This is a genomic window from Segatella copri (assembly GCF_949820605.1).
Taxonomy (GTDB): Bacteria; Bacteroidota; Bacteroidia; order Bacteroidales; family Bacteroidaceae; genus Prevotella.
The window spans coordinates 403,700-461,370 of sequence record NZ_CATKVU010000007.1; the positions used below are offsets into that span (position 1 = coordinate 403,700).

Below are 57,671 nucleotides of genomic sequence, written 5' to 3' on the forward strand. Positions count from 1 at the left end.
AGAGAAGGGTATGTCGCCAAAAGAGGCACGCGAGGTGAGTATGTATCGTGTCTTTGGTGGCGTAAACGGCAACTATGGTACTGGTATCCAGGAGATGGTAACCGCAGGCGACCGCTGGGATAAGGAGAGTCAGATTGCCGAGGTCTATATGAACAATATGGGTGCCTTCTATGGTGATGAGAAAAACTGGGAGACTTTTCGCAAGGCTGCTTTCGAGGCAGCGCTGACCCGTACTGATGTGGTGGTTCAGCCACGACAGAGCAACACTTGGGGTGCTTTGAGTCTCGACCACGTATATGAATTCATGGGAGGTATGAACCTCGCTGTGCGCAACGTAACCGGAAAGGATCCGGATGCTTATCTCGCCGACTATCGCAACCATAGCAATATGAGAATGCAGGAGGTGAAGGAGGCTATCGGCATCGAGAGCAGAACCACCATCTTCAACCCAGCCTATATCAAGGAGAAAATGAAGGGTGGAGCCAGCAGTGCCAGCACATTCGCCGAAATCGTAACCAATACCTACGGCTGGAATGTGATGAAGCCAAAGGCAATCGACAAGGAAATGTGGGACGAGATATATAATGTATATGTCAAGGACAAGTACAATCTCGGAACCAAGGAGTTCTTCGATAAGCAGAATCCGGCAGCGCTGATGGAGATGACCGCCGTGATGATGGAGAGTGCCCGAAAGGGAATGTGGAAGGCTACTCCTCAGCAGCTCAAGGACATCGCCAAGCTTCATACCGAGACTGTGAACAAGTATAAGCCTTCATGCTCCGGTTTCGTTTGCGACAATGCCAAGCTGCGCAACTATATCGCCAGCAAGACCGATGCTGCTTCTGCCAAGGAATATCAGCAGAATGTAGAGCAGATCCGCGATGCTGAGGCTGCGAAGAACAGCAGCGACAAGGGTATGGTGATGAAGAAGGAGACGCTGAATGAGGATGCTCAGAAGACCACCACTGTGGTGAGCGGCATCGTAGTAGGTGTCATCGTCATCGTAGCATTCGTGATGTTGGCGATTCTGATTCGCAGAAGAAGAAAGAATATGGTTGAATAGAAATGGAGACATTAGTTTTAGTAATGATGATATTGGTTTGCTTCAGTTTTGTGCTGAAGCAGACCTTCCACGGAGTGAAGGAGATTATGATCATCTCGGTGCTCGTAGCCTTCTTCGTGGGAATGACCTGGCCACTTGCCATCGAGCAGTCGAAGACGCAGATTGCGGCTTGGATAGCCGACCAGAAGCTGATGCTCGATATGGCGGTGCTGCTGAGTATCGACGTGGCACTCACGATGCTTTTCTGTGTGCACCACGTAGATCTGAAGACTTCGGAACATGTGAGCCGCCGCAAATGGGTGTTCTTCATCTTCCTGAAGTACTTCCCGGGTTTGCTGTTTTTCCCAGTGCTGTTCAGTGTTCTGGTGATGACCATCTTCCTGCTTCCTGGCGTATCGTTCCAGGTAGTGGCATGGGTGCTTGCCGTAGTACTGCTGGTCTTGACGCCGGTATTCACCTATGGTTTGAGATGGCTCTTGCCGGAGCGACCAATCCGCTTGGAACTGCTTTTCCTGGTAGAGGTGCTGCTCGGATTGATGGGCATCATCGGTACGGTGAATGGCAGGACAGCGGTGGCAGGATTCAACAGTTTCGATGCCCTCTCGCTTCTCGGCGTCATCGCCATCGTCATCGTAGGAATGGTAATAGGGTGGGCAATTTACAATTATCAAATTAAAAAATATAGAGTATAATGAATTACATATCAGACGTATTGTTTTGGATTTCCACAGGCATGCTGGTTCCTGTGATTATTTTGTTGATTTTCTTCTTCCTCAGAGCCTTGTTGCTCCTTGGAGGTTTCTTCGGACAGTATCTTGTAAAGCGCAAGTCGGGTGCGGAGATTCGTGAACAGATGAACACCCTGACGCTCGATAATATCGATACCCTGGGCGATCGCTTGCCGAAGAACAAGCAGGCTGTCATCGTTTCCTATATGAAGAAACTCGTGGACAACCGTCAGAGCAAGGCGCAGGTGAATCGCATCCTCGACCAGTATGCCCAGTTTGTTGAGAAGGATCTTTCTCTTCCATCTACTCTTCTGAAAATGGGTCCGATGCTCGGTTTGATGGGTACCTTGATTCCGATGGGTCCAGCCCTGGTTGGTCTTTCTACCGGTGATATTGCTTCGATGGCTTACAATATGCAGGTGGCTTTCGCTACCACCGTAGTAGGATTGTTCTCTGCAGCCATCGGTTTTGTAACCAAGCAGACCAAGAACCGCTGGTACACCGAGGATATGAGTAACCTCGAGTTTATGGCAGACCTGATTGATGAGAAAAAGTAACTCCTTAACATCTTGAAAAGAATATGAGACAAAGACGTAGAAGTCGTCTCTCGCATGATGGCGAGGATGATGATCCGATGAGCGTAGTGAGCAACCTCTTCGATGTGGCGATGGTGTTTGCCCTTGCCCTGATGGTGGCACTCGTTTCGCGCTATAATATGACGGAAATGTTCAGCAAGGATAACTTCACTATGGTGAAGAACCCTGGCAAGGAGAATATGGAAATCATTACCAAGGATGGTGAAAAGATAAATCGCTATACTCCTTCTGAAGACCAGAGTAAGAAGTCGGGCAACAAGGGAAAGAAGGTAGGCATTGCTTACCAGTTGGAGAATGGCGAAATCATCTATGTTCCGGAAGATAAATAATCGGGGATTGCAAATCCCCTCAAACAGAAAATATTATTGTAACTAAAAGAAAAATAAAGAAAAATGAAAAAGTTTAAGACAATGATGGCCATGATGTTGGCTTTGGTTTCTATGTGTGTAGCATTCAGCTCTTGCAGCAGTGATGATGATGACAATACTGCTGGCGGCGCTAAGGAAATAGTAGGAACATACACAAGTACTTTAAATGTGACTGTAATGGGACAATCTTCTACGTATGAAGATAAAACTATAAAAGTGGAAGCTGTTGATGATAATACGGTAAAGATTACATTGCCTTCATTTGGTGAAGGTATGATGACTTTGCCTGAATTTACAGTACCTGCAGTTAAAGTCTCAAGTTCTAATGGTGGATATGTCTTAGCTCAAACGAAATATACAGGTACTGGTCTAAATGTCAAAGGTGAAGAAAAACAGTATACAGTAAAACTGGAAGGTTCTTTTAAGAATAACACTCTTTCATTGAACTTTACTTCTGTTTTTGGGGGTATGCCTATGGAAATGGTAGGTAAATTTGAAGCTACTAAGAAGTAATATAACTCGATGAAACAAAAAATATTCGCACTATTCCTGATCCTTTGCGGATTGTGCCTGAATTTGAAAGCCGAAACCCAGGGCGATATCGTGGGTAGAGTGCTCGATGATTCGGGCGCACCTCTGGCGGGTGCTACCGTCCAGATTTTGCATGCAAAGGATGGGGTAACAACTGATGAAGACGGATATTTCCGCATTCCTTACAGTAAGGATGGAGCGGTGAGAGTGAAGGTGAGCTTTGTGGGCTATCAGACTCAGACGTTCGTACTGAAAGCGGATGAGAGAAAAGGTGAGCAGCATGTGCTTCGCCTTCAACCGGATGCTACTGCCCTCGATCAGGTGGTAGTTACCGCAACCCGAACTCCGAAGGCTTTGAAGGATGCTCCTGTGGTAACCCGTCTGATTACCGCCAATGATATCAAGATAGCTGATGCTACCAATATCCAGGACCTCCTCACCGAGCAGATGCCGGGTCTGGAATTCGGCTATGCCATGAATCAGGAGACTTCTCTCAATATGAATGGTTTCGGTGGAAATGCCGTGCTCTTCCTTGTAGATGGCGAGCGATTGGCTGGTGAAACCATGGATAATGTTGATTATAGTCGTCTGAACTTGGATAATGTAGGACGTATCGAGATAGTAAAGGGTGCTGCTTCGGCGCTCTATGGCGCCAATGCCGTAGCCGGAGTCATCAACATCATCTCCCGTGAAAACAGCGAACCTTGGACTGCCAATGTCAATACCCGCTACAACAACTTCAACAAGGAGTGGCGCTACGGTGGAAGCTTCAGCTTCAATGCCGGGAAATGGAATTCGCAGACCAGCATCCAGCGCACCACGTCGGATGAGGTTCAGCTTACCAGTCCTTTTGATACAGAATCCAACATCCTCCATATCTATGGTGGAGAGACCTTCAATGTGAAGGAGCGTCTTACCTACAAGCTCTCTGATAAGGTAAAACTGATAGGTCGTGGCGGTTATTTCAATCGTATCAGCAAGCGCAGCAACTATGATGATCATTACATGGATTATTCTGCCGGACTGAAGACCGTGATGAATCTTTCGGAGAATGATAATCTGGAGATTTCTTACGGCTTCGACCAGTATGACAAGGCTCGATATGTGAATGATGAGCGTACTCACGACCACGATTATACCAACCGTCAGAACACCGTCCGTGCCCTCTATTCCCATATCTTCGGCAAGAATACATTGACGGTAGGTGCAGATGTCCTGAACGATTATCTTACCACCTATCAGTTTGCCAACAATGGTTCCAAGACTCAGAATTCATACGATGCCTTCGCCCAGTTCGATTACAATCCTTTGCAGTGGTTGAACATCGTGGCAAGTCTTCGTCATGATTACTTCTCTGCATCCAGCCAGCATGCCACTACCGGTCGTCTGGCTCTGATGACCAAGTGGAAGGGCTTCTCCATCCGTGCCAACTATGCAGGCGGATTCCGTGCCCCAACGCTCAAGGAGATGTTTATGAATTTTGATATGGCAGGTATGCAGATGATTTACGGTAATCCGGATCTGAAGCCGGAGAAAAGCAACAACTACAACCTGGCGCTGGAGCATACCGGAAGGGTGAAGAATGCTGGCTTCTTTACCGGTCAGTATAGTCTTACTCTCATGGGCTATTATAATAAGTATGATAAGCGCATCACTACCGAGGATTATGCCGATTATACCCCGGGAACCGGTCAGCCGGATGTGGCTTCGCGTTATTGCAACGAGGATGGAGTAGAGGTGAGCGGCATCGACTTCAGTGCCCAGTACCGTTCGGATATGGGACTCGGTGTGAAACTCGACTACAGTTATCTCCATGTGGGTGGCAGAAGTGTAGATTCCCAGTTCTCCCAGCCTCGTCCGCATTCAGCTACCTGGCGTCTCGACTACGACCGTCAGCTCTGTTCGTTCTATCGCATCAATGCCGCTCTGTCAGGCAGATACCTGTCTTCTCCTGATACGAACATCGAGAAGCATGACAGCAGTTATCAGTTGTGGAAGTTCACGCTTCAACAGCGATTCCTGGATGCCGTCAATCTGAATTTCACGGTAGATAATCTTTTCGGTTATACGCCAAAGAACTATTATTGGAGTTCTGCGATGACCACCGGCCGCACCTTCACGGTAGGCCTTTCTATCGATATCGACCGTTTCGTAAAGGTATTCTAATAAAAATAGCAGGGTGGACCAGTCTTCCATCCTGCTTCTTTTTTATTAATAGCCCCCTCTCTAACTGTATAAAAACAGGTAGTTAGGGCGGTGCTATCGCATTTTTTATGTCCGTTTTCAAAACTGATACTGCCCCTATGAGATAGGGGAGAATGTAGATGAAAACGTTGAAAAATCGCCCTAGAAATATTTCTTCTTCATTTTCTTCAAGAAATCCTTGGTGATAGGGAAGCCGGAGGCATCACCTATTACGGAGTCGGTATAACAGAAGGGACATTCGGCTGTAGGCGGCTCATCAGGGAGGTAATCCGTGATTTCGGATGGCGAGAAGATTTCGCCGCAGAAGAAACAGCCGCACTTTTCAGATTTTTCTATTTGTTCCTTGTTGCTGAAGCTGCAATCGTGAGCTTGGCGGAAGATCCTGTCTTTCTCCTCCTCTTCTTTCTGCTTTTTCTCAGCCTTTTCCAGATACCCCTTGAATCGTCTCTGAAGATAGAGCGGCACATGATAGTGAGGGGCGAAGACATACAGCGACGGAACATGGTCGTGGTATTCGTAGCCGGGACCATCTATCACGGTATAGCTGTCATCCGTTTCATCATATGGCAGTTTATCCAATCCCCTTTTATCCTTGGCAGCCTGGTTTCTCTCCCAGATCCATTCGGTGGTAAGCGGAGTTCCGACAACGATGGCAAGTTTCACCTCATCGCCACGATATACTTCCACGATGTCACCTTTCTGGAATCTAATCTGTTCTGCGTTTCTGCCTCGGAAGGTCTCGTCAGGATGACGGTCGTATGCAGGCAAATCGCAGACTCCGGGATAGTAAATGCTGAAACGCGAACAGCAGTAAGACCGGTCGATCAGTTTTCCCTCACCGTCATACACTCTTTCCGAAAGACATTCACGGTCGTAGTGCAACAGTCCCAGCGGAATCTCCGAGATATAATAGCAGAAGGTATCCAGCGGATAGTCGTCTTCCTCCTTCATCTTCTTGCGGTAAAGGACATCCTGGTGCATCAGTCTCTCTGCCTCCTCCAAAGTTGTAGTGAAGGCTTGCGGACAATAGGTGTTCACCTTATATTTCGGATAATGTGAACGCTTTTTCTCCTCCAGCTCTTCTGTTTCTAAAACTTCGAGCTTGAAGATGGCAGGAACATCCCGATGCTGTGGATGCTCAGCCAATTGCTTGAATTCTTCGTATGTCATGGGATGGTTATTTTAAGAATTTATGAAACTTGAGAATCTGAGATCTAAGTTCAGGTATTCTGATGCCTTCAGAGTCTTTGCCTTCTTGATTGTTAAGATGCCTTTTGCTGATAGTTTTATGAATTTTCAGTTTTCTCATGTCCGACTTGCCGTTAGCTTTATGGTTCCACCAAGGCTTGGGATATGCATGTCTTTTTTTGTATCTCGTGCCATCGCAGTTCTGGATAAAGATTTCCAATACTAATCCATCCATTTGACAATCATGCGGGATGTTGATGGCACGTCTTTGGATATCCATTTCGTAGAAGATACTTCCGTCCTTTTTGCAGAGCACGATGTCCAGATAGTCTGGCATATCAGGTATAGTTCCAGGCTCTGACATTTGTGGTTGAAACTCCCCAAACTCTTCCTTCACATACTCGAATAGTCCCCGAGTATATTTTTCGATATCCACCCCTACATATCGAGTATAGGTGTATTTGATGATACATAAAGACATTTTATTTGCCATTTTATTCTTTCTTTTTGGTTATACCTTTATAATATAGTAATATGAAGGGAAAATTTCAAAAAATATTCTTGTAATTCCAATTTTTCATCTTAAAATTTAGAACGGCAAGGGATTGTAAGCTATAGCTCTACTTGTTTTGCTATTTTACAAGAACAATGACTTTATTGATATTGTCAATCATATCGTCAAGTGTTTTATCTATATTTTTAGTAACGTTATTTAAATCGTTATAATAGAAAACTCCAAAAGATTTGTATCGGGGCTTATCTTCTGATTCCACTTTCTTAGGGGAAACCATAGTTGCAAGTTTAGCTCCTCTAATGATCCTATCAGTCTCTTCATTCCAATTCTTTGTATCATGTTTTTTGGAATATTTTGGCTTTTTCGAAAGCATATCTAAAAAACCGGCTCTCAAAGGATGGTTACCTTGCTGTTGGAGCACAAAGATACCCTTTTGGGGAATAAGATACTTCAATTCAAGGAGGGCTTCACCATGGTAGTAGCTAACTCTCATAAATAATTTGTCTTTATTTTCAGTACCATTTTCTCCCCAGATTTCTTGATCAGAAGTGACGATTATTGGCTGAAAATCTTTACCAAACTTCTTTTCTAGTTTCTTGGCTAATTGCAAGGCACATTGGTGCATAACAAGTTTCTGCCATATATCATTGCAGCGCAGGGGGGAAGAATCCATTTCTTTGAGAATTTCCCAATTGTCAGTATATTTAATTTGTTCCAAATTGTTGTTGATATAGGTGTAGAATGCATCAATAAACTCGCAATATTTTTCTAGAAGTTCCTTGTAAAACTTATCTTTGACAAGATCCAGATTGTCGTGTAGGGTTTTAGAGTAATCTGCATATGTCACAATTATCCATCCGGATTCTTTGACAGCTTCTTTGTCTAAGAAATCTTCAGCTAATGTGAGTAAGATATACTTTGTCTTTGGAAGTTTGGCGTTTTCTTTCCAATTTTCAAATTTTGCACTATTAAACTTCAGTTTTGCTTTACATTGTGCTTTGTCTGCCTCTTCGTTAAGAGCGTCAACTTTCTTTTGATAATTTTCAAGCTGAGCCTTATAAGCTATGCTCTTGAATTTATTCTCTAGAACCAGACGGATTCTTCCCGTTTTTGATTCCTTATCGTTGGTTATTTTCTTGCAAATACTAAAATCAAAATTCTTGTATTCACGTTTGACTTCCATACAATCTGTATTATAATCAAAAGTATCTTCTCCTAACCAGGTATAAAGAATCTTTTTGAAAAGGGCTTGCGTTTTCTTATCTACAGCTAACCATGCCAAAAAATTGCTATGAAACAACTCTTTGGCTGATAAGGATAGATGGAAGATGGGATTGTTCTTTAATTTTTCTACAAATGTATCCATAATTCTTCGTTATAGTTTCTATGACAATGTCGTACTTGTTTGCGACATCGCCTTGTTTATAAATAAGAAGCAATTCCGCTTGGACAAGCATAAGAACTTGCCGACTTCGTTCTTGTGTACAATGAATTGTCCAGATTCTCAGTACGAACCAAGCATAGTTGTTTCCTTAACATGTCTGCTGCTTGTTTATAACAGCACTGCAAATATACCATTTTTTTTCTAAAGTTGTTCATTGTGAGCTGATTTTTTTGTAAAAATAGGTGTTTTTTCTGCTTTTTCAGCGTTATCATTTGAAAGATTGATATTACAATAAGGTGGTTTTCATATTTTTTGTCTCTAACGGAGTTAACCTTTAGTCTCTTAGAAGATGCTCTTCTCCTCTCCCGTAGGATGAAAATAAAGAAAACACTCATGGCATTCGCTATTATATCAATAGGAAAGCCATGAGTGTAATTGGTTTATTGAAGTCTTAATTTTCTAGAACCTGTCCAACTTACTTTGCTGATAGATTCTGAGGTAAGTTCAAGTGTCTTGTAATCTTTGGAAACGGTACCTCGTAGGACTAGATCGTTGGCGTAAACGGTTATGTCATAGCCATTCGCTTCCCATTCTCCACTCCAAGTAGCATCGTCTTGCAATGTTTCCTTGATGCTGACTTTGCCATTGTTCTTGAAGGTGAGACGCAAAGATTCTGTGGCTGTACTCTTATCCAAGTCTCTTTCGTCATCATATACGATGTCGTCTTCAACTTGGCGAGTTACCTTATATACCATTTTCCCTCTTTGTGCAACTGTGTCGCTAAAGATTTTTGTAGAGTCTACTTGTGGCTCTACTTTTTCGGAAACGATGGTGTCTTTTATCACCGTACTGTCTACGGTTTCTGCATCTTTAGTCTGTTTGTTGCCACAGGCGGTAAATGATGCGACTAGGCAAACGCCTAATGCTGTGATAATAGAATGTCTCATGAGGCTTGTTATTTGATTTCCTTTACAATTTTTGCGGATGCAGCACAGTCCTTGGCTCTAACCAGAGTGATGTCACCTTCATAACTGTCTGGCAAAAGGTTAAAGTTGAGATGATCACATTCTGCAAAGCCGTTCTTCATGTGATAACTAACATTTGTGAGAAACTTCTTGCCGTTTTGTATCAAAACTAAGGCATCTCCTTCGTGTTGTCCATCAAATGCATCTGCGCAATCTTTCTTGACGCCAGGCTTCTGTAATGCCTCCTTTACAGACATACCTACTGCCAAATTGTTTGATTTAGCAATACTGTCTGCTTTTGCAATACTATCAGCACGAGCTATGCTATCGCATTTGGCAATACTGTCTGCTTTAGCTTGCGCTATGGCAACTGAATCTATTCCATTCTCCTCCTTGTTATTCTTGTTGTTTGAGCAACTTGTGATGCTTGTTGTGAAACATACAAACATCATGATTAAAAAATGTTTCTTTTTCATTGTCTTGTAATTTGAAATTTACACTTTATAGAAGCTACTTTCCCGTTTTGGGTATAGATCCTTATTGTAATCTAAAAACGACAGGTGTTGTACATTTGGTTCGTACAGGTATTCCTTTTAGTTTTGCTGGTGTCCATTTCGGCATAGCCTTAACAACACGCAGGGCTTCCCTGTCAAGTGACGGGTCAACACTTCTAATAACCTTAACGTCAGACATGGAGCCGTCTTTCTCTATGATACTCTCTACGATTACACGTCCTTGTACGCCATTTTCCTGTGCTACATCAGGATATTTTACATTGCTGTTCAGATAAGACTTCATTGCACTTTCACCACCAGGAAAAGATGGCTTTTCATCAACTTTATCAATTTCATTGACTTCGTTGTAAACTGACTCTTCGTTTGGATTCCAATTTACAAGTTCATCGTATTTAAGTGAGTCGCTCTGCAATTGGAAAAACAGATCTTCTAAAATGACCCCATCGGGATTAGTTTGCCATGTTATCTTCTCCTCCTTCATCTTGACGTTGTCAATCTTGATATAGATACTTCCGTTTGCAGTGATGTTGTATGAGAATGAGAGACCAAGTTTAGATATAGGTATCACGATATTTCCACCGCCTTTTCCTTCAGTATTAGCAGGTTTGAATACTATGTCCCACTCATTATTGTTCGACTTATTGTTGAAGAAATAATGGTTTTTGATTTTTTTGTTAAAGTCGTTCACCAAATTTGGGCTTGGCTTAGTGACAGTTGTTGTATTGGCTTTTTGTGTAGTGCCTCGTCTTGCTTGTCCGAAGGTTGGGCTTCCTGTTAGCATAACGAATATTGCTAAAATGATACTTTTTCCGATTTTAGAGGAAAAAGTGATGCTTAATGTTTGTAAAAATGAATGCTTCATAATAAATGTAATGCTTTTATGAGTCCACTTAATAATGTTATTAATATATGACATTTGTAACCTTTCCGTTTCTAACCTTTACGATTCTAGGGAATACCTTCCCAAGAAGATTAGCCAGTCGGAGACCATAGGAAGGGATATATTGTTTGTAAGTACCAACTAAGTCTCTGTAAGGACCATTGTATTTGTACATTTGATATCTGCTACCATCAGTCTCAAAAGTCTTGAATTCAGTAAGGATACCTTCTGGCATACCTATATAAACCTTTCCCTTTTTGATGTTGTCGTATGCTCTCTGTCCATATTTCGCTACAAGACTTTTTTCTTGTGCTATCCTTGATTTATAATTTGGTAAATTGGCCAGAATAGTTTTCATGTCTTGATTTCCTTGTTCTGCACCAATTTTCAGATACTTAACAAAGTCAGCGTAAGAAAGATATTTGCTAATGCCAAAATCATTCTCACCTTCCATTTTCAAACAATAGGCACCAACCAAAGCCTGAATTGCATCAAGGTTTTTTAGATCAGCTGCCTTGCGCAAATATTTGACTCCTTCTGGTATGTTTTTTGTTACACCCTTTTGCTTGTCACCCGCTAAGAGCATTGCACCATAATAATAGGCTGCTTGTGGGTAATTGTTTTTTACCGCTTTGAGATACCATTTCATAGCTTCCGAATCATTCTTAGCTACACCTTCGCCTTTATCATAGGAAAGTGCCAGATTGTATTGAGCCCGCGCATATTCTTGGTTGGCTGCTTTTGTATACCATTTCACGGCTTCTTCAAAGTTCTTTTCTACCCCGTTGCCATATTTATAGCAGACTCCCAAGTTGCATTGTGCCATAGGTAGTCCTTGTTCAGCAGCTTTTGTATACCATTTTACGGCTTCTTTAAGATTCTTGTCTACTCCTTCGCCAAATTCATAACAGTATCCTAAGTCGTTTTGTGCATCAGCATTTCCTTGTTCTGCTGCTCTTGTATACCATTTTACGGCTTCTCCACGGTCCCTGTATTGTACTCCATTGCCATAGTAATAGCAGATGCCTAAGTTGTATTGTGCTTTAGCATTTTCTTGTTCTGCAGCTTTTGTGAACCATTTTACAGCTTCAGTTAAATTTTCCGTAACCCCTTTCCCATCATAATATGCTTCGCCCAGAGCATTCTGTGCTTCTGCTTCGCCAGACTTGGCTTTTAGCATGAGGGTGACAATGTTGGTTGTTTGTGCAAATACTCCCGATGCTGTCGCAAAGAAGAGTATCATGATTAGATAAATCTTTTTCATATTCTTCTTGTTTTTAATTGTTATTATTCCCAATATTGTTTACAAGTGTAAATGTATCATATCTAATAGATGGTTTGCAAAAATTGCGTTCCAATAGTTTGCAATAGGTGAGCCCTTAGGCAAAACAGGCATCTCTTGAAAATATGGATGCGTTACAACCATTGTATATTGATGAGTCCTTGCAAAATTTTTGAGATAGGCGAATGTCCCATGTTTTGTACGACAACATCCAACGATGATTTTGATAGTTGGAATGCTTGCTACAATATTATACCAATCTTCAAATCTACTATCGACTCCATCACCAATGGTAATAACTGCAATTTCTGCCGTTCCATTGCGTTGTAGAATAGCCAGTTGCTCTTTCTTGAGATTGATGGAACGGCTATCATAAAGCCATCCTTCACGATGTGAAATTAAAAGTTCTATCAATCTGGTAGCACTTAGTGTCTTGCCATGATTGCCTAATGCGCTGATGGCTATCAGTAGCTTTTCTGGCTTTGTATTTTCTAATTTTTCCATAAGCTAATCATTTACTTTTTGGTTATTTCATTTTTAGGCATAAAAAAGGTGCGAACCGATTTCATTCTGTTCTGAAGGTTCTGGACTACCTGTACACAAAGAATGAAAATCAGCTCACACCAAAGGGTATATATCAATGTCCATCCCGCCGAAGCGGAATGGATACAATAATACACGGTTGGGTGAACAACTTCTGTCTTCGTTCTTGTGTACAATGAATTGTCCAGATTCTCAGTACGAACTAAGCATGGTTGTTTCCTTAACATGTCTGCTGCTTGTTTATAACAGCACTGCAAATATACCATTTTTTTTCTAAAGTTGTTCATTGTGAGCTGATTTTTTTGCAAAAATAGGTGCTTTTTCTGCTTTTTCAGCGTTCCATTCCGTTCCAAGTTCAAAATATAGGGCGTTTTTAGTCGAAATATTGGCTTTTTTGTGTGTTGCTTGGATTTGTTTCAGTATCTTTGCAGCATGGAACAGATATTACGTGAAATGATAGAAAAGATGGTTGGGCGCAAGATGGTTGTGCCTCGCGACTTCGTTTGGTTGAGCGAAAAGGTGGAGGAGCGTACCCAGCAGAGGGTGAGTGCCTCTACGCTGCGACGGTTTTGGGGATACGTGAGCGAAGGGGTTTCTGCCAGTAAGTTTACCAAGAATGTGCTGGCTGATTTTCTCGGTTATGCAGACTTTGAGGAGTTTGGATTGTCGCAAGGAACGGGAGAGCAGCAGAGCCAGATGGTTATCGGCAAGGAAATCTCATGCGATGATCTTTATGAGGGACAGATGCTTAAACTTTCCTGGCTGCCCGACAGAACCTGCATCATCAGGTATCAGGGAAACGGAGGTTTCAAGGTGGTATCATCAGAAAATACCAGATTGGTGAAAGATGATACTTTTGAGTGCCATCATTTTATCAATCATGAGCCTGCTTATCTTCATGCCTGGAAGCATGGAGTTGATGAACCGGTTACTTATGCCATAGGTAAGAAGAATGGCATTATCGTGGAGCATTATTTGGAAGATTGAAATTCCGCCAAGGTGGGCTTCACATATCTCTCAGCGGTATAGGAGGATAGCTCATAGATGATATCTGCCTTGCCGGCGATGTCTTTAGAGAATGTCTGCGGATAAGTCGTTGTGATGAATTCATTACTCTTATCTACAAACTGATTGAATGCCTCGCTCTTTTTCACAACAGACTGGATGGTGTCTATGCCGGATTCCTTCCACATCTTGTCGATAGTCTTCTTTCCCTTGGATATGAGTTCGGCGCTTTGTAAATGGGATGCAGAAGATGGCTCGGTAGCTGTTGGCTGCAGGGATTTCCGGCCATTGGAAAGTGGGGCAGGATTCTTGGCTTGCTGGCGGATGACAGTATCCTTCTTGGCTTCGTGATGTGCCGGGGTGATGCTAATGCTCTTTTCCTGCTGATGCAGTAAAGGATAACTGATGAAACCTAATAAGATGATACAGACCAAAGCTGCGATTGCGATACGCTTGATAACGGATTGATGCCTGTTTCTGCGAGTCATGAAATCGGCTTTGAGTTCGTCAACATTGGCATATCGCTGGGTTATGGGAGCCTTACATCGTTTGATGATGGCAGTGTACGGTTTGCTTGGAAGTATCTTTTCCAGGATACAGCCTATGCTGAAGATGTCGTTGCGGATGTCTGCCTGTTGGGATACAATCTGTTCAGGTGAGATGTAGCCCGGGGTGCCGGCAGGCTGTTTGAGGATGGCAAAGTCGTCGGTATCTGAAAGTCCGAAATCGATGAGCTTTACATGATTGCCGTTATGGGTAATCATGATATTGGAAGGTTTTAAGTCTCTGTGTACTATCTGCTTGGCGTGGATGTAATGCACAGCATCAAGCAACTGGAGGAAGATGTCTTCTCCCTCAGTCTTGCTGCCGCTCCAGTGTTCCAGCGTGATACCATCTATCCATTCCATTACGATACAGGTACCCATTTCCGGTATTTCTTCCATGCTGTAGGCTGATACGATGTTGGGATGCTGTAGGGATATGAGGATATCGAACTCTTTGTGCAGCAGGTTCTTGTAGTTTTCGTCTTGGCGATATGGCTCCTTCAATCCTTTGAGCACCCACCATCTGCCATAGCGCTTTGCCTTGCAAAGAATGTTGAAACCTTTGCAAGGTATGGGAGTAAAGTCTGAAAATTGCTCAGACCTTCTGCTTTCTTCTATGATAATTCCAGAATATGAATCCATGTTACTCAGACTGGGTTGGTAATTCGGTTGCAAAATTAACTAAATAGAGATACCCATCCCACAGAAGCGGGATGGATATTAGTATACATATTGGGGCAAACAACTGGAACTGTCATTCTTGTGTACTGCGAACTGTCCAGATTCTCAGTCCGAACTAAGCGTAGTTGCTACCTCTTTATGTCTGCCGCCATTACTAACGGCATTGCAAATATAGGCATTTTAAAAGAAATTTTCATGCGAAAGAGAATCTTTTAGTATTCTTTAAACTTTTACGATGCTTTTTGTTTGTATTTTAGTTCAAGCTCATATCCTGCAAATTTACGCCTTATTATATATGAGGGTGTGTCATAAGTCTGTGACGCACCCTTTTTTTTGTGTGTTTCTGTATCTTCTAGTTGAATCGTAGTCTTTCTTCACAAAGGGAATCTTATTATATTGTATAGAAACTTTACTTTTCTTGTTTTATCGATAACAAAACAGCCCCAAAGCTCACAAAAGGGCATAGTTATCCCTGACGATAAAAAAAACAAAATTGAGTTTTATCGTTTTATACCCAAATATTTCTTCAAATTGAATCCCATTCCGAACAATCCTAGATCCATGTAAACCTTGTCCATTCCAAAATGCCTGAATCGCTTATAATGCATATCTGCCTTCATCTGCCCAAATACAGCTTCCGGCTCTATCGGTCGCTGGCTTCTGTGTTTCAAGCCCTCTTGAGACGTTAGTAGCAGGAAGGCTTCCTTTTTATATGCATTCAGTTTATGGTTGACATATATGGTTCTGTTGCCTTTGGATTTCTTGCAGAGACTTCCAAGCGGACATCCATCACATCGTTGTGCTCTATATAATGTAATGACAGACACATAGCCGGAGTCACTTTTCGTTTGCCGTTGTCCACAAGGTTCCATGTGTTGTCCCATGGGGCAGACATAATAGTCATCATCCCTGTTGTAGTAGAAGTTCGCTTGGTTGAAGGCATCCTCCTTGAAAGGCTTATGCTGTTCCTTGTGAAACCAGTTGTACTTTACATAACCCATCATCTCTTCCATCTCTAGGTACTCGTAGTTCTCCTCCGAGCCATATCCTGAGTCTGCGGTGACGCTCTTGGATTGCTTTCCATATCTTTTCTTGTACTTATCCAAAAAAGGCTTGAAGGTCAGGGTGTCTGTTGGATTGGGATAAAGGGCGAAATTCGTCCAATATTGATTCTCTGTCGCAATTTGAAGGTTATAGGCAGGCTTTGTCTGCCCATTGTTCATGGCATCTTCCTTGAGGCGCATGAAGGTCGCATCGGGATCAGTCTTGGAGTAACTGTTTCTCTCGCCCAGTATATCCAGTGATTTTTCATACTCGCCCAGTTTGTCCGAGGCTTTGAACAAGTGATCTATCTGAGTATTTAGCTTTTGCTTCTCTCTTCCTGTAAGCTTTGCCTTAGGAAGGTTCTTCACTTGCCTCTCACACAAACGTGCACTTCTCTCTACATCCTTGGCGGAAGTGGCTGGCTCGCTGTCTTCTTCCTTAATGGCACTCCCGCCATTCAGGCGAATTTGTTCTTTTATCTGAGCCAATGCAGCAGAGGTCTTTTCCAAGAGCTTAGCCCTGTTCTTTTCCACAGTCTTCTTCCATACAAACGTGTACTTGTTTGCTTTCGACTCTATCTTAGTACCATCAACATATTGTTCCTCCAGACTAATCACGCCCTTTTCAACCAATATGGAGACGACTGCATCAAAATAAAAGTCGATGCATTTAATCATATGATTGGATCTAAAGCGGTTGATTGTTGCGAAAGATAGTTGCTTACCTCCACAAATCCACATATAGCGAACATCGTATTTAAGTGCGTCCGCTATGCCACGACAGGAATAAACGCCATTGATATAGGCAAAAACAACTAAACTTAGAAGCATCTTCGGACTGTAAGGAGGAGCACCAATCCCATCATAGGTATCCATGAGAGGGTTGATGTCCATACTGCGAACAATACGATCCACCATACGAACTTTGCTGTCTTTTGGCACATAATCATCGAAAGAGTTAGGAAAAAAGCTCAATTCGTGCCGAGTTTCAGATTTTATTTGTATCTTTGCCATACTTTAAGAAGTTTTCTGCAAAAATACAAATCTTTTGCGGAAAGGCAAAGCCCGAGCTTGTGAAAGTTTGGGCTTTGTTGTAAATAAAAATGTTTTTTAAAGATTTCGTATCTGTGAAAAGGCAAAAAATAAAAAGGGGTGCGTCACAGACTTATGACACACCCTCTTATTATATATAGGGAACCGGTTGCCGCAAATCCACTCTCTTTTCTCTTGTGAAATGTGGAAGCCCACCCCTTTTAATGTCCGTTTTCAAAAGTGAAACTGTCCCCATGAGACAGGAATGGAAGATACCTTAGCTATTCTATGTTTATCATTTTCGCCAATTGCAGAAAGTATTCGTTGGACCAGATAGTCATATCTTTTGGATTCTTTATAAACGGCATCACATCTACTTTTACCTGTTTGATGTCTGCTGATCTCAATCTTTGCTCCAAGTCGGCAATGAATTCTTCTTTTGATTTCTCGCATCCGTTAAATTCTTTGATTCTTTCCTGTAGATGTTTGAAATCTAAAGGAATTCTATTCCGGATGTACCATTCGAAATCATACCAATCGCGTCCTTTTACCCGGTTTTTCCATGCTCGATAAACTAATGCGTGCATTTTGCCGGCAAATAAGTCGGGAAGGGTAAAGCATCTTGTCATGAAAGAACGAGGCTCTATCAGAAGTTTTTGCTCCGTAGAAAAATGGAGAGGAGGATTGGTATCTACTTCAATTTTGATTTTGATGGACTTTTCTGTTTGAAATGAAATGTCATAAACGTCGGTGGTATCTTTTAAAAAAGCTGATTCTACTTTACCAAAATTCTTCTTGTCCTTCTTCTGTATGTCCACTCTTCTCCCGATGGCATCAAATTCGTCGATAATTGGTTGGAAGTATTGGGAGAAGTCAAAACTTTCATCTTTGTTCAATAAAGAGAAATCCATATCTTCACTGAAGCGATTTAAACCATGGAAAATGCGTAGGCAGGTTCCACCATAAAAAGCTGCTTTTTCGAAGAAACCGCCTTGGTACAAACCGGCAAGAATTATTTGCTGGTTTACCTCAAAAGTAGCATTTCTTTTAGACTGATCTGTAGAAAGATCATAAGCTGATAACATATTTTGGTATATCTCATTCATGATGTAAGAGTTTTAATATTGTGCGTATGGATGTTGCCTTTTTTCCTATATTTGCATAATCTTCGAATATCTTGGGATTGAGCTGGTAGAATCTGTCCATATCAAATCTTAGATTTTCTTCCAGAAACTCTAATGCTTCCTTCTTGTATCTCAGTTTGATACCTGGCAGGTTGGCTATCAAATCACATAATGCCTTTTCTGGAGTAGCCATTATATAGACATTGTTTCCTTCCTTTATCTGCGTAATTCCTATAGGATAGGTGGCCCTTGGAATATGATGATAGTAAAAGTTGCCTATGGGTGTATTGTATTCCTTTGCTGTCTTAAAGGTCATGGATTGAACTGTATATACAGCTTCGGGTATTAAACCATAATATCTTAATGCTGTCTGCATAGACACATAAGATGGAGACAACAGATGGTTGGCGATAAGTCCGGAAGAGAGTGGTTGTCCCGTTTCTTGTGGATTTACAACGAACAGATTTCGCCTGAGGCGGATGATTTCACCCGCCTTTTCCAGCTGTGCAACTTTTGCAAACTTGGTCTTTACATCTGGATATAGTGAAGCAATGACCGAAGATGTTACTGGAATATTGCCTAATGTAATTAGAATATTTCTCATTTGGACGCAAAGATAGTCAAATTTTCGATAGAAAACAAACTTTTTCTTAGTTTTCTATCGAAAATTTAGCTTTTTTCTTAGTCTTTTAATGTAGCCAAAGGTATAACCTTTACTCCGTCTTCCATTGATATGGCTTTATCGTAAATCGTGTTTTCTACAGTTACTTTATATTTTTGCGGCGTTTTACTTTGTATTTTAACGGTAGTTTACTTTGTATTTTTGCGGTAAATGGTCTCGAATTTTAGCGATAGCACCGCCCTAACTATATAAAAATAGGTAGTTAGGGCGGTGGTATCGCATTTCCAAATATATATGAAGTTTTAGAAAATGAAAATCCCCAACCTGCTATGGGAGAGCTGGTTGGGGAAATTATGATAGATTTTGCTTTCATCAGAAAATATCCGATTGTGAATTACAATGGATACTCCTCGAAAGCGTAGAGTACAGTGCTTAAATAACGCTCACCTGTATCTGGCAAGAGGGCTACAATCTTCTTGCCCTTGTTCTCAGGACGCTTCGCAATCTCGGTGGCTGCAAAGGCAGCAGCACCTGATGAGATTCCTACCAAGAGGCCCTCGGTCTGAGCCAGGTCACGACCTGCCTTGATAGCATCATCGTTCTGAATATCCAATACCTCATCGATATATTCTGAAGAGTAAGTCTCTGGAATGAAACCGGCACCGATGCCCTGAATCTTGTGAGGACCGCTCTGTCCACCGTTCAATACAGGCGATGTGGCAGGCTCTACAGCAATCACCTTCACGTTAGGATTCTGCTCCTTCAGGTACTTGGCGATACCCGAAATGGTTCCACCTGTACCCACACCGGCTACGAAGATATCAATCTCGCCATCGGTATCTGCCCAGATTTCTGGTCCAGTTGTGGCATAGTGCTTGGCAGGGTTGGCACGGTTGGTAAACTGTCCTAGAATCACGGAACCCGGAATGGAATCGCGGAGCTCCTCGGCAGTCTTGATGGCACCAGGCATTCCGTCCTTACCGCTGGTCAATCTCACTTCTGCGCCGTAAGCCTTCACCAGGTTTCTGCGCTCCACACTCATGGTTTCAGGCATGGTGAGGATGAGGTGGTAGCCCTTTACGGCTGATACCAGAGCCAAACCTACACCCGTGTTACCGCTGGTTGGTTCGATGATGGTAGCACCTGGTTTCAGGATGCCCTTCTGCTCTGCGTCTTCGATCATCGCGAGGGCGATACGATCCTTTACGCTCCCACCAGGATTGAAGAATTCTACCTTAGCAATCACGGGAGTCTCCAAACCCTTGGATGCTGAATACTTACCCAATTCTACCAATGGGGTCTTACCGATTAAATCAGTAATCTGTTTATATATCTTTGCCATAATGATTTTTTTAATGTTAAGTGTTGAGTGTTGAGTGTTGAATGTTGAATTTTAATGTTGAGTGTTGAATGTTGAATGCCGTTATTGTCCGTCAGGCAATTCAACATTTAACATTCAACATTCAACACTGAAATTACTTCACATACGTAAATGCCTCATCGAGTGCCTCAATCAGGTCGTCGATGTTCTCAATACCGATGCTCAGGCGAACGGTAGAAGGATAGATGTGCTGCTCCTCCAACTCCTCTGGGCTCAACTGAGAGTGGGTGGTTGTTGCTGGATGGATAACCAGTGACTTCACGTCGGCTACGTTAGCCAGCAAAGAGAAGATGCGCAGGTGGTCGATGAACTCCCATGCCTCTTTCTCGCCGCCCTTGATATCGAAGGTGAAGATAGAACCACCGCCGTTAGGGAAGAGCTTCTTGTAAAGCTCGTGGTCTGGATGAGAAGGAACGGCTGGGTGATTAACCTTAGCCACCTTAGGATTATTCTCCAGATACTCTACCACCTTCAATGCATTCTGAACGTGACGCTCTACACGGAGGCTCAATGTCTCCAAGCCCTGAAGAAGAATCCAGGCGTTGAATGGAGAGATGGTTGCACCGGTATCACGAAGGATGACCGCACGGATTCTGGTTACGAAGGCTGCTGCTCCGGCTACATCTGCGAATACAGCACCATGATATGATGGGTCTGGCTTAGCGAGAGTAGGGAACTTGTCGGCATTTGCCTTCCAGTCGAACTTACCGCCATCTACGATGACACCACCGAGAGATGAACCGTGACCGCCGATGAACTTGGTAGCAGAGTGAACAACGATATCTGCTCCGTGCTCGATAGGACGGATGAGGTATGGGGTGCCGAAGGTGTTGTCGATAATCAATGGGATGTTGTGGCGATGAGCAATCTCTGCCAACTTATCGATATCGGTTACATCAGAGTTAGGATTTCCGAAGGTCTCTGCATAGAGAGCCTTGGTATTGTCCTGAATGGCAGCCTCTACCTGCTCGAAATTGCGAGGATCTACGATGGTGTAGCTAACACCCTGTGTGGATAATGTATGAGTGATGAGGTTATAAGTACCACCATAGATGTTGTCGGCAGCTACGATGTGGTCGCCGTTCTGAAGGATATTCTGCAGAGCGTAGGTAACGGCGGCAGCACCAGAAGCGACAGCCAAACCTGCTACACCACCCTCGAGGGCAGCCACACGGTCTTCGAATACACCCTGAGTAGAGTTGGTCAAGCGACCATAGATGTTACCTGCGTCACGGAGTCCGAATCTATCGGCAGCGTGCTGAGAATTGCGGAACACGTAACTTGTGGTCTGGTAGATAGGCACCGCACGAGCGTCGGTAGCTGGATCTGGATTTTCCTGACCTACATGCAACTGAAGTGTCTCAAAGCGAAGTTTCTTTTCTGTACTCATAATCTATGTCCTTTCTTTAATTTTACGTTAATATTCAATCTTATTCATTTATATAAATTGTCGCTCAGAAATCAGATTGATGTTCTCTCTCTGAAAGACATTCTGATGTCCTTCTGAAAGTCATCATACTGTTTGTTCTGATTGACGCTGCAAAGGTACGGCGATTTTTTGGATTCTGAAATAGCATATGAGTAGTATTCCTGCTACCACGTTTGTGGTATTCGGGTATTTTTTAGTAGAAAAATGGGCAAAATTACCTAATTTGGCTGTGATTTGTTACCCAATTTGGCCGTGATTTGCGAATTTCGTTACCTAATTTGGCTGTGATTTATTACCCAATTTGGCTGTGTGACCCTCTCTTGTTCATTAGGCCTATTTTATTTTTATGTTTTTAACAGATTCTTATGCAGTCTTTTCGCTTTTTCACGTATCTTATATATGCTGTGCACAATATCGCACACCCAACATGAAGATAGAAAAGCTGATAGAAAGAGTAAAGGCAGGTGATACTGACGCCTTGAAAACTGTTTATGATGCGTATTCTCAAAGGATGAGAAACGCTTGCATAAAAATTACCCAAGAGGACGAGGACACGGTGGATGACCTCGTCCAAGAATCGTTTATACGAGCTTATTATTCTTTGGAAAAGCTAAAGGATGCTTCAAAGTTAGGGGAATGGCTTGTTGCCATTACTAAAAATGTATCCTTGCGATATTTAGAGAGGAAGCGTAAGATACAAGTGCTATCTTTCTCGGAAATTGGGGATGGGTTTGATGTGGAAAGTTCTTATACTTCTGATTCCAAATTGGAAGAAAAAGAACTTTTTGAGCTTATCGACAAGTTGCCTTCCGGATACCGCAACGTGTTCAGAATGGCTGTCATTGACGGCTTTTCGCATAAAGAAATTGCAGAAAAGCTTGGTATTGAGCCACATAGTTCATCATCACAATTGACAAGAGCAAAGGGATTGTTGCGTAATATGATAAACAGGCGAATGCTGACTGTCATTTCCATATTGCTCGTCAGCATACCTATATATAAATATCTGTTTTGGAAGAGAGGTACGGAAAAGGAGCAACATCCTGTAGCCAAAATAAATGATGCTGCCAAGGGAAAGCGTTCTGTTGATCGTGTAACTGTGCAGCCTACTACCCAATCTTCTGTGGTTGACAAGAATATAATAGCAACGGCAAGTCAGGGCAAAATGAATTTGCCGGATTATCTCGTTGTTGATTCTGTTGGCATTCAAACAGATTATAAAACTGATCATAAAACAGATTTCGAAACTGGTTATGAAAAGGCTGATTCGGCAATCAATATTGTAGTAGCAATAGATAAAGATAGCGCTTCACTCGATACAATAAAACAGGTTGTTCCTGAGCTAGAAAAATTTATAGCAAAGGAAGTTACTCCAAGTTACAAAAGCAAGTGGCAACTGCTTGTCATGGGTTCTGTGGGTTCTGCATTGGCTCAGACTGCTTATAAGATACTTGTGGGCAATAAGGGTGAAGATAGTACTGATGGACCTCAACCTTCAGGACCACAAATGTTTTCAACTTGGGAGGAATATTCTCGATATCTACAGCAGAATGCACATGGCAATATGTCGGAGGCAGAAAAGGCTCTCATGGAAATCGCCATCAACAATACGAACAATATCAATAACATTAAAAACGGTGGAAAAATCGTAGAGCATGAGTATCATGACAAACCAATCACATTTGGATTGTCCATGACTAAGACTATCAATAGAAAATGGAACATGGAGACTGGTCTTCAATACTCTCAACTGAAGTCTGAATTCATTTTGGGTGAGGATGACTACTATGTACAAAAGCGGCAGAAAGTCCAGTATTTGGGCATTCCTTTGCGTTTGTCATACAAGTGGTTTGGCGCAAACAGGTGGACAGCATACACTTCCGCAGGTATCATCCTGAACATACCTTTATCTGGCAAGACAGATGAACAATATGTAACAGGAACTGTAGTTCCATATTCAGATAGCTGGCATTTTACCCCACCATTCCAATGGACAGTTGGTACGGGTATCGGATTACAATATAATTTTGCGAAGAATTGGGGTGTTTATCTGGAACCGACATTCAGTTGGCACATACCTAATGGAAGTACTACTCGTACAATTTGGACAGAGCATCCGTTTACCATTACCGTTCCATTCGGAATCAGGTTTACATGGTAAAAACAAAGCCTCATGCAGTCTTTAGAACTTTTGGTGTATCTTTAATAGTAGAGACACAAAAGTTTCTTAAGACGCATGTACAAGACAAAAGACTATATACGAAATGGGGTTATGTACCTCAACAATATGTTACGTCCTCGGCACAAGATGCTGAGTACGCTAATGTTGTATTCCACAACAAAATGCCAATCTCGTTGCAAACATTGCTCAATTTGGCAAAAACCAGTAGAGCATCTTTCTTTTAAAGACATCAGGGAAATTATACGCAGTAAATGCATCTCTCAGCATACGGTTGTTGGATTGGAAGGTGGGGAGTTTCTGCTTCATCCTGAGGCAGATGTAATAATGGAGTGGTTTAAGGAGAACCATCCCAATTATACATTACTATCCAACTGCTTAAATCCCCAAAAAGTGATAGATGCCGTGAGAAAGTTTCATCCTGCTCATTTGTATGTATCTCTTGATGGTGATAAGGAAACATACAAGAGCATGAGAGGATGCAATGGGCATGATAAAGTAATAGAGGTTGTGAAAGCGGTGAGAGATGAGGTTCCTATCTCCCTCATGTTCTGCCTGTCACCCTGGAATTCCTTTTTTGATATGAGATATGTCATAGAGGTAGCAAAGGAATATGACATTGACGTGAGAATCGGAATTTATGGAACGATGGATTTCTTTGATACTACGACAGAGCTTCTTTCTGTAGATTTTGAAAATTACATTCAAGATATACCTCAGAACATACATGATACAGAAGAAAATTTTGATTTTGTAGCCTTGTATGAAGAATGGCGAAACGGCAATCTCAAACTGCGTTGCCAAAGTATCTTTAGCGAATTGGTGATTCACTCGAATGGCGATGTTCCACTATGCCAGAATCTCGATGTGAAGCTTGGCAACATCCATACACATTCGCTGGATGATATATTCAATTCGAGATTCGCACATAAGGAGCAATGCAGATACTCGAAGGAATGCAATGCCTGTTGGATCAACTTCCATCGAAAATATGATTTGATATTGCTGCGAAACCTTGAAAGATTTCTGCCCAAAAAGCTTATTCAAGTCGTTTATGGAAAATATCAATGGACAAACAACGTTAATGAAACATATAGGGAATACATAAATCGAATTAATAGCTAATGGAATATATAAAGAACATCATCGAACGTTATAAGCGGATAAGGAGCATGAGGCAGTTGAAGCAGATATATGGTGGCAATTATGCTTTTGTGGGCATTGGTAACCATAGTACAAATAATCTGTACCCTGTTCTGAACTATCTTCATGTTCCATTGAAATATATTTGCTGCAAGTCAGAAGACAAGTTACCGTTCATAGAAGCGGCTTATCCCAATGTCTGTGCGACAACATCTTTAGATGATATTTTGCATGATGATGACATTAAGGGCGTGTTTGTGTCGGTTTTTCCAAAATCTCATTTCACGATAGCTTCAGAGGTTATCAAGAGTGGCAAGGCTCTATTTATAGAAAAGCCTCCATGCCAGAGTGAAGACGAACTGTTGCAACTAATCGAAATGAGAAAAGCGGCCGGCTTTCCGCAAGTAACTGTTGGATTGCAAAAGCGGAATGCCCCCGTCATCCGTATCCTAAAAAAGGAATTACAGAAGAGCAAGGGAAGAATGAGCTACAATCTCAAATATCTTACAGGAGCATATCCTGAAGGTGATGCGATGTTGGATCTTTTCGTTCATCCATTGGATTACGTGACGTTTCTATTCGGAAAGGCAGAAGTTAAGTTTGCTGGCTGGATAGAGCATCATACACTTATGTTGGTACTCGAACACGAAAAAGCTACAGGTGTTTTAGAACTGTCAACTGGTTATTCCTGGAATGATGCAAAAGAGTGCATGACGGTAAACACTTCATCTGGTATCTTTGAAATGGAGCAGATGGAGAGTTTGATATATAAAGGTAAGCAATCTACGTTGATGGGTGTACCTGTCGAGAAAGTTTTTCAACCGAAGAGGGTCGATGTTCATTTGTTCGACAGAAATAACTTCGTACCAACTATCCATAACAATCAGATAGTTACGCAAGGCTACTTTGATACCATCAAAAGTTTTGTCGATGCAGTAGAGAAACGAAAGAGTTCCTCAAAACAATCGTTAGAAGCAATAATCGATACTTATAAGTTGATTGAGTCAATTCGTTCAATTCAAAATTAAAAATAGATATAGTTATGGTTAAACAAGTTGTATTTTTAGTTATGGCTGCTATGGCAATGGGAGCTTGTTCTACGGAACAGAATATCATGGAGCAGGTAAGAATGAGTGATGTGGTAAACTCTGGCTGTATTTCTTCCTTCTCAGCAACAGAAAGTCGGCCTGAATATTATAAAGCAGAAAAAGAAAAGTCTGCAAAGATGTCGGTTTCTGTTGATGCAAGAAATGTTGCTCATTTTCAAGTGACTGACCTCCAGGCAAATTGTGCAGTAAATGGATTTAGCCCTCAAGTATGTTCACAAGACGGAGAAATCCGTATTGTGTTGATTCCTTTGGGAGATTCCACGATTGAGGCAGACTGTATGTGCAACTATAATGTAAGTTTCAATCTATCGAACTTAGTTTCCGGCACTTATCATGTGATGGTATATCGTTCTGATTTTTCGGGTAAATATGATTCAGCCAAGCCATGTTATGAAGGAAACATGTCCTTCGGACCAAATAAAAATATGGAGATTGAGCTAAAATAAATAACAAAGTCCTCTCTGTTACTATAGCCTAAATTAAGGCGATAAATAGCAAAAAGTGGCGATAGGTGTGCGTAATCTATGTTTTTTTATGAGATTTCGCACACTTATCGTCACTTTTTTCGATAAATCCTAGGCTTGCGGCTAAATGCTGAAATTGTGGGCTTTTTTCACAAATTCCCGAATTTGGCATTATTTAACTCCCGAATTTGGCCGATTATTTTTCCCGAATTTGGCCGTTTTTAATTCCCGAATTTGGCAGAATAAGGGGGGCATAAGTCTGTGACGCACCTCTTTTTATTTTTTGCCTTTTCACAGATACGAAATCTTTAAAAAACATTTTTATTTACAACAAAGCCCAAACTTTCACAAGCTCGGGCTTTGCCTTTCCGCAAAAGATTTGTATCTTTGCAGAAAACTTCTTTAAGTATGGCAAAGATACAAATAAAATCTGAAACTCGGCACGAATTGAGCTTTTTTCCTAACTCTTTCGATGATTATGTGCCAAAAGACAGCAAAGTTCGTATGGTGGATCGTATTGTTCGCAGTATGGACATCAACCCTCTCATGGATACCTATGATGGGATTGGTGCTCCTCCTTATAGTCCGAAGATGCTTCTAAGTTTAGTTGTTTTTGCCTATATCAATGGCGTTTATTCCTGTCGTGGCATAGCGGACGCACTTAAATACGATGTTCGCTATATGTGGATTTGTGGAGGCAAGCGACTGTCTTTCGCGACCATCAACCGCTTTAGAACCAATCATATGATAAAATGCATCGACTTCTATTTTGATGCGGTCGTCTCCATATTGGCTGAAAAGGGCGTGATTAGTCTGGAGGAACAATATGTTGATGGCACTAAGATAGAGTCGAAAGCAAACAAGTACACGTTTGTATGGAAGAAGACCGTGGAAAAGAACAGGGCTAAGCTCTTGGAAAAGACATCTGCTGCATTGGCTCAGATAAAAGAACAAATTCGCCTGAATGGCGGGAGTGACATTAGGGAAGAAGACAGCGAGCCAGCCACTTCCGCCAAGGATGTAGAGAGAAGTGCACGTTTGTGTGAGAGGCAAGTGAAGAACCTTCCTAAGGCAAAGCTTACAGGAAGAGAGAAGCAAAAGCTAAATACTCAGATAGATCACTTGTTCAAAGCCTCGGACAAACTGTGCGAGTATGAAAAATCACTGGATATACTGGGCGAGAGAAACAGTTACTCCAAGACTGATCCCGATGCGACCTTCATGCGCCTCAAGGAAGATGCCATGAACAATGGGCAGACAAAGCCTGCCTATAACCTTCAAATTGCGACAGAGAATCAATATTGGACGAATTTCGCCCTTTATCCCAATCCAACAGACACCCTGACCTTCAAGCCTTTTTTGGATAAGTACAAGAAAAGATATGGAAAGCAATCCAAGAGCGTCACCGCAGACTCAGGGTATGGCTCGGAGGAGAACTACGAGTACCTAGAGATGGAAGAGATGATGGGTTATGTAAAGTACAACTGGTTTCACAAGGAACAGCATAAGCCTTTCAAGGAGGATGCCTTCAACCAAGCGAACTTCTACTACAACAGGGATGATGACTATTATGTCTGCCCCATGGGACAACACATGGAACCTTGTGGACAACGGCAAACGAAAAGTGACTCCGGCTATGTGTCTGTCATTACATTATATAGAGCACAACGATGTGATGGATGTCCGCTTGGAAGTCTCTGCAAGAAATCCAAAGGCAACAGAACCATATATGTCAACCATAAACTGAATGCATATAAAAAGGAAGCCTTCCTGCTACTAACGTCTGAAGAGGGCTTGAAACACAGAAGCCAGCGACCGATAGAGCCGGAAGCTGTATTTGGGCAGATGAAGGCAGATATGCATTATAAGCGATTCAGGCATTTTGGAATGGACAAGGTTTACATGGATCTAGGATTGTTCGGAATGGGATTCAATTTGAAGAAATATTTGGGTATAAAACGATAAAACTCAATTTTGTTTTTTTTATCGCCAGGGATAACTATGCCCTTTTGTGAGCTTTGGGGCTGTTTTGTTATCGATAAAACAAGAAAAGTAAAGTTTCTATACAATATAATAAGATTCCCTTTGTGAAGAAAGACTACGATTCAACTAGAATATACAGAAACACACACAAAAAAAGGGTGCGTCACAGACTTATGACACACCCTCTTCAGTTATGTCTTGCTACATTACAGCTATATTCCTGCTACATTGCAGCTATGTTACAGTCTGAATCCTAAGCCGATGGTCATCGGGTAGCACTCGGGAGCCTTGGTCTTGTTGAGCAGTGGGGTTACTCCGGCACGGGCGTAGAGCATCACACCTGAGTAGCCGGCACGGACCTCGAGGTTCAAGCCGATAGGGTTGAGGTTGATATCGCCCGTTTCGGTATGCTTGTGCTTTCCGATGAAGTAGCGGGAATGCTCGTGCCAGCGGTATTCTACAGATGGACCTAAAGCCAGGAATGCATCATGGCATCCTATGCGCTTCTGCCACTCCAGCATGATAGGCAGGCGGAGCACATTGTAGCTGATATAGCTTTTCTTCAGCGTCTCGCCTTCTATTGGAGTCATTGCCGATACCCCGTTTTCGGTGCTTAATACATAATTGTCCTTGAAATGGTGGTGCACCTGTCCGATGGAGAGAGAGGAAGTGAGCGCCATTTCGTTGGAAAGGCGGAAGCAGAGACTGGTGAGGGTGATGCCCCATTCCCACGACTTGGAGTCGCGACTGTGCATCTCGTTGTTGCCTCCCATGCTTCCCCTGCTGCCTGGCAACTGGCTGCAGCCGAAGAAGAAGGTTGGATAATGACTCTCCAGACTGCGCTTGCGCTTGCTCAAGGTCTGAGGGATGAATGGTGAGGTGACAAATACCTTTTCTACTTCCTGACCATCTACGAATTGGGTCTCTGAAATCTTGGTCATCTCGTTGCCGTTCATCTTATATATCTTCACAGAAGTCTGTTCACCATCCTGCTTGATGACGATGTTCTGGTCGTTCACTCTGATTGTGGTGTCGTTAGCCTCTACCGAGGCTGGTGCACAGTTGCTGTTGGTTTCAGCAAGGGCAAAGGCTGGCATCATGGCAGCCATCATCATTACGTTTTTGATATTCATAATACTATATTTTATGTTGTTTTTTATTCTTATAGAGAAGATTCCAGAAGAAAAATGTTGCTTCTATCTTCTGGAATAGCAGAGTTGCATGATATCTTCGGGCGACAGGTCGCCTTCGATATAAATCACGGTTCCCTTGCTTTCACTCGGATTGCTGAAGAGGATGAAGCGGTTGTCGCCATTGCTCAAGGGTGCCATCATGTAATAGCCGCTCACCATCTTGCCATTTTCCACCACCTCTCTGATCTTTTTCGCAGCCTTGCGGTCGGACTTCAGATAGTGGGCTATTTCCGTGGTATGGTTCTTATATACCAGGCTCTTGTATATCTTGAGCTTGTAACCTTTGAGTTGCGCATTCTGCATCGTAACCATCTTGCATCCCTTGGCATGCCCGAAGCGTTGGAATATGTTTTTTACGTATAGTCCCTCCTGGGCATTAGCCGAAATTGAGGCTACCCCGATAAGAAGCAGTCCGATGAAGAAGCGTTTTATCAAGTTGCATCGTTTCATATTCTATACCTTATTATATATATTATACTTTATAGTTTGATTGATTATTTCATCTAAAAGATGAATTTATTGTTTCATCATATCCAGGGCACTGAATGGATCTTCGGAATCTGCCGAAACATCTTCCAGGGCATCCAGGGCTTCGTTATGAACGAACTCCTGGTCGGTATAAACCTTTCCATCGATAACCGCATAACATTCAGGCTGAGGCTGGGTTATCTTCTGGATGCCCACAATCAGGAATGCGATGATAGCGGCGGCTGCCACAGAAGTGCCGAAATATTTGAGCCATCTGCTGCGAGAAGCTTCCTTCTTTGTAAAAGTTTCCTTCTTTGGAGAAGTTTCCTCTTCCTTTCCTTCTTTCTTTGGGATATTCTTTTCTTCATCTTCTAGAATATCCTCCTTTTCTATCTCCTTCTCTTCTTCTTTTAGAATTTGAGAAAGATTCATCTGTTCGAATCCGATATAGCTGAAGAGGGCGCGATAGGATTCCCATTCTTCCGGAATATCATTGCCATGCTCTTCGAAATATTTTCTGAGCGTTGCCTCTTCTTCATTGGATGTGGCACCATCCATATACTTGTTGAGCAAGTCCTGTATTTTCTTTATTTCATCATTCATATTCTTTCCTCCTTCTTTATTTTGTTCTGTTCTGTTTCACGATATTCATATAGGTCTCTCTGATTTTGAGTCGGGCTCGGGAGAGATTCTTTCGGAGATTATCGGCAGTACATCCCGTTATCAGCATGATTTCATCGGCAGTATAGCCTTCTATCTCCTTCATGCGGAATATCTGCTGCTGCAAGGGCGGAAGCTGTGCCACTATCTGCTTGATGAGGTTTACCTCGTCCCGTTGCTCTGCCCGCCGGTCTTCTATGGGTACTTCCATCACCTTGTCGGTGGTGAAGTTCCACTCCTCATGTCGGCACTGGTCATAAAACTTGTTGCGCATGATGGTGATGGCGAGTGCCTTGAGGTTATCTTCTGCCTTGATGTTCTGGCGCATGTCCCACAGCCTGAGCATGACTTCCTGCACGAGGTCTTCGGCATTGTCGTCACTCTCAGTCAACCTTAGCGCATACGCTTTCAAGTTGCTGCGCATTGGTAGGATGATATGGTTGAATTCTTCTGTTCTCATAACCTTTACACTCTATAGACGTATGAAATTGAAAAATCGGACATCATAAAAAAGTTTTTTTTCAAAAAATGCTTTCTTTTTTCAAAGAAAAATAGTATTTTTGCAAGTGAAACATAAAATTTAGCAATCGAAGACATTAAAAACTGAATGGCTTATGGCATCTGTAGTTTCTATTATTCCCATCGTGTTGCTGTTCATCCTGATGCTCGGCTTCAAGATGGCAGGTCATAAAAGCGCCTTGCTGACGCTCGTAATTACCGTGTTGCTCGCTCTCTTCGCTGCTTCGCCGCTGGGCATGATTGCTCCGAAACATGCGGAGGACAGCGTGATCGCCCTGACGGGATGGGCGGTGGTGGAAGGCATCCTGAAGGCGGTGTTCCCGATTCTCATCATCATCCTGATGGCTATCTACAGCTATAATATCCTCGTGGAAAGCAAGCAGATAGACGTAATCAAGAGGCAGTTTACATCAATTACCGATGATAAGGGGCTGCTCGTGCTGCTCCTCGTATGGGGATTCGGCGGACTGCTCGAAGGTATGGCGGGCTTCGGAACGGCGGTGGCGATACCTGCTGCTATCCTCATCGGACTCGGCTTCAAGCCGATGTTCTCGGCTCTGGTATCCTTAATCGGTAATACCGTGGCTACGGGATTTGGTGCTGTGGGTGTACCGGTTACTACGCTCTGTAACGAGGTGGCTGAAAGCGGATCGGCTTCGGCGGCACAGATTTGCGAGACTTCGGCTTTCGCCATTATCCAGCTGGCACCTCTCTTTATCATCCTGCCTTTCATCATCCTGACGCTTACCGATAAGCACAATCTTATCAAGAATCTCATTATCGCCCTTTGGGTGGGGGTGATTTCCGTGGTAGTGCAGTTTGTCTGCGGCTATTATCTCGGTTCGGAGACTCCAGCCATCATCGGTTCACTGGCAGCCATTATCGCCATCATCGCATACGCCAAGGTATTTGCCAGAAAGAGCAAGGTGCAGGATAGGGAAACCTTTACGCTTGCCGAGAGCCTGAAGGCATGGAGCGTTTACCTCTTTATATTGATATTCATCCTGGTTTCCGGAGCACTCTGTCCTCCGGTCAATGCTTTCCTCAAGAGTCATTTGGTGAGTGCGGTTCATCTGCCTGTGCTCGACAGCACCTTTAAGTTTGGCTGGATATCCAATGCGGGCCTGATGCTCTTTCTGGGTGCTACGATTGGTGGACTGATACAGGGATTAAGCCTCAAGCGATTGATGGTGATTCTTGCCCGTACCACAGTGAATCTGCGCAAGACAGTGGTGACCATCTGTTCGCTGATAGCCTTGGCGAGTGTGATGAACTATTCGGGAATGATTACTGCCATCGCCTCCGGACTGGTGGCAGTAACGGGAGATTTCTATCCTCTGGTTGCGCCGATGATTGGTGCCATCGGAACCTTCGTAACGGGTTCTGATACCTCTTCGAATATCCTCTTTGCCAAGCTCCAGGCTCATGTTGCCAATCAGTTGGGTATGACGGGGCAGAGCACATTCTTCGGTATGGAGGGTGGGCAGGAGAACTGGCTGGTTGCTGCCAACACCACGGGAGCTACAGGTGGCAAGATGATCAGTCCGCAGAGTATCGCCATTGCTACTGCAGCCTGCGATATGGAGGGAAAGGATGGAGAGATTCTCCGTTCGGCCATCCCATACGCCCTGCTTTATATCGTATTGGGCGGACTGATGGTTTACTTCGGTTGCTGATCTTCTTTTTTTATATAAAAAAGAGGGTGTGTCATAAGTCTATGGCGCACCCTTTTTTTGTGTGTGTTTCTATATATTCTAGTTGAATCGTAGTCTTTCTTCACAAAGGGAATCTTATTATATTGTATAGAAACTTTACTTTACTTGTTTTATCGATAACAAAACAGCCCCAAAGCTCACAAAAGGGCATAGTTATCCCTGACGATAAAAAAAACAAAATTGAGTTTTATCGTTTTATACCCAAATATTTCTTCAAATTGAATCCCATTCCGAACAATCCTAGATCCATGTAAACCTTGTCCATTCCAAAATGCCTGAATCGCTTATAATGCATATCTGCCTTCATCTGCCCAAATACAGCTTCCGGCTCTATCGGTCGCTGGCTTCTGTGTTTCAAGCCCTCTTCAGACGTTAGTAGCAGGAAGGCTTCCTTTTTATATGCATTCAGTTTATGGTTGACATATATGGTTCTGTTGCCTTTGGATTTCTTGCAGAGACTTCCAAGCGGACATCCATCACATCGTTGTGCTCTATATAATGTAATGACAGACACATAGCCGGAGTCACTTTTCGTTTGCCGTTGTCCACAAGGTTCCATGTGTTGTCCCATGGGGCAGACATAATAGTCATCATCCCTGTTGTAGTAGAAGTTCGCTTGGTTGAAGGCATCCTCCTTGAAAGGCTTATGCTGTTCCTTGTGAAACCAGTTGTACTTTACATAACCCATCATCTCTTCCATCTCTAGGTACTCGTAGTTCTCCTCCGAGCCATACCCTGAGTCTGCGGTGACGCTCTTGGATTGCTTTCCATATCTTTTCTTGTACTTATCCAAAAAAGACTTGAAGGTCAGGGTGTCTGTTGGATTGGGATAAAGGGCGAAATTCGTCCAATATTGATTCTCTGTCGCAATTTGAAGGTTATAGGCAGGCTTTGTCTGCCCATTGTTCATGGCATCTTCCTTGAGGCGCATGAAGGTCGCATCGGGATCAGTCTTGGAGTAACTGTTTCTCTCGCCCAGTATATCCAGTGATTTTTCATACTCGCACAGTTTGTCCGAGGCTTTGAACAAGTGATCTATCTGAGTATTTAGCTTTTGCTTCTCTCTTCCTGTAAGCTTTGCCTTAGGAAGGTTCTTCACTTGCCTCTCACACAAACGTGCACTTCTCTCTACATCCTTGGCGGAAGTGGCTGGCTCGCTGTCTTCTTCCCTAATGTCACTCCCGCCATTCAGGCGAATTTGTTCTTTTATCTGAGCCAATGCAGCAGATGTCTTTTCCAAGAGCTTAGCCCTGTTCTTTTCCACGGTCTTCTTCCATACAAACGTGTACTTGTTTGCTTTCGACTCTATCTTAGTGCCATCAACATATTGTTCCTCCAGACTAATCACGCCCTTTTCAGCCAATATGGAGACGACTGCATCAAAATAGAAGTCGATGCACTTTATCATATGATTGGTTCTAAAGCGGTTGATGGTCGCGAAAGACAGTCGCTTGCCTCCACAAATCCACATATAGCGAACATCGTATTTAAGTGCGTCCGCTATGCCACGACAGGAATAAACGCCATTGATATAGGCAAAAACAACTAAACTTAGAAGCATCTTCGGACTGTAAGGAGGAGCACCAATCCCATCATAGGTATCCATGAGAGGGTTGATGTCCATACTGCGAACAATACGATCCACCATACGAACTTTGCTGTCTTTTGGCACATAATCATCGAAAGAGTTAGGAAAAAAGCTCAATTCGTGCCGAGTTTCAGATTTTATTTGTATCTTTGCCATACTTAAAGAAGTTTTCTGCAAAGATACAAATCTTTTGCGGAAAGGCAAAGCCCGAGCTTGTGAAAGTTTGGGCTTTGTTGTAAATAAAAATGTTTTTTAAAGATTTCGTATCTGTGAAAAGGCAAAAAATAAAAAGGGGTGCGCCATAGACTTATGACACACCCTCTTTCAGTTTTATAAATCGACATTAAATCTTTTAAGCATGCCTTTTCTCGTAGGCCAGGCTGTGGTCGTGCTGGTCGATATCTCTCTTCGACTTGCTCTTTACCACGAGCCATACACCAGAGAAGATGAAAATGGCAGCAATCGCCTGCATACCCTTGAATACGGCGAGACCCACGATGACACTCACAGTGACTGATATCAGCGGCTGCACATAATTATATACACTCACCACGGTAGGGCGCAACGTCTTCTGACCAATCATCATGCAGATGTAACCCAGGAAGGTGCCGAAGAAGATGACGTAGCCCGTTTCCCACCAGGTGCTCATCGGAACCTGGGCGAAAGGAATGTCCGATACGTGTCCTATCGTGAAAGGCCAGATGAAGATGGTTGCCCAGGTAAACATCCACTTGTTCACCGTGAAGAGTGAATACTTCTGAACCAGCGGCTTGAAGAGTGCCAGATAGAGAGCGAACGAAAGCTGTGCCGAGATACAGAGTAGGTCGCCACAGATATTTCCTACCTTGGCATTGCCAGCCGTAGCACTCGTCAGGATGATGATACAGGCTCCGCTGCATCCCATCAGCACACCGATAGCCTTCTTCCAGGTGATAGGTTCCTTCAGAATCAGGAACGAGAGAATCATGGCGAAGATAGGCATCGAAGTAGTCATGATGCTGGAGTTGCTTGGCGAGGTGAGACTCAGTCCGATGGTATAGCAGCATTGGTTGCATACCAGTCCGAATATGCCGGCACCTGCCATCTTGATGATGTCCTTGGTAGGGATATGTTCTCTTTTGGTGAAGAATGATGCTATCCAGAAGAGGAGGGCACCACCTAATACACGGAAGCTCACCAGGTCGATGCCGTCGATGCCGTGAAGCATAGCATCCTTGCCTACGGGAGCCATCAGTCCCCAGAATACGCCAGAACAGAAAAGGCACAGGTGGGCGATAAAAGGTCGTTTGTTATCCATTTTTTCCTTATTTCTATTTAAATCTTCCTATTTTTGAATAAAATCGAGTGCAAAGGTACAAAAATTCGAGGAATTTTGCTATATTTGCGGTATATTTTTTGAAACTTAAAGGAGTTAAGAAGTTAAGACAATAGTCTTTTTCCGTTCTTGACTATTAAAGATAGGAGATAATTCTTATGCAGAAATATGCTGATTATATCAAACAGATAGAGATTGAATCTCTCTGGAGCGGTACCAAACATATTCTTTGGAACCTCGACCGCCGTGTCAATATCCTGAGTGGTGTAAACGGCGTGGGCAAGAGTACTATATTGAATAAGGTGATAAAGGGTCTGGCGGCTGGCGGCGAATTTCCTAGTCACATGATCAAAGGTGTGCATCTGAAGGTGGAGCCGGAGGAGTCAAAGTGGATTAGATATGATGTAATCCGCTCGGTAGATAGACCATTGATGAATGCCGAGATGATCAACAAGATAGACCTTACCCTGGTTACCGAACTCGACTGGCAGCTCTTCCAGCTGCAGCGCAAGTATCTGGATTACCAGGTGAACATCGGCAACCGCATCATCGCCGTGCTTCAGAGCGGCGAACCGGATGCTGCCTTCAAGGCTCAGCAGCTGAGCGAACCGAAGAAGATGTTCCAGGATATGGTAGATGGTCTTTTCAAGGATACCGGCAAGACCATTATCCGTACAGCCAACGAAATCCGCTTCAATCAGATAGGCGAGCAGCTCCTGCCTTATCAACTTTCGGCTGGTGAGAAGCAGATTCTTGCCATCCTCCTCACCGTGCTGGTGGAGGACAACCAGTCATACATCCTCTTTATGGATGAGCCGGAAATCAGCCTTCATTTCGAATGGCAGAAGCAGCTCATCGGTCTGGTGCTAAAACTCAATCCGAACATCCAGATCATCATGACCACCCACAGTCCTGCTGTGGTCATGGACGGATGGACCGATAGGGTGACGGATGTGAGCGACATCACGATATAAGTGAAAAAGAAGTATTATGGCTAAACGTTTAACTGATAATATCAATTCTCAGTTCTTCGAGGCAGCCAACAGGATGACCTCGAAGAAGGCTCGGCGCAAGATTGTGGCTTACGTTGAGAGCTATGATGATGTCTTCTTCTGGCGTTCTGTACTGGGAAAGTTTGAAAATGAAAAACGCTATTTTGATATCATGCTGCCTACCCGTAACCAGCATTTAGACCGAGGCAAGAAGGCTGCAATCTCCAGTATGCTGAAGGGAGTAGGTAGGGATATGATAGCCTGTGTAGATGCCGATTACGATTATCTGCGTCAGGGCTCAACCGAGTCTTCCAAGCAGATGTTGGAGAATCCTTTCATCTTCCATACCTATGCCTATGCCATTGAAAATTTCCAATGTTATGCCAGAGGATTGCACGAAACCTGTGTGATGGTGACGCTCAACGACCGTCGCATCTTCGATTTCGAGCGTTTTCTTGAGTCCTATTCCCGTACCATCTGGCCCCTCTTCTTATGGCACATGCTGTTTTATGTGCGTCATCGCAAGATGTCGATGCATTTTGATATGGCGGAGTTTGATAAGGTCATCATGCTGCCTTCTGTCCGAATCCAGGATCCTAAATGGGCGATAGATTATTTGGGAAAGAAGGTGCGCGCAAAGCTGTTCCAGCTGGAGTGCCGCTTCAAGAAGTTTAAGGATGAGTTGGATGATATGGCTCTTTACCTCAACAATCTGGGTGTAAACGAGAGCAATACCTATTTATATATTCAGGGGCATCATCTCTTCGACCTGGTAGTTAGTCCTATCGTCCAGAGCGTCTGCGATGCTTTGCGCAACGATAGGGAGAACGAAATCCGCGACCGTGCCCTCCATTCCGAGCAGGCCCGCACCGAAATGGCATGTTATGAGAACAGTCTGGGCAAGGTGAAGATGATGATGAAGAAGAACACCTTCTACCAGTTCTCTCCCGAATTCCAGAAGATACAGGCGGATGTGGAAGAATATTTGGAAAAATAATATGAGTAAGAAGCTACAGTAGGTAGATAACTGGATAATAAAAAAACGTCCAACAGGTGTTGTGGGGGGTGTAATTTAAACTGTGTCAAGGCTTGTTCTTAACTTTCATTCCCACTCCCTGCTGGGGGCATGCCCCCAGCAGGGAAGCCTTTTCGGCTGCAAAGTTACATAATTTTAAATCTATCTCCAAATTTTATTGCCAATTGTTGAGAAATTTGTCCCCAATTTGCCAGTGACATAGTCCATTTCTTACGGATGTTGCGATAAGCTAAGTACACAAGCTTCTCCAAAGAATTATCCGTAGGAAAGACCCCTTTAGTCTTTGTGACCTTTCTTACCTGTCTGTGATACCCCTCAACCGTATTGGTCGTATAAATGAGTTTACGGATGGCTGGAGTATATTGGAAATATTCTGTCAGACGTTCCCAATTGTCACGCCATGACTTGATGACAATTGGGTACATCTCTCCCCACTTAGACTCTAACAGGTCTAAATTAGCAGCAGCGGAGTCTTTGTTTACTGCACCATATACTGTTCTTAAATCCTTGATAAACTCCTTTTGATGCTTACTGCCAACATACTTGATAGAATTGCGTATCTGATGGACAATACAGAGCTGCACAGAACTCTCAGGAAATACGCTTTGGATGGCATCCGGGAAGCCTTTGAGACCATCAATACAACAAATCAAGATGTCTCGAACACCACGGTTCTGAAGATCCGTAAGAACTTCTAGCCAGAAGTTAGCTCCTTCACTCTTAGACACATACATACCTAACAGTTCTTTTTGGCCTTCCTTGTTGATGCCAAGAATGTTGTAAATGGCTCGTGTGACAGCTCTGCCATTCTCATCCTTTACCTTATAATGGATAGCATCAAGCCAGCAAATGGCATATACAGGATCGAGCATGCGAGACTTCCAGGCGGTGATTTCGGGTAATACACGGTCTGTTATAGAGCTGATAGTATCGGCTGATAGAGTTGTGTTGAACTCACGCTCAAAGTAGCTGCTGATGTCACGTGTGCTGGTGCCCATGGCGTACATCTCAATAATCTGGTCTGCCATGCCATTGGCAAGAATAGTCTCACGCTTCTTTACGGTCTCAGGTTGGAAAGTTCCGTCTCGGTCACGAGGAGTCTCTATAGTGACCTCACCATATTTTGTTTGAACCTTCTTACTCATCTTACCATTACGACGATTGCCGGAAGAGCGTTCCTCGTCACTTAAATGAGCGTCCATCTCACCTTCGAGAGCTGAGTTGAGAATACGCTCTAACAATGGAGCTAATGCTCCGTCCTTGCCAAATAAGGCTTCACCACTACGCAACTGCTGAGCTGCTTTCTTGTAATCAATTTCTAAGTTGTCCATAATATAAAAACTGTGTTAAACTACTTTTATTGTAGCTTGACACAGTTTAGTTTACACTCTCGTGTTGTGCGATTGCACATCAACTGTTGGACGTTTACACATCAGCTGTTGTGCGGCTGAAGAAGGCTATATATCGTCAACGACATATGTTAATTCTTCGACCGACTTCTTATACTTGTTTCAAAGACTTGATTTGTATGCTTTAAAAGTTTGATATGTATGTTTCGAAGAACTATTCTTCATAACCTTTGTCTGCCAATTGTTTTAATGCAACATCTGCTTCATTGAAGGTTTCCTCGTATATGGAGTTTAGCAATGATGCCTTGACCTTGACAAGTTTATAGTAAGCTTCTTTCTTGGTACGCTCATACTTTTCGTCATCAGTAGGGCTGGTAAAAGTCTTCTTTGCAGTTTCTGCTTCAGTCGTGATGGGTTTCCAAATAAGTTGTCGCAATTGGTCTCTTTGCGACTTCACATTGCCTGCAGTGGCTTGTGGCATGTTCTCTATCGTAGAAGCTAATTTGTTATATTGCTTGTCTACTAAAGTCTGCACTTCGTTTTCTGTCTTTTCTTCTGTTTTTACTTCTTCATCTGAGCTGGTGTTTGGGACAGATGAAGTATAGTTCTCGAAAGAATCGTCAGGGATAGGGTCAGCTACATGGAGGCTGTTCAGTATATGGATATAGGCATTTTTCTTTTGTACGAAAGCCTTGATGGCATTCTGCTGCTTTTCAGCTAAAGCCTTTGAATCTTCTCCTCCTTCACCATCATTGAATTGGCAGTTTATTGGCGTCCATACTAACTTTGTCACACGATAAGCACATTCTGTATAATTTTCTGTAGTAGGGGCAGGCATACCATCTATTACCGCAGTCAATGAATCTAACTGTGTGGAGATGGATGTCTCTATTTGTTTATGTGTCTGTGAAGTGTCATAGAATAAATATCCAAAACCTCCTGCAAGTCCTCCAAAGAACAAGACGGCAAAGATACCTATCATCCATCCACTAACGTTTTTTTTCTTACTTTGTTTTTGATAGAAATCCAATAGTGGCATAAAACGAGGATCTCCTGCCATTCCTGAATTCTTCACCTTGTCTATACAACGGCAGAATAGTTTCCAATATGCCTGTTGCTCTGTATTGCCATGTCTGTCAGCATTTTGTTTAGAAAGCTGCATAAGTTCCAATACATCTTCCAACGAATTGGGAATAGGATAATTCTCAATAAAAGACACTCTCTTGGTTTCTAACATAACCTCTGTAAACATATTTCCTCCTTGAAGTTTTTGGAGGCCTTCATTAAACTTCTCTGTAGTTTGGTTGGCATTGACATTTCTGAATTCATAGCCACATTCTTCACATCTCAAAGCACCTGTTTTGACGGGAGCTCCACAACTTGGACACTTCACTATATTACCATTTTTTGATGGGTTGTTTGACTTCTTCATTTTTGTTAGACGTCCTTCCACAACAACCATCACCTCGTCAGGGTCTTCACCACATGCTTGTGCACGTTTGCGAAGTATGTTGCGTTCCTGTTCGGTAATAACACCATCGGCAAGTACGCCGTCAATAAGTTCTTCTAAATCTTTTGTGTACATATTTTCTTCTGTTTAAAGTTTCTTGATTTGATTCATTCTGTAAAGTATAACTATATATATCAGCAACAAAATGCCATTTATAATAATGTAGTATGGCATTTTTATGCAGATGGCTGCAAAGCAGAAATGGCTGATGAGAAAAACAAATAGGAATAGGGACGACATAATCTTGATATTTATTCCAAGTTTATTGGAATCATATTGCAATCCTACTATAGGAACAAGAACTGCCGTGAAGCATGTTGTGCTGGCGATACCGCATACGATGTCGTTTTTCTCTCCTTCCGCTATGCTGAAAGCTAAGTAGCCTATTAGTACAGCCATCGCAATAGCTATAATAGTGAGCACAGTGTTAATCCTCATAATTGTGATATTTTTTGTTACATATTTGTTGGCAATGGCGGTGGTGACAGAGCCACAATTTTGAGAATAGCGGGTATCTTCTCTATCGGCTGCCAATTCTGCATGCCTGGCATCCATGCCAAGGTATCTTTGGTTACGGTCTTGTTGGTTACCAACTGAGAAAATTCGCTTTCACTTAGTGGCCCTATGGAACTTCCTTCTATTGCCACATAGATAGTTGTAGGCGATGGTGTTGCAGAAATCGTCTTTATCGAACCTGGTACATACATGTTCTGCATGCTTTCGTTCATGACGTTGACCATCTGCCGTGCCATTGACATTCCCAGACCGAACTCTACGAGCCGGTCCAGGGAAAGAAAATTGTCATTGTTCATATTTGTTGTATTTTATATTATTGTGCAGGAGGAGGTGGAGGGGTTCCCATATCACCAGGAGTTGGAGGTGGTGGACATGTTGGGGCAAACAGGCTACTTAGTTCCTGTACGTTGCCAGCCAGTTCCCATTGAACCATGCCCTGTTTCCATACGTATGTTTCTTTGGTGAGTTGTCCCATTTGTGCCATTTGTTGTAGTTGAACCATCTCGTAAGGTCCCATCTGTTGTCCGTTGACTGATAGCATATACTTTATGTTAGGCATAGGTGGAGGCGTGTTCATTGCATTTTGCATTTGTTGTCCCATGTTGTTCATCATGCCAGCCATTTGGTTGCCGAGTGCGCTTCCCATCATCATGCCTGTCATCATTCCTGCGGGGTTCATGGAATTGTTTCCTCCGCTTCCCATATTCATGTTTCCCATCTTTCCTAAATTCTGTGCTGTAGTTTTTAGAACATCAGCCTGTAATCCGGCAGAGAAAGCACCCATGTTGTTTTGCTGGGTCTGCAGATGTTGGGCATATTGTCCCTCCTCGCGTTGTATTCTCATAGTCTCTTTCATATTCTCCATGTTAAGAGCTTGAGTATCCTTGAGATTTTGAATGTTGAGGTCGGCTTGCGCATGCATGGTTTTTGCCGTGATGTCACCCGTTAGTCCTTTTACTTGCAGATAAGCTTCTGATTCTTTGTCGATTTCTATAGCACCGATGTCGAGATGTTTCATCTTTACGCCAAACTCGTCAATTCGATCCTTTAAATTCTTTTCAAGGAAATCACTGATTTCATCTATCTTGCGTTCCATCTGTACTACAGGCATTCCGAGATCTGATGGAACATTGGTAACAAGTCCTTTTATTTTTCTTACCAGTACGTCCTTAATCTGTCGTTTGAAGGCATCAAGGCTGAAATCGATAAGTCGGTTGAGTTTAATGAAGTTTTTATAATCCTCCAATGCAAAAGTCAATGTACCACGCACTGCCACAGGAACGGGATAGTCGGGAAGACGAGGGTCTGCCACGTCGAAGTATGGTACGGCGAACCTAACCTGATTGCTGCCTTGAAGATTGAGGTAATACACTTCTGCCTGGAATGGTGATTCTCCACCAAATGCCATTCCTACAATGCTGCTAAGAACCGGGAAGTTAGCAGTCTTGATAGTGTCATCGTATGGCCCAACGATAAAATCCTGGCAAGGACCATTTTTCTGTTTGTACACAAAGACCGCAACCTCTCCGTCCTTTACACGAAGGCTGCTGCCGTAGCGAATAGCATTTTCCCTACTTGTAGAGTTGACTTCCTGTCCTAATGGTCGCCATTTCCACACCAAATACTCTGTTTCATCGCAGCGGATGACATTCATCAGTCCGCCGCCTTTACCTTTTCCAAATAATCCCATAAGTTTTTATTTTACATGTTGAAGTCTTTCTTGTCGTATGTCGCACCATTCAGTCCCATGCTGGTAATGGTAGATGTATGGATGACCTGTTTCGTGTCATCAAACTTGACATCGTTGGCATATTCTATCAAAGCCACAGAATTTTCAGTCAATAGATCATACTTATACACATTGTAGAAAGTGAATCGTTGTTCATCCGGTTCTGTAACGTTGGAGATAATATACACGTAGTGGTTTTGGCATCTGATGTCCTCGATTTTGCCTTCAAAATTTTTGGATGAAGGACTTTTGCTCTCGTCATTCTCATATACCATTATCATATTGTCGAAAGCGTTCACGGTGAAGACTCTACCATTCACATTGATTTCACCATCCAATTTCTTGTTGGTAACCTGCCTGGTAGCAATTTTTCTTGTTGCTTGCTTTTTTCCAATAGACTTCTTTGTAACCTGTTTCTTTACCCCTTTTTTTTGTTGTGCGTTGGCAGTACTTTCTTTTGTCAATTTTGTTGTAGATTCAGAAGTGTAGATTTCTTCTGCAATCGCCAGAGAGGTAACTTGTGGCATAAATATTAAACTTAATGCCAGTGATGACACGAATAAACATTTTTTCTTTTGTTTCATATTTTTTTCTTTTATAGTTTATAAGAATTAATCTTGGTCTATTCTTCTTCGTAACATTTGATAAATTGCACGTTCCTTCGTTCAACTTTTGACAAACGTGATGTGACGTCTGTATATTTTGGGGCGTACCAACTCATATTGTTAAAGTAGTTCCGGAGATCTGCACTTTTGAATATGTAGCCATGTTTTGCATATAACCAGTTGCGAAGAATACGTAGGTCGTTCTTGGACATGCCTACTATATCTTGATGAACAAGTTCTCTTGCAGATGCTTCTTTGGCAACAAATTTCAGTCGACCTGTATCGTAGTCATCGTTCTCGTTACTATCGTCTGCCTCGCTGATGTCGTTTTCTGAGTTGTCATCATTATTATTAGTCGATTTCTCTGCCATGGAACTGTCTGCTTGTTCGTTAGAATCCGTTGTGTTCTTGTTTGCCTCGTCTGGAGTATTAACTACGATTTCCGTACTATCTGTTCTTGTTGTAGATTTTTCTGTTTCTGACGAAGGTTGGAACAAGGAGACAACCCCCAGTAAGAGAACTGCTATAACAGGGGAAAAGACAACAATCAAAACGGCAATAGCCAATAGACGTGCCCATTTGTTATGGACTATCAGTTGTATGAAGTCTTTGAAATTGAAACCATCGTCTGTTGGATATTCAACACTTGGTTTATCAATTTTCTGCTTCTGGCTGTCTACACGATATGCCGTGGCGTTATTCAACATCTGGTGTTGTGCCAGATAGATATATCCGTCGATGACAATATCCAATTCTTCGTCATCGATTTTATATTTTTCAGCCTCTTCATGAAGTTCTTTGCGCTGTTGTGGTGAAATGTTTCCATTTCCGACATATCGCTTTATCTTTGATTCAAATTCTTTTGAGTACATTCTTTTAGATTTTGAAATTAATATTTTTTGTTGTCATCTTTGCATTCCTCGTGGTAGTACTTCTTGTTTTGAACGGCATTGGAATTTTCGAGCCGGTTGTATACCCCACACCAGAATATCATTTTTCTGAGTTTGAACTGTAATGTTGTGGCTTTTTGGTCTTTGCGAATATTGTCTTCTTTGGCATATATATAATAGGTACGCCATAACAACCACCACCAAAACTTCTCATAATGATAGATGTTCTTATATGGGAAATAGTAGTTCTTTCGTGAAGCGTATTCTCCCCCGTTCTTGTACTCATGTGCTGAAAGGCACAGACCATCGTTGGTCATCACCACGACATCTGCACCGAAACACTTGAACCAAGGCCAAGTCTTTCTCTTTTGTGCTAGTCTTCCTAAGATTCCATGTTTGTTTAGCTCATCCTTGATGATACTGATGCAATCTGACTTGGAATATTTGAAGTGTGTCATGATATTTTGTATGCCAAAAAGATTAATGGTCTTTCCAAAGAATCCCCAATCGAAATCGGCTACTCTCACATCATCGTAAGGAAGATAAGTGCATTCTGTTTTGAGAAGCGATTTGCAATAATAGATGATAGCTTCTTCCGTAAGAGCGATGCGCTCTTTTTTGAACCAGTTTGAAGGAATCACATATTTGGAAAGGGAAAATGCAGGCTTAAATTCATGTAGCTTTTCTGCTCCAATCTTCGCTTTATGGTTCTTGCAGTGTTCCTCTAAAACTTCGGCTTCTTGATGTTTGATGGCATCAATTTCTATCTGGTCATGATAGCCAAAATAGATGTTGGTGTTTCTTGTATTTATGTCTTTACAGAAGAAGGCTACTTCTCTAACAGGAACACACGTTCTCCATTCCGTTCCTCCGAAACAGTTGTGGCTGAGTGTGATATAGTCGTTGTTTACCCACAAGAAAGGCTGGGTAAGTTTATGTTGCTTGGTGATTTGACTTTTTATGAAACGAGAGTCTGGCCAGGAAAAACGAGCAAAGTTGTTGATACAAACGTCTCTGACGTAAATAGCGAAGTCTTTTTTGAGTCGAACATTCCATTGGTTGTCATAAGCACCAAACTCAGTTCTTTTGCGAATTCCTATTTTGCTAAAGACATCAAAATAAATCATGTCATCTAATGGTAAACTGCGTTCTTTTGGTTCTCCCCATAAAAAATAACGATGTTTTCTTCTTGCCTTAATACTTTTGCCATCGCAATAGATTTCCTGCACCCAAAACCTTGAACCATTAACATATACACGTTTAAGGAAAAACGACTTGTGAAATTCCTTATCCGTTGTGGTTTGAATGGTATGACGTTTCTTGGCAAGGGCGGTAAAGATTAAGCTGTCAACCTCTTCCTTGGATGCCCCTTCTTTCTTAGCTCGCTTATAGATAACATGCCTTTTGTGGTTGTCAAACTCATTTGGCTCGATAGCAAGATAGACTAGTTCTTTCAGTTCCTCTGAGCACATAGTTTTATCCTATAATTTGTGTCCTATGGCTCCAATTCAGACGGTTATAATTAGGTTATGTGCCAATATGCACGAAAAAGCGTGAAGCCTACTGTTGCTCGCTCCACCTTTGAGGCCTTAGGACTTGCCTTTCACGTCAGAACAAGCAACGAGACCCCACGCCGATATGTGTAGGTATACTCCCATATAGACAGCTCTTTGGGAGCTGTCTAATGGAAGGTACATATATACATACCCATAGGCATCATCGTTGCATGGTTCTTTGACGTGAGATTTGGAGTGTCCTAAGTTCCAAAGGTCAAAAACCAAGCGCAATAACGCTTTTTTATGTTTGCCCTTAACAAAGTGTCACTCTTTTAAGCGACTTCTGTATAGGGCTGTTTGCTGTCATATCATACAGTAAGTACGAAACAGTACTGCAAAAATAATAAAAGTTACCGAAATAACCAAAAAAAATACGGAGAATTTTTGAAAATGAAGGTAAAATACAAACTTCTATGCATGTAGATGTACTTTTTATCTCGCATGCATTATTATATAAGGTGAATTTGTTTTATAATTTGTGTTTGGGCTAAATGTGAGTCACTCGAAAACCGGTTCCAACTCAATGAAACCGGTTTTCGAGTTCTCGTTTTTACAGTGCCTTCAGCGAGAAGGCATAGTCGTAGTCTATTCGTCCATGACTGCCTATGTTGTCGAGCCATGCTGCTTCATGATGGCTGATTTCCGAGATTGTGTTTGGCGTTTCATTCTTGAATGTTTCATAGACCTTAGCGAGACAACTTAGTTCTTCTTCACTGAGACTTGCTTCGTCAAATTCCAATGCTGACACAAGTTTTGTTCCACTGTTTCCATTCTTGCTTTCGATAGGCATTTGCTCTATATCATCCACGAGACTATACACCCGGTCCCATCGCTCTGGGACTGGTCCGTAAGGTACTGCCTTAAATACTAAGCCTGTCAATCCTAATCCTCTGCTCCTGTAGGCAAGAAAGTCGGCATAGAAGAGAAGTTTGTTCATTTGTGTAACGAAGACTCCGTTAAATTTCTCTATGAAGTACAGCATCGTGTTTTTTAATTTGCTTATTGAAGGCAGGGCATAGCCATTCCATTGATTTCTTCCATCGGTAGTAAAAATCAATTGTTTGATAAGTTTCGAGGTGTTTGATTCATATTCTAATTCCTCGATACACAACATAATCTTGTCGTATTCCTCTGTATTCAGTAAGTTTTTGGCAGCTTCAACAAATGTGGCAAACACTGCAGGTACTTGTATGGTCTTCAGTATCCTTCCGTTTGTAAGACTTGGCATATCACCATTCTCGTACAGTCGATATTGGTTTTCACCGAACCCCAATATCACTGACATCTTGGTGGCCGACAGACCATATTTTCTGCGTATACTGCGTATCTCGTCAGGGAATGGAATTCCATACTTAGTACGATATTGATTATATATCTGCATTGTATTGGCGGTATCCAATTCTGTTGTTGTAAACAGTTCGCGTGTATCTACGCACTGATAGCTAAGAAAAGTGTATTCGAACTTTTCTTTTCTGAAAACTGCTGTTCGTTTCTCCGAATGCAGTACTACATTTCCTCCTGTAAATGGACTTTTCATCATTTCTTCTTTTATTTGAATTGATAAACCAGTTTATACTCTGCGACATGGAAAGAGATGCACACGGCGCTATTGTTAGCGATGCCCATCGAAATTTTGATATAGACATCCTGCGATTTTACTTTCTTTCCAAACACCCATAAATCTGCCACTTTGTTAAGCGTGTCTTCTAAGGGACCTTCTACGAAATCATCAACTTCTAGGTTCTTGATGATTTCGAGACGTTTGAGGGCTGTAATTTCCAAGTCCAATAGGGCTTGAGTATTTTTTCCTCTATCGTCACGGAAGACTATGCCAAATATTTTAGCTTTGTCCTTGAAACGCTTTAGAAATAGCGAGACTTCATCTTCTTTATTCATTGTTTGATATTTATTTTGTGCTGCAAATATACATTAATTAGTTGAAAAATACAAATTATTTTTCGCTATTTTCAACTTTTTAGTTGAAATTATTTGTTTTGGGATATTGAATGGAAAAAGTAAAAAGGGTAAAAAAGTAAAAAGAAAGCAGGCAGATGACATCCCGCCAGGCTCTTTTTACCTTTTTACTTTTTTACCTTTAAATTTATACGTATGTCTCCAGGAACTTCAAGGTTCCTTCTATCTTCAATGTCTTGGTGCTGGCAGGAACAACGATGCTTTCGCCGCCCTGGAGCGTAATCTCGTTACCCTCGTTGTCGGTAATCTTAGACTCACCCTTCAAGCCAATCAGAATCACGAAGCTGTCCAATTCTGAATAATCCAGCGTCATTGGCTCATCGAGATCATAAACGGCTGTGGTGAAGTAAGGACACTGCACCATGCTTACACCCTGATTCTTGGCAGGAGTGTAGTGCTGGCGATAGTCTGGCAATACGGTGTAGTCGATGCACTCAGCAGCCTCCTTGGTGTGGAGCTGACGATAGTTGCCATCCTTGTCCTTGCGTTTGAAGTCGTAGATGCGATAGGTAACATCGCTGGTCTGCTGAATCTCGACAACGAAACAGCCTGTTCCGATGGCGTGAATTCTGCCGGCTGGGATAAAGAAGCAGTCGTCCTCCTTCATGTTATACTGAGCCAGGGCATCGGTGATGGTATCGTTCTCTACCATCTCCTTGTACTGCTCAGGAGTAATCTGCATCTTCAAGCCGTTGTAGAGTTTGGCATCCGGCTCGCATGGCAGCGCATACCACATCTCGGTCTTGCCGCGTTCCTTACCTTGCTTCTTGGCAATTTCATCATTAGGATGCACCTGGATAGAGAGGTCGCGGTTGGCATCGATAAACTTGATGAGCAGTGGAAACTCATTGCCGAAACGCTTGTAGTTCTCTTCTCCGAGGAAGCTTCCCTTCCGTTCTGCAACAACCTCGTTGAGATTCTTGCCCTGCATCTCGCCATCGGCTACGATGCTTTCATTTCCTGGTACTCCAGAGATTTCCCAGCTTTCTCCCACATTCTCTTGCTTTACGTCGAGATGCTTGAAAGTGATAATCTTACTGCCACCCCAGATGGTGGATTTTAATAGCGGTTGAAATTTTAATGGTTTCATTATTACCTATATTTAGTTTATAAATGTACTCTTCAGTACGGTTTCTTACTCTCCGGTAAGGCTCTTGCTGAACCTATACCTTATTATATATAACGCTTTTTGTGCGAAATATACTTAGTCTAGTAAGCGTATTTCTTACTTCAAATATCAACTTCTCTTTTATTTTCTAACTCCCCCTCTGGGTATGTTAGTTCTCTCTCCAGAATGCTGGTGTAAAGATAACCAGCACACTGAATATTTCCAGACGACCGATGAGCATCATCAGCGAGCAGAACCATTTTGCCACATCCGGCAGTTCGCTCCACGACATGGTTGGTCCGATTTCCGTACCCAGCGTAGGTCCCACATTACCCACACAACTCAGGGTGATGGTGATGGCATTTGTATTGTCGATGCCCATGGCTATCATCGTGAACGATATCACCAGACAGATGATGAGATAAGTGGTGAGGAAGGCAAGCAGCGTAACACGCTTCTGCATCGGTACGTTCACACCATCAATCTTCAATGGCAGCACGGCGTTAGGATGCAGAATCTGGCGGAATTCATTCTTCACCATTCTTACCAGCATCACGCCACGGATACATTTCAAACCTCCACTCGTACTGCCCGAGCAGGCTCCGAAGAACATGCAGGCTGCCAATACCACCCAGGTAACATGAGGCCACACAGCAGCATCGTCGTTAAACAGACCGGTGGTGGTGATGAAAGAAACCACCTGGAAGATAGCACTTCTGAAGGCATGCTCCACATCGTAGTTGCGCATCACCATCAGCTCTACCATGATGAAGGCGCTGAATGCAGCAACCATGAATGCATAGAACTTAAACTCTGAGTTCTTGAACAGATCCTTGATTTTAAACTTGATGACGGCTGCATAGAGCAGGGTGAAGTTCACACCCGACAGGAAACAGAAGAACGTACAGATGTATTCCAGCGCTGGTGAATGGAAGAACTCGGTACTGCTGTTGTGGGTAGCGAAACCACCCGTTGCCGTCGTGCTCATCGCATAGTTGAAACTGTCGAAGAGATTCATTCCTGCCACATAGTAGGAGGCGATGCAGGCGATGGTGAGCATCAGATAGATACTCCATATCCATTTGGCCGAAGTGGAAAGCCGGGGATGCAATTTCGTTTTGATAGGTCCTGTTGCCTCGGCAGCAAACACCTTGGTCTGTCCTCCTACAAGCGATGGCAGCAGGGCGATGGTGAAGAACACGATTCCCAGACCGCCTATCCATTGGGTGAGCGAACGCCAGAAAAGCAGTCCGTGGGGAAAACATTCTACATCGTCTAATATCGTGGCTCCCGTTGTCGTAAATCCCGACATGGTTTCAAAGTAGGCATCGGTAAAGTTGTTGATGTATCCACTCACCATGAAGGGGAGGGTTCCGAAGAAACTGAATACAATCCATGAGAGCGTTACCACGAGATAGGCATCACGGCGCGACATTGAGTTATCTGCTCCGTGTCCTCGCCATTTCAGCACCAGTCCGCCTCCGATAGTGGTAAGTGTTGCCACAATGAAGGCAAAGATGTCGTCCTGCTGGTAATAGAAAGCTACCAGCAGACTGACGAAGAGCAGGAATGCTTCTATGAAAAGCAGTTGCCCTAAAATCTTATATATTAATTTTCTGTTTATCATATATGAAGTATTTCTCTATCTCCTTCACGCTTAGATGAAGTATTTCTCAATTTTCTTCATGTTGATGTTGTGGCAGAAAACCATCACCGAGTCGCCCGGTTCTATCTGTGTATTACCCGAAACGAGCATTCCTTCTTCACCGCGAACCAGTCCACCGATGGTTACACCGATAGGCATGCCGAGTTCCTTCACCGGTTTTTGGGTTACCTTCGAACCTTCTTTGGCTATAAACTCAGCCACATCGGCGTTAGCGCTCATCAGGAATCTCACGTTCATCACGTCAGCATCAAGCATCATCTGGTAGATGTAGCTGGCGGCAATCATCTTCTTGTTGATGATGGTACCGATATCCAGACTCTCTGCCATGCTCACGTAGTCTACGTTTTCTACGGCAGCCACCGTCTTGCGCACACCCATTCTCTTGGCGGTAAGACAGGCCAGAATATTGGTTTCGGCGTTACCGGTCAGTGCCACGAAGGCCTGGGTACTGCGGATACCTTCTTCTACGAGTAGCGGAATGTCGCGTCCGTCACCATGAATGATGAGCGTCTTGTTCTCATCGAGAATATCGTTGAGATATTCGCAGCGCTCCTCGCTCATCTCGATAATCTTGCATTCCATATATTCCGGCATCTTCTTCACGGCTCTTACGGCTGTGCGTCCGCCACCCATAATCATCACGTTCTTCACATCCACATAGTGCTCCTTGCCTACAATCTTGCGGATATATGGGATATAGTTGCGGGTGGTCATGAAGTAGGCGAGGTCGTAGAGTTTCAGCTCGTCGTTACCGCCAGGGATGATGGTATCGCTGCCTCGCTTGATGGCTACCACGTGGTATGGGTCGTTAGGACCGCTGATGTTCTTGAGCGGTTCGTTCAGTATCTCGCATCCTTCGCGCAGTTTGATGCCGAGCATGACGAGTGCGCCGTCGTGTACATCCCAGCGTTGGCGTACCCAACTCATTTTCAGTCCGTTATTGATATCTACGGCTGCGAGCATCTCCGGATAAATCAGTTTGCTGATACCTAATTCTTTGAAGAATTCCTGAGCCTGCTGATCCATATATTCCGGATTATCCACACGGGCCACCGTTCTTTTGGCACCCAGGTTCTTGGCAAGGATGCTAGCTGTGATGTTGGTACTTTCTACCGGAGTAACGGCAATGAAGAGGTCGGCATCTGCAACCCCCGCATCGCGTAAGATGTGAAGACTGGTAGGCTTGCCCAGCATGGTGAGCAGGTCGCAGTCGGAGCCAATGCTTGCCAGGCGCTCTTCGCTTTCATCGATGAGCGTAATCTCTTCATTGCTGCGTGACAGGAGTCTCGCCAGGTGAGTACCTATGGCATATGCGCCAGCTATGATTATTTTCATTTCTTAATTGCTTCTTTGATTGATTCTTTATCGAGATGCACGATTTCCCTGAGCTGTGCCACGGTTCCGTGTTCCACAAACTCATCTGGCAATCCCATTCGGGTCATCTTTGGCTGATAGTCATGGTCGTTCATCCATTCCAGTACGGCTGAGCCCATACCGCCCATACGAACGCCGTCTTCGATGGTGATGATGCGGCTGAACTTTTCGCCCACCTCTTTCAGAATGTCTTCATCGAGTGGCTTGAGGAATCGCATATCGTAGTGGGCGATGCTCATTCCGGTTTCGGCTTCTACCTCAGCGATAGCTTGAGCGGCATCGTTTCCGATAGGACCGATGGTGAGAACGGCCACATCGGTGCCGTCTTTCTGCTTTCTGCCGGTACCGGTCTTGATTTCCTCCATCGGGTTGCGCCAGTCTACGAGCACACCCTTGCCTCTCGGATAACGGATAACATAGCTGCCATGACCTGGCAACTGGGCTGAATACATCAGGTTGCGCAACTCATGTTCGTTCATCGGAGATGCGATGGTGAGATGCGGAATCGGACGGAGAGCCGCCATGTCGAAGGCACCATGATGGGTTGGTCCGTCTTCACCTACCAGTCCGGCACGGTCCAGACACATGATAACCGGCAGGTTGAGCAGTGCCATGTCGTGGATGATGTTATCGTAGGCACGCTGTGCAAACGAACTGTAGATATTGCAGAATGGGATGAGTCCGTCTTTCGCCATACCTCCAGAGAAGGTGACGGCATGCCCCTCGGCGATACCTACATCGAAGGTACGGTTTGGCATCGCCTTCATCATGATGTTCATGGAGCATCCTGTAGGCATGGCTGGCGTCACACCTACAATCTTCGGGTTCTTCTGAGCCAGTTCCAGCAGCGTCTCACCGAAAACATCCTGATATTTAGGAGGCTGGTTGCTGGTATCGGCAATGATTCTCTCACCCGTTTCCGGATCGAATTTGCCTGGCGCGTGCCAGATGGTAGCACTCTTCTCGGCTGGTTCGTAACCCTTTCCCTTGGTGGTATGCAGATGCAGCAGCTTAGGACCCTTCATGTTCTTAAGCTGTTTGAGCACTCTCGCCACTTCCTTCACGTCATGACCATCGAAAGGTCCGAAGTAGCGGATATTCATACCCTCGAAGATGTTCTGCTGATGACTCAGTGCCGACTTCAGTGCATTGTTCAGGCGCAGGATGCCCTTCTTGCGGTCTTCGTTGAGATAGCCTTTGGAGTGCAGCCACTGCGATGCCTTGAAACGGAGGCGGTTGTAGGTCTCGTTGGTATCGAGGTTCAGGAGATATTTCTCCATACCGCCCACAGCCCGGTCGATGCTCATATCGTTGTCGTTCAGGATGATGAGCATGTCGTTAGGTGTACTTGATACGTTGTTCAGTCCCTCGAAAGCCAGTCCGCCGCTCATGGCTCCATCGCCAATGACGGCTACCACGTGCCTGTCGGTATCTCCGTTTTCGCGTGCGGCAACGGCCATACCGAGTGCTGCGGAGATGGAATTGCTCGCATGTCCGCAGGCGAAGGTATCATATTCGCTTTCTAAAGGTGTAGGGAATGGACGGATGCCGTGCAACTTGCGGTTGGTGCAGAAGTTGTCGCGGCGTCCTGTTAATATCTTATGTCCGTAGGCCTGGTGTCCCACATCCCATACAATACGGTCGTATGGGGTGTTGTAGATATAATGTAGGGCTACGGTTATTTCCACCACGCCAAGAGAGGAGGCAAAATGACCGGGGTTGACGGCAACCTCGTCGATAATGTCTTCTCTTAACTCTTTGCAGACTTGTGGCAGCTGGTCAATGCTCAGCCGTCTCAAATCTTCCGGGTATTTTATACTATTTAATAGACTAAACTTGTTCTTGTCCATGTTTTCTTCGTGAAAATCTTGTGCAAAGATAATGCTTTTTTCCTATATAAAGCACTTTTGAGGCAATATTTTCGCTTTTTCCGATTATTCTTTGTATTTTTGCAAAGGAAAATTCTGAAAAAGGAATGAAATCCGGAATTAGTTATATAACAATAAGCAAATAAATACCTTTATCGTGATGAGAAAAAATGTATTACTTTTGGGAGCCATGATGATGGCTTCCATGTCTCTGATGGCGCAGACCAAGGGTGGCGGCATCAGTCAGTCTGCTCTCCAGCAGATGGAGAAAAACCAGCAGGCAGGTGTAGCCAACAAGGCACTCTTCAATGCTATTGCCAACAACAGCATTGATGACCTTGTGAAGAATCATGCCAACGAGGTCCCGGTGGATACTCATTTCAGCATCGAGACTCCTTCGCAGAGCATTCACAACCAGAAGAGTTCGGGCCGCTGCTGGATGTTCAGCGGTTTCAATGTGCTCCGTTCCAACTTTGCTATCAACGACAAGCAGGGTAGAGTGGTGGAGTATTCTCAGGATTATCTCTTCTTCTATGACCAGCTGGAGAAGGCTAACCTGATGCTTCAGGGTGTTATCGACCTTGGCAAGAAGAGCATCGAGGATCCTCAGGTGCAGTTCTTCTTCAAGAATCCGCTCAATGATGGTGGTACTTTCTGTGGTGTTGCCGATTTGGCAAGCAAGTATGGTCTTGTACCTATGAGTGCCCAGCCTGAGACTTACTCAAGCAACAATACTTCCAAGATGAGCCGTCTCGTAAGCAGCAAGCTCCGCGAGTATGGTCTGGAACTCCGCAAGATGGTGGCTCAGGGTAAGAAGTCGGCAGCTATCCAGGCTCGCAAGAACGAGATGCTCGGTCAGGTTTATCACATGCTGAGTCTTACTCTCGGTGAACCGGTAAAGGAATTTACCTATGCTTTCCGCGACAAGGATGGCAAGCAGATTGGCGAGGCGAAGAAGTATACTCCTAAGAGTTTCTATGAGGAAACCGTAGGCAAGGACCTGAACGGTACCTTCCTGATGGTGATGAACGATCCACGCCGTCCTTACCACAAGACATACGAGGTAGAGTACGACCGTCATACTTATGATGGTCATAACTGGAAGTATCTGAACCTGCCTATGGAGGAGATTGCCCAGCTCGCCATCGCCTCTCTGAAGGACGGGCATAAGATGTATTCAAGCTATGATGTGGGCAAGCAACTTGATAGAAAGCGCGGCTATCTGGCACTCGACAACTTCGACTATGGAAGCCTCTTCAATACCTCATTCCCAATGAACAAGGCTGACCGTATCGCTACTTTCGATAGCGGTTCTACTCATGCCATGACGCTGACAGCTGTAGATCTCGATGCCAATGGCAAGCCTGTAAAGTGGAAGGTGGAGAACAGTTGGGGTGCCGACAATGGTTTTGCCGGTTGCTTCATCATGACCAACGATTGGTTCAACGAGTACATGTTCCGCCTGGTGGTTGACAAGAAGTATGCTTCTGAGCAGCTCTTGAAGGAATTCGACCAGAAGCCAACCATGCTGACTCCAGATGATCCTCTGTTCCAGTTGGAAGACTAATTCATCAAGAAATATAGATTTAAACCGTATTTTTCTCGAGAAAAGAGAAGAATACGGTTTATTTTTTGTATTTTTGTACCCGAAATAATGGTAAGAACGTTATTTATATAAAAGTTATATAGATTATGTTAGAGAAAAGTAAGCGTGAGCGCATTATTGCGCTCGTTAATAAAGAGGTGGTTCCTGCCATCGGCTGTACCGAACCGATGGCTGTGGCACTATGTACAGCCAAGGCTGCTACTACATTGGGCAAGCGCCCTGAACGTATTGAAGTTCTTCTGAGTCCTAATATGCTCAAGAATGCTATGGGTGTCGGCATTCCTGGTACGGGTATGATCGGCTTGCCTATCGCCGTATCGCTGGGGGCGCTCATCGGAAAGCCTGACTATCAGCTGGAAGTGTTGAAAGACCTCACTCCCGACAGTCTGGAGCAAGGCAAACAATATATCAAGGATGCGGATATCAACATCAAACTGAAGCAGGGTGATGTGGATAAACTCTATATCGAAATCATCTGTCATGCCGGTGAAGACCAGGCTACGGCAATTATCTCCGGTTCTCATACCCATTTTGTGTATGTTGAGCGTAATGGTGAGGTGGTGCTCGATAAGCGTGGCGGTACTGTGGACGATGAGGCTGATGACGACATCCAGCTCAATTTCCCGATGGTTTACGAGTTTGCAACAACAGCTCCGCTCGATGAGATTTCTTTCATTCTCAAGACCAGAGACTATAATATGAAGGCTGCCGAGTTGAGTATCAAAGGCAACTATGGTCACTGTTTGGGCAAGACGATGGACCGTCCGTTGAGTCATGGTATCTTCGGCGATAATATTTTCTCGCATATCATCTCCCGCACCGCTTCAGCCTGCGATGCCCGTATGGGTGGCGCCATGATTCCGGTGATGAGTAACAGCGGCAGCGGCAACCAGGGCATCTGTGCAACGAATCCTGTGGTGGTTTATGCGCTGGAGAACGAGAATACCGAGGAGGAAATGATCCGTGCCCTGATGCTCAGTCACTTGACGGCTATCTATATCAAGCAGAGCTTAGGCAAACTTTCAGCTCTTTGCGGTTGTGTGGTAGCCAGTACGGGCAGCAGTTGCGGCATCACCTATCTGATGGGTGGCGATTATACCCGCATCTGCAATTCTGTCAAGAATATGATAGCCAATCTCACCGGTATGATTTGTGACGGAGCGAAACCAAGTTGTGCCCTGAAGATTTCATCAGGTGTCAGCACCGCTCTTCTTTCTGCCCTCCTTTCTATGGAAGGCAAGTGTGTCACCTCTGCCGAGGGTATCGTAGATGATGATGTGGATAAGTGCATCCACAACCTCACGAGCATCGGTGCCGATGCGATGAGAGCTACTGATGATATGGTGCTTGATATCATGACACATAAATAATATAGCTTTTGATAAGTTATTTAAATAGTCTTAGAAACCTGTATTATTTACCTTTTAAATATTGTTTCGTAAGGTTGCCGGCAGCTGTCGGCAACCTTGCTGGCATATGCCGACAATGCTGCTGCCATATGCAAGCAACCTTGCTGACGGCTGCCGACAATTAGATAGATCTACTTCTTCATGCCGATAGATACAGTTCCTGTGGCTAATTCACATGCTTGCAATGGATGATAAAACAAAGCTACAATGGACTTAAAGCATGATGTTTATACCATACCAATATTATGTATCTTGCGTATCGTTATCATCTTATTCCTAAAATTAAAAGATATTAAAAAATGGCTTTTTCTTGGAGATAATCGCGGATATGTGTATATTTGTACCATCTGATAATCGCGGATAGGTGTAAAAAATGGGGAATATTAATCGCGGATAGGTGTATTTATCTGATATTATTAATCTAGGATAGGTGTAAATTATGAGAAGAAAAGTATATGATCAACTCAAGAAATGGAAAGAAGAACAGAACGGAGAAAGTGCTGTTCTCATCAATGGTGCCCGT

The 57,671-nt window shown here is 43.4% G+C and carries 51 protein-coding genes (2 of these 51 running past the window's edge); 18 read left to right on the plus strand and 33 right to left on the minus strand.

From position 1 onward, the window contains the following. The 6 genes from RCO84_RS16225 to RCO84_RS16250 form a co-directional block, all read left to right on the plus strand. Nucleotides 1-1,063, plus strand: partial view of a cobaltochelatase subunit CobN gene (locus tag RCO84_RS16225; protein WP_445081700.1) — the end only. The gene continues 3,290 nt to the left of window position 1, outside the view; the window shows 1,063 of its 4,353 coding nt (coding positions 3,291-4,353); its start codon lies off the left edge, out of view; the stop codon is at nt 1,061-1,063. 2 nt (nt 1,064-1,065) lie between these two features. Next, nucleotides 1,066-1,755, plus strand: a complete 690-nt coding sequence (locus RCO84_RS16230) for a hypothetical protein (protein ID WP_264901317.1) — start codon at nt 1,066-1,068, stop codon at nt 1,753-1,755. Further along, complete coding sequence (locus RCO84_RS16235) at nt 1,755-2,348, plus strand: MotA/TolQ/ExbB proton channel family protein (protein WP_089543797.1); 594 nt, start codon at nt 1,755-1,757, stop codon at nt 2,346-2,348. The genes RCO84_RS16230 and RCO84_RS16235 overlap by 1 nt, the downstream gene beginning before the upstream one ends. A gap of 23 nt (nt 2,349-2,371) precedes the next feature. Next, nucleotides 2,372-2,716: a DUF2149 domain-containing protein gene (locus RCO84_RS16240; protein WP_317585725.1), complete on the plus strand. Its 345-nt coding sequence runs from the start codon at nt 2,372-2,374 to the stop codon at nt 2,714-2,716. Nucleotides 2,717-2,779: 63 nt separating this feature from the next. Continuing rightward, the gene (locus tag RCO84_RS16245; RefSeq protein ID WP_287828693.1) at nt 2,780-3,268 is read left to right on the plus strand and encodes a calycin-like domain-containing protein; all 489 of its coding nucleotides are present in this window, start codon (nt 2,780-2,782) and stop codon (nt 3,266-3,268) included. Between the two features lie 9 nt (nt 3,269-3,277). After that, nucleotides 3,278-5,452, plus strand: coding sequence for a TonB-dependent receptor (locus RCO84_RS16250; protein ID WP_317585727.1), 2,175 nt, complete (start codon nt 3,278-3,280; stop codon nt 5,450-5,452). Nucleotides 5,453-5,632: 180 nt separating this feature from the next. Here the strand turns inward: RCO84_RS16250 and RCO84_RS16255 are convergent, their stop codons facing one another. The 8 genes from RCO84_RS16255 to RCO84_RS16290 all read right to left on the minus strand — a co-directional run bounded on the left by RCO84_RS16255 (nt 5,633) and on the right by RCO84_RS16290 (nt 12,723). Then, nucleotides 5,633-6,661: a hypothetical protein gene (locus RCO84_RS16255; protein WP_317585729.1), complete on the minus strand. Its 1,029-nt coding sequence runs from the start codon at nt 6,659-6,661 to the stop codon at nt 5,633-5,635. Between the two features lie 7 nt (nt 6,662-6,668). Then, nucleotides 6,669-7,172: a hypothetical protein gene (locus RCO84_RS16260; protein ID WP_317585730.1), complete on the minus strand. Its 504-nt coding sequence runs from the start codon at nt 7,170-7,172 to the stop codon at nt 6,669-6,671. Nucleotides 7,173-7,311: 139 nt separating this feature from the next. Then, nucleotides 7,312-8,559, minus strand: a complete 1,248-nt coding sequence (locus RCO84_RS16265) for a PD-(D/E)XK nuclease family protein (protein WP_317585732.1) — start codon at nt 8,557-8,559, stop codon at nt 7,312-7,314. A gap of 458 nt (nt 8,560-9,017) precedes the next feature. Beyond that, a complete protein-coding gene (locus RCO84_RS16270; protein ID WP_200756161.1) occupies nt 9,018-9,524 on the minus strand; it encodes a hypothetical protein in 507 nt (168 codons plus the stop codon). A gap of 8 nt (nt 9,525-9,532) precedes the next feature. Next, nucleotides 9,533-10,018 (minus strand): hypothetical protein, encoded by a 486-nt coding sequence (locus RCO84_RS16275; RefSeq protein WP_317585734.1) that lies wholly within the window; start codon nt 10,016-10,018, stop codon nt 9,533-9,535. Between the two features lie 61 nt (nt 10,019-10,079). Then, nucleotides 10,080-10,919, minus strand: coding sequence for an energy transducer TonB (locus tag RCO84_RS16280; RefSeq protein ID WP_228114523.1), 840 nt, complete (start codon nt 10,917-10,919; stop codon nt 10,080-10,082). Between the two features lie 40 nt (nt 10,920-10,959). After that, nucleotides 10,960-12,201 (minus strand): tetratricopeptide repeat protein, encoded by a 1,242-nt coding sequence (locus RCO84_RS16285; protein WP_317585737.1) that lies wholly within the window; start codon nt 12,199-12,201, stop codon nt 10,960-10,962. A gap of 39 nt (nt 12,202-12,240) precedes the next feature. After that, nucleotides 12,241-12,723, minus strand: coding sequence for a hypothetical protein (locus RCO84_RS16290; RefSeq protein ID WP_153082873.1), 483 nt, complete (start codon nt 12,721-12,723; stop codon nt 12,241-12,243). A gap of 471 nt (nt 12,724-13,194) precedes the next feature. Here RCO84_RS16290 and RCO84_RS16295 point away from each other — a divergent pair, with 471 nt between their 5' ends. Then, complete coding sequence (locus RCO84_RS16295; protein ID WP_317585739.1) at nt 13,195-13,749, plus strand: hypothetical protein; 555 nt, start codon at nt 13,195-13,197, stop codon at nt 13,747-13,749. On the opposite strand, the gene RCO84_RS16300 is transcribed toward RCO84_RS16295, so the two are convergent. From RCO84_RS16300 to RCO84_RS16325, 6 genes are all read right to left on the minus strand, one after another. Beyond that, a complete protein-coding gene (locus tag RCO84_RS16300) occupies nt 13,734-14,954 on the minus strand; it encodes a serine/threonine-protein kinase (RefSeq protein WP_317585741.1) in 1,221 nt (406 codons plus the stop codon). The two genes, RCO84_RS16295 and RCO84_RS16300, sit on opposite strands and share 16 nt — an antisense overlap. Nucleotides 14,955-15,493: 539 nt before the next feature. After that, entirely contained in the window at nt 15,494-17,050 is a 1,557-nt protein-coding gene (locus tag RCO84_RS16305) for an IS1182 family transposase (protein WP_317585636.1), read from the minus strand. Between the two features lie 299 nt (nt 17,051-17,349). Continuing rightward, nucleotides 17,350-18,177: a nucleotidyl transferase AbiEii/AbiGii toxin family protein gene (locus tag RCO84_RS16310; protein ID WP_118064902.1), complete on the minus strand. Its 828-nt coding sequence runs from the start codon at nt 18,175-18,177 to the stop codon at nt 17,350-17,352. After that, the gene (locus RCO84_RS16315; RefSeq protein WP_118064900.1) at nt 18,167-18,796 is read right to left on the minus strand and encodes a type IV toxin-antitoxin system AbiEi family antitoxin domain-containing protein; all 630 of its coding nucleotides are present in this window, start codon (nt 18,794-18,796) and stop codon (nt 18,167-18,169) included. Before RCO84_RS16315 ends, RCO84_RS16310 begins: the two co-directional genes overlap by 11 nt. Nucleotides 18,797-19,208: 412 nt before the next feature. After that, nucleotides 19,209-20,156 (minus strand): cysteine synthase A, encoded by a 948-nt coding sequence (gene cysK, locus RCO84_RS16320; protein ID WP_287587615.1) that lies wholly within the window; start codon nt 20,154-20,156, stop codon nt 19,209-19,211. A 133-nt stretch (nt 20,157-20,289) separates the two neighbouring features. Next, a complete protein-coding gene (locus tag RCO84_RS16325; protein ID WP_006849406.1) occupies nt 20,290-21,585 on the minus strand; it encodes an O-acetylhomoserine aminocarboxypropyltransferase/cysteine synthase family protein in 1,296 nt (431 codons plus the stop codon). A gap of 466 nt (nt 21,586-22,051) precedes the next feature. On the opposite strand from RCO84_RS16325, the gene RCO84_RS16330 reads away from it, so the two are divergent. From RCO84_RS16330 to RCO84_RS16350, 5 genes are all read left to right on the plus strand, one after another. After that, on the plus strand, nt 22,052-23,785 hold the full coding sequence (locus RCO84_RS16330; protein ID WP_317585743.1) for a sigma-70 family RNA polymerase sigma factor: 1,734 nt from the start codon (nt 22,052-22,054) through the stop codon (nt 23,783-23,785). Between the two features lie 75 nt (nt 23,786-23,860). Next, entirely contained in the window at nt 23,861-24,928 is a 1,068-nt protein-coding gene (locus RCO84_RS16335) for a radical SAM protein (RefSeq protein ID WP_287798427.1), read from the plus strand. Then, the gene (locus RCO84_RS16340; RefSeq protein WP_373690168.1) at nt 24,928-25,974 is read left to right on the plus strand and encodes a Gfo/Idh/MocA family oxidoreductase; all 1,047 of its coding nucleotides are present in this window, start codon (nt 24,928-24,930) and stop codon (nt 25,972-25,974) included. Before RCO84_RS16335 ends, RCO84_RS16340 begins: the two co-directional genes overlap by 1 nt. Nucleotides 25,975-25,988: 14 nt before the next feature. Beyond that, nucleotides 25,989-26,501, plus strand: a complete 513-nt coding sequence (locus RCO84_RS16345) for a hypothetical protein (protein WP_287866767.1) — start codon at nt 25,989-25,991, stop codon at nt 26,499-26,501. A 426-nt stretch (nt 26,502-26,927) separates the two neighbouring features. Further along, on the plus strand, nt 26,928-28,484 hold the full coding sequence (locus RCO84_RS16350; protein WP_317585746.1) for an IS1182 family transposase: 1,557 nt from the start codon (nt 26,928-26,930) through the stop codon (nt 28,482-28,484). A 257-nt stretch (nt 28,485-28,741) separates the two neighbouring features. Here the strand turns inward: RCO84_RS16350 and RCO84_RS16355 are convergent, their stop codons facing one another. The 4 genes from RCO84_RS16355 to RCO84_RS16370 form a co-directional block, all read right to left on the minus strand. Further along, a complete protein-coding gene (locus RCO84_RS16355) occupies nt 28,742-29,635 on the minus strand; it encodes a hypothetical protein (RefSeq protein WP_287866765.1) in 894 nt (297 codons plus the stop codon). A 63-nt stretch (nt 29,636-29,698) separates the two neighbouring features. Next, nucleotides 29,699-30,145, minus strand: coding sequence for a DUF6108 family protein (locus RCO84_RS16360; RefSeq protein WP_287828723.1), 447 nt, complete (start codon nt 30,143-30,145; stop codon nt 29,699-29,701). 66 nt (nt 30,146-30,211) lie between these two features. Continuing rightward, nucleotides 30,212-30,766 carry a hypothetical protein gene (locus RCO84_RS16365; RefSeq protein ID WP_317585749.1) on the minus strand — a complete coding sequence of 185 codons (555 nt, stop codon included), beginning with the start codon at nt 30,764-30,766 and terminating at the stop codon, nt 30,212-30,214. Between the two features lie 16 nt (nt 30,767-30,782). Next, nucleotides 30,783-31,283, minus strand: coding sequence for an RNA polymerase sigma factor (locus tag RCO84_RS16370; RefSeq protein WP_317585751.1), 501 nt, complete (start codon nt 31,281-31,283; stop codon nt 30,783-30,785). Between the two features lie 154 nt (nt 31,284-31,437). On the opposite strand from RCO84_RS16370, the gene RCO84_RS16375 reads away from it, so the two are divergent. Continuing rightward, nucleotides 31,438-33,018 carry an L-lactate permease gene (locus RCO84_RS16375; RefSeq protein WP_317575853.1) on the plus strand — a complete coding sequence of 527 codons (1,581 nt, stop codon included), beginning with the start codon at nt 31,438-31,440 and terminating at the stop codon, nt 33,016-33,018. 226 nt (nt 33,019-33,244) lie between these two features. Here RCO84_RS16375 and RCO84_RS16380 read toward each other — a convergent pair whose 3' ends face one another. Together RCO84_RS16380 and RCO84_RS16385 are read right to left on the minus strand one after the other, a co-directional pair. Beyond that, on the minus strand, nt 33,245-34,801 hold the full coding sequence (locus RCO84_RS16380; protein WP_317585753.1) for an IS1182 family transposase: 1,557 nt from the start codon (nt 34,799-34,801) through the stop codon (nt 33,245-33,247). 196 nt (nt 34,802-34,997) lie between these two features. Continuing rightward, complete coding sequence (locus RCO84_RS16385; RefSeq protein WP_317585754.1) at nt 34,998-35,942, minus strand: DMT family transporter; 945 nt, start codon at nt 35,940-35,942, stop codon at nt 34,998-35,000. A gap of 176 nt (nt 35,943-36,118) precedes the next feature. On the opposite strand from RCO84_RS16385, the gene RCO84_RS16390 reads away from it, so the two are divergent. After that, nucleotides 36,119-36,934 (plus strand): AAA family ATPase, encoded by an 816-nt coding sequence (locus tag RCO84_RS16390; protein ID WP_287797653.1) that lies wholly within the window; start codon nt 36,119-36,121, stop codon nt 36,932-36,934. A gap of 16 nt (nt 36,935-36,950) precedes the next feature. Beyond that, nucleotides 36,951-37,949, plus strand: coding sequence for a DUF4435 domain-containing protein (locus RCO84_RS16395; protein WP_317585757.1), 999 nt, complete (start codon nt 36,951-36,953; stop codon nt 37,947-37,949). Nucleotides 37,950-38,113: 164 nt separating this feature from the next. Here RCO84_RS16395 and RCO84_RS16400 read toward each other — a convergent pair whose 3' ends face one another. The 13 genes from RCO84_RS16400 to dxs all read right to left on the minus strand — a co-directional run bounded on the left by RCO84_RS16400 (nt 38,114) and on the right by dxs (nt 54,115). Then, nucleotides 38,114-39,319 (minus strand): IS256 family transposase, encoded by a 1,206-nt coding sequence (locus RCO84_RS16400; protein WP_287854567.1) that lies wholly within the window; start codon nt 39,317-39,319, stop codon nt 38,114-38,116. Between the two features lie 232 nt (nt 39,320-39,551). Beyond that, nucleotides 39,552-40,922 carry a hypothetical protein gene (locus RCO84_RS16405; protein ID WP_317585759.1) on the minus strand — a complete coding sequence of 457 codons (1,371 nt, stop codon included), beginning with the start codon at nt 40,920-40,922 and terminating at the stop codon, nt 39,552-39,554. 380 nt (nt 40,923-41,302) lie between these two features. Next, on the minus strand, nt 41,303-41,659 hold the full coding sequence (locus RCO84_RS16410) for a DUF4339 domain-containing protein (RefSeq protein ID WP_287773365.1): 357 nt from the start codon (nt 41,657-41,659) through the stop codon (nt 41,303-41,305). 17 nt (nt 41,660-41,676) lie between these two features. Further along, nucleotides 41,677-43,053 carry an SPFH domain-containing protein gene (locus RCO84_RS16415; RefSeq protein ID WP_287797660.1) on the minus strand — a complete coding sequence of 459 codons (1,377 nt, stop codon included), beginning with the start codon at nt 43,051-43,053 and terminating at the stop codon, nt 41,677-41,679. Between the two features lie 11 nt (nt 43,054-43,064). Next, a complete protein-coding gene (locus tag RCO84_RS16420; protein WP_287797662.1) occupies nt 43,065-43,676 on the minus strand; it encodes a hypothetical protein in 612 nt (203 codons plus the stop codon). A gap of 38 nt (nt 43,677-43,714) precedes the next feature. Continuing rightward, a complete protein-coding gene (locus RCO84_RS16425) occupies nt 43,715-44,569 on the minus strand; it encodes a YARHG domain-containing protein (protein WP_317585765.1) in 855 nt (284 codons plus the stop codon). Between the two features lie 17 nt (nt 44,570-44,586). Beyond that, nucleotides 44,587-46,059 (minus strand): hypothetical protein, encoded by a 1,473-nt coding sequence (locus RCO84_RS16430; protein WP_317585767.1) that lies wholly within the window; start codon nt 46,057-46,059, stop codon nt 44,587-44,589. 634 nt (nt 46,060-46,693) lie between these two features. Then, a complete protein-coding gene (locus tag RCO84_RS16435; RefSeq protein ID WP_287797670.1) occupies nt 46,694-47,683 on the minus strand; it encodes a type II toxin-antitoxin system antitoxin SocA domain-containing protein in 990 nt (329 codons plus the stop codon). Nucleotides 47,684-47,691: 8 nt separating this feature from the next. Beyond that, entirely contained in the window at nt 47,692-48,039 is a 348-nt protein-coding gene (locus RCO84_RS16440; protein WP_153082102.1) for a toxin, read from the minus strand. Between the two features lie 205 nt (nt 48,040-48,244). Next, nucleotides 48,245-49,207 (minus strand): type I phosphomannose isomerase catalytic subunit, encoded by a 963-nt coding sequence (locus RCO84_RS16445; RefSeq protein ID WP_317585769.1) that lies wholly within the window; start codon nt 49,205-49,207, stop codon nt 48,245-48,247. Nucleotides 49,208-49,394: 187 nt separating this feature from the next. Continuing rightward, entirely contained in the window at nt 49,395-50,852 is a 1,458-nt protein-coding gene (locus tag RCO84_RS16450) for a TrkH family potassium uptake protein (protein WP_234563851.1), read from the minus strand. Nucleotides 50,853-50,882: 30 nt separating this feature from the next. Continuing rightward, a complete protein-coding gene (gene trkA / locus RCO84_RS16455; protein ID WP_118154795.1) occupies nt 50,883-52,226 on the minus strand; it encodes a Trk system potassium transporter TrkA in 1,344 nt (447 codons plus the stop codon). After that, nucleotides 52,223-54,115, minus strand: coding sequence for a 1-deoxy-D-xylulose-5-phosphate synthase (gene dxs, locus RCO84_RS16460; RefSeq protein WP_317585771.1), 1,893 nt, complete (start codon nt 54,113-54,115; stop codon nt 52,223-52,225). The genes trkA and dxs overlap by 4 nt, the downstream gene beginning before the upstream one ends. A 178-nt stretch (nt 54,116-54,293) precedes the next feature. On the opposite strand from dxs, the gene RCO84_RS16465 reads away from it, so the two are divergent. From RCO84_RS16465 to RCO84_RS16475, 3 genes are all read left to right on the plus strand, one after another. Next, nucleotides 54,294-55,700, plus strand: a complete 1,407-nt coding sequence (locus RCO84_RS16465; protein ID WP_317585773.1) for a C1 family peptidase — start codon at nt 54,294-54,296, stop codon at nt 55,698-55,700. Between the two features lie 125 nt (nt 55,701-55,825). Continuing rightward, complete coding sequence (locus RCO84_RS16470; RefSeq protein WP_317585775.1) at nt 55,826-57,109, plus strand: L-cysteine desulfidase family protein; 1,284 nt, start codon at nt 55,826-55,828, stop codon at nt 57,107-57,109. A gap of 478 nt (nt 57,110-57,587) precedes the next feature. Then, nucleotides 57,588-57,671, plus strand: partial view of an ATP-binding protein gene (locus RCO84_RS16475; RefSeq protein WP_317585776.1) — the 5' end (the start) only. 909 nt of this gene lie beyond the right edge of the window; 84 of the gene's 993 nt are visible here — the first part of the coding sequence; its start codon is at nt 57,588-57,590; the stop codon falls past the right edge of the window.

Excerpts from the sequence above, each read along its gene's own strand:
- RCO84_RS16245 (WP_287828693.1), top strand. The coding sequence starts at position 2,780 with ATGAAAAAGTTTAAGACAATGATGGCCATGATGTTGGCTTTGGTTTCT.
- RCO84_RS16335 (WP_287798427.1), top strand. The coding sequence starts at position 23,861 with ATGTACAAGACAAAAGACTATATACGAAATGGGGTTATGTACCTCAAC.
- RCO84_RS16370 (WP_317585751.1), bottom strand. The coding sequence starts at position 31,283 with ATGAGAACAGAAGAATTCAACCATATCATCCTACCAATGCGCAGCAAC.
- RCO84_RS16450 (WP_234563851.1), bottom strand. The coding sequence starts at position 50,852 with ATGATAAACAGAAAATTAATATATAAGATTTTAGGGCAACTGCTTTTC.
- RCO84_RS16275 (WP_317585734.1), bottom strand. The coding sequence starts at position 10,018 with ATGAAAAAGAAACATTTTTTAATCATGATGTTTGTATGTTTCACAACA.
- RCO84_RS16470 (WP_317585775.1), top strand. The coding sequence starts at position 55,826 with ATGTTAGAGAAAAGTAAGCGTGAGCGCATTATTGCGCTCGTTAATAAA.
- RCO84_RS16465 (WP_317585773.1), top strand. The coding sequence starts at position 54,294 with ATGAGAAAAAATGTATTACTTTTGGGAGCCATGATGATGGCTTCCATG.
- RCO84_RS16295 (WP_317585739.1), top strand. The coding sequence starts at position 13,195 with ATGGAACAGATATTACGTGAAATGATAGAAAAGATGGTTGGGCGCAAG.
- RCO84_RS16440 (WP_153082102.1), bottom strand. The coding sequence starts at position 48,039 with ATGAATAAAGAAGATGAAGTCTCGCTATTTCTAAAGCGTTTCAAGGAC.
- RCO84_RS16240 (WP_317585725.1), top strand. The coding sequence starts at position 2,372 with ATGAGACAAAGACGTAGAAGTCGTCTCTCGCATGATGGCGAGGATGAT.
- RCO84_RS16250 (WP_317585727.1), top strand. The coding sequence starts at position 3,278 with ATGAAACAAAAAATATTCGCACTATTCCTGATCCTTTGCGGATTGTGC.
- RCO84_RS16285 (WP_317585737.1), bottom strand. The coding sequence starts at position 12,201 with ATGAAAAAGATTTATCTAATCATGATACTCTTCTTTGCGACAGCATCG.
- RCO84_RS16230 (WP_264901317.1), top strand. The coding sequence starts at position 1,066 with ATGGAGACATTAGTTTTAGTAATGATGATATTGGTTTGCTTCAGTTTT.
- RCO84_RS16345 (WP_287866767.1), top strand. The coding sequence starts at position 25,989 with ATGGTTAAACAAGTTGTATTTTTAGTTATGGCTGCTATGGCAATGGGA.
- RCO84_RS16260 (WP_317585730.1), bottom strand. The coding sequence starts at position 7,172 with ATGGCAAATAAAATGTCTTTATGTATCATCAAATACACCTATACTCGA.
- RCO84_RS16415 (WP_287797660.1), bottom strand. The coding sequence starts at position 43,053 with ATGGGATTATTTGGAAAAGGTAAAGGCGGCGGACTGATGAATGTCATC.
- RCO84_RS16400 (WP_287854567.1), bottom strand. The coding sequence starts at position 39,319 with ATGGACAACTTAGAAATTGATTACAAGAAAGCAGCTCAGCAGTTGCGT.
- trkA (WP_118154795.1), bottom strand. The coding sequence starts at position 52,226 with ATGAAAATAATCATAGCTGGCGCATATGCCATAGGTACTCACCTGGCG.
- RCO84_RS16385 (WP_317585754.1), bottom strand. The coding sequence starts at position 35,942 with ATGGATAACAAACGACCTTTTATCGCCCACCTGTGCCTTTTCTGTTCT.
- RCO84_RS16300 (WP_317585741.1), bottom strand. The coding sequence starts at position 14,954 with ATGGATTCATATTCTGGAATTATCATAGAAGAAAGCAGAAGGTCTGAG.
- RCO84_RS16355 (WP_287866765.1), bottom strand. The coding sequence starts at position 29,635 with ATGAATATCAAAAACGTAATGATGATGGCTGCCATGATGCCAGCCTTT.
- RCO84_RS16255 (WP_317585729.1), bottom strand. The coding sequence starts at position 6,661 with ATGACATACGAAGAATTCAAGCAATTGGCTGAGCATCCACAGCATCGG.
- RCO84_RS16340 (WP_373690168.1), top strand. The coding sequence starts at position 24,928 with ATGGAATATATAAAGAACATCATCGAACGTTATAAGCGGATAAGGAGC.
- RCO84_RS16280 (WP_228114523.1), bottom strand. The coding sequence starts at position 10,919 with ATGAAGCATTCATTTTTACAAACATTAAGCATCACTTTTTCCTCTAAA.
- RCO84_RS16410 (WP_287773365.1), bottom strand. The coding sequence starts at position 41,659 with ATGAACAATGACAATTTTCTTTCCCTGGACCGGCTCGTAGAGTTCGGT.
- RCO84_RS16235 (WP_089543797.1), top strand. The coding sequence starts at position 1,755 with ATGAATTACATATCAGACGTATTGTTTTGGATTTCCACAGGCATGCTG.
- RCO84_RS16365 (WP_317585749.1), bottom strand. The coding sequence starts at position 30,766 with ATGAATGATGAAATAAAGAAAATACAGGACTTGCTCAACAAGTATATG.
- RCO84_RS16405 (WP_317585759.1), bottom strand. The coding sequence starts at position 40,922 with ATGTACACAAAAGATTTAGAAGAACTTATTGACGGCGTACTTGCCGAT.
- RCO84_RS16315 (WP_118064900.1), bottom strand. The coding sequence starts at position 18,796 with ATGAGAAATATTCTAATTACATTAGGCAATATTCCAGTAACATCTTCG.
- RCO84_RS16325 (WP_006849406.1), bottom strand. The coding sequence starts at position 21,585 with ATGAGTACAGAAAAGAAACTTCGCTTTGAGACACTTCAGTTGCATGTA.
- RCO84_RS16445 (WP_317585769.1), bottom strand. The coding sequence starts at position 49,207 with ATGAAACCATTAAAATTTCAACCGCTATTAAAATCCACCATCTGGGGT.
- RCO84_RS16375 (WP_317575853.1), top strand. The coding sequence starts at position 31,438 with ATGGCATCTGTAGTTTCTATTATTCCCATCGTGTTGCTGTTCATCCTG.
- RCO84_RS16360 (WP_287828723.1), bottom strand. The coding sequence starts at position 30,145 with ATGAAACGATGCAACTTGATAAAACGCTTCTTCATCGGACTGCTTCTT.
- RCO84_RS16265 (WP_317585732.1), bottom strand. The coding sequence starts at position 8,559 with ATGGATACATTTGTAGAAAAATTAAAGAACAATCCCATCTTCCATCTA.
- cysK (WP_287587615.1), bottom strand. The coding sequence starts at position 20,156 with ATGGCAAAGATATATAAACAGATTACTGATTTAATCGGTAAGACCCCA.
- RCO84_RS16330 (WP_317585743.1), top strand. The coding sequence starts at position 22,052 with ATGAAGATAGAAAAGCTGATAGAAAGAGTAAAGGCAGGTGATACTGAC.
- RCO84_RS16290 (WP_153082873.1), bottom strand. The coding sequence starts at position 12,723 with ATGGAAAAATTAGAAAATACAAAGCCAGAAAAGCTACTGATAGCCATC.
- RCO84_RS16425 (WP_317585765.1), bottom strand. The coding sequence starts at position 44,569 with ATGTACTCAAAAGAATTTGAATCAAAGATAAAGCGATATGTCGGAAAT.
- RCO84_RS16270 (WP_200756161.1), bottom strand. The coding sequence starts at position 9,524 with ATGAGACATTCTATTATCACAGCATTAGGCGTTTGCCTAGTCGCATCA.
- RCO84_RS16430 (WP_317585767.1), bottom strand. The coding sequence starts at position 46,059 with ATGTGCTCAGAGGAACTGAAAGAACTAGTCTATCTTGCTATCGAGCCA.
- RCO84_RS16380 (WP_317585753.1), bottom strand. The coding sequence starts at position 34,801 with ATGGCAAAGATACAAATAAAATCTGAAACTCGGCACGAATTGAGCTTT.
- dxs (WP_317585771.1), bottom strand. The coding sequence starts at position 54,115 with ATGGACAAGAACAAGTTTAGTCTATTAAATAGTATAAAATACCCGGAA.
- RCO84_RS16435 (WP_287797670.1), bottom strand. The coding sequence starts at position 47,683 with ATGATGAAAAGTCCATTTACAGGAGGAAATGTAGTACTGCATTCGGAG.
- RCO84_RS16390 (WP_287797653.1), top strand. The coding sequence starts at position 36,119 with ATGCAGAAATATGCTGATTATATCAAACAGATAGAGATTGAATCTCTC.
- RCO84_RS16305 (WP_317585636.1), bottom strand. The coding sequence starts at position 17,050 with ATGGCAAAGATACAAATAAAATCTGAAACTCGGCACGAATTGAGCTTT.
- RCO84_RS16420 (WP_287797662.1), bottom strand. The coding sequence starts at position 43,676 with ATGAAACAAAAGAAAAAATGTTTATTCGTGTCATCACTGGCATTAAGT.
- RCO84_RS16350 (WP_317585746.1), top strand. The coding sequence starts at position 26,928 with ATGGCAAAGATACAAATAAAATCTGAAACTCGGCACGAATTGAGCTTT.
- RCO84_RS16395 (WP_317585757.1), top strand. The coding sequence starts at position 36,951 with ATGGCTAAACGTTTAACTGATAATATCAATTCTCAGTTCTTCGAGGCA.